General features: G+C 60.0%; 58 protein-coding genes and 1 tRNA gene (2 of these 59 only partly in view). 32 read left to right on the plus strand and 27 right to left on the minus strand.

Going from position 1 to position 55,971, the window contains the following annotated elements:
* Positions 1–473, minus strand: partial view of a 5-(carboxyamino)imidazole ribonucleotide synthase gene (locus ACTHND_RS10055; RefSeq protein WP_440177810.1) — the beginning only. 604 nt of this gene lie to the left of the window's left edge; 473 of the gene's 1,077 nt are visible here — the first part of the coding sequence; the start codon lies at positions 471–473; its stop codon lies off the left edge, out of view.
* A gap of 1 nt (position 474) precedes the next feature.
* The gene (purE, locus tag ACTHND_RS10060) at positions 475–966 is read right to left on the minus strand and encodes a 5-(carboxyamino)imidazole ribonucleotide mutase (protein ID WP_440177811.1); all 492 of its coding nucleotides are present in this window, start codon (positions 964–966) and stop codon (positions 475–477) included.
* A gap of 202 nt (positions 967–1,168) precedes the next feature.
* Between purE and ACTHND_RS10065 the strand changes: the two genes are divergently transcribed.
* Complete coding sequence (locus ACTHND_RS10065) at positions 1,169–2,104, plus strand: diguanylate cyclase (protein WP_440177812.1); 936 nt, start codon at positions 1,169–1,171, stop codon at positions 2,102–2,104.
* Positions 2,105–2,162: 58 nt separating this feature from the next.
* Here ACTHND_RS10065 and ACTHND_RS10070 read toward each other — a convergent pair whose 3' ends face one another.
* Positions 2,163–3,326: a deoxyguanosinetriphosphate triphosphohydrolase gene (locus ACTHND_RS10070; protein ID WP_440177813.1), complete on the minus strand. Its 1,164-nt coding sequence runs from the start codon at positions 3,324–3,326 to the stop codon at positions 2,163–2,165.
* A 63-nt stretch (positions 3,327–3,389) separates the two neighbouring features.
* Between ACTHND_RS10070 and ACTHND_RS10075 the strand changes: the two genes are divergently transcribed.
* The 7 genes from ACTHND_RS10075 to ACTHND_RS10105 all read left to right on the plus strand — a co-directional run bounded on the left by ACTHND_RS10075 (position 3,390) and on the right by ACTHND_RS10105 (position 7,765).
* Positions 3,390–3,767, plus strand: coding sequence for a HesB/IscA family protein (locus ACTHND_RS10075; RefSeq protein WP_440177814.1), 378 nt, complete (start codon positions 3,390–3,392; stop codon positions 3,765–3,767).
* Between the two features lie 54 nt (positions 3,768–3,821).
* On the plus strand, positions 3,822–4,223 hold the full coding sequence (locus ACTHND_RS10080) for a VOC family protein (RefSeq protein WP_440177815.1): 402 nt from the start codon (positions 3,822–3,824) through the stop codon (positions 4,221–4,223).
* A gap of 42 nt (positions 4,224–4,265) precedes the next feature.
* Positions 4,266–5,084, plus strand: a complete 819-nt coding sequence (xth, locus tag ACTHND_RS10085) for an exodeoxyribonuclease III (protein ID WP_440177816.1) — start codon at positions 4,266–4,268, stop codon at positions 5,082–5,084.
* 57 nt (positions 5,085–5,141) lie between these two features.
* Positions 5,142–5,846: a hypothetical protein gene (locus tag ACTHND_RS10090; RefSeq protein WP_440177817.1), complete on the plus strand. Its 705-nt coding sequence runs from the start codon at positions 5,142–5,144 to the stop codon at positions 5,844–5,846.
* A gap of 98 nt (positions 5,847–5,944) precedes the next feature.
* On the plus strand, positions 5,945–6,670 hold the full coding sequence (locus ACTHND_RS10095) for a hypothetical protein (RefSeq protein WP_440177818.1): 726 nt from the start codon (positions 5,945–5,947) through the stop codon (positions 6,668–6,670).
* A gap of 107 nt (positions 6,671–6,777) precedes the next feature.
* The gene (locus tag ACTHND_RS10100) at positions 6,778–7,464 is read left to right on the plus strand and encodes an NnrU family protein (protein WP_440177819.1); all 687 of its coding nucleotides are present in this window, start codon (positions 6,778–6,780) and stop codon (positions 7,462–7,464) included.
* A 145-nt stretch (positions 7,465–7,609) separates the two neighbouring features.
* The gene (locus ACTHND_RS10105) at positions 7,610–7,765 is read left to right on the plus strand and encodes a hypothetical protein (RefSeq protein ID WP_440177820.1); all 156 of its coding nucleotides are present in this window, start codon (positions 7,610–7,612) and stop codon (positions 7,763–7,765) included.
* On the opposite strand, the gene ACTHND_RS10110 is transcribed toward ACTHND_RS10105, so the two are convergent.
* Positions 7,759–8,721 carry a Gfo/Idh/MocA family protein gene (locus ACTHND_RS10110; RefSeq protein WP_440177821.1) on the minus strand — a complete coding sequence of 321 codons (963 nt, stop codon included), beginning with the start codon at positions 8,719–8,721 and terminating at the stop codon, positions 7,759–7,761. The two genes, ACTHND_RS10105 and ACTHND_RS10110, sit on opposite strands and share 7 nt — an antisense overlap.
* A 203-nt stretch (positions 8,722–8,924) precedes the next feature.
* On the opposite strand from ACTHND_RS10110, the gene ACTHND_RS10115 reads away from it, so the two are divergent.
* Genes ACTHND_RS10115 through ACTHND_RS10125 form a run of 3 tightly spaced genes read left to right on the plus strand, consistent with a single transcriptional unit; the run spans position 8,925 to position 10,462 of the window.
* Positions 8,925–9,833 carry a cobalamin biosynthesis protein CbiG gene (locus ACTHND_RS10115; protein WP_440177822.1) on the plus strand — a complete coding sequence of 303 codons (909 nt, stop codon included), beginning with the start codon at positions 8,925–8,927 and terminating at the stop codon, positions 9,831–9,833.
* Positions 9,826–10,155 (plus strand): YnfA family protein, encoded by a 330-nt coding sequence (locus ACTHND_RS10120; RefSeq protein WP_440177823.1) that lies wholly within the window; start codon positions 9,826–9,828, stop codon positions 10,153–10,155. The genes ACTHND_RS10115 and ACTHND_RS10120 overlap by 8 nt, the downstream gene beginning before the upstream one ends.
* Before the next feature lie 10 nt (positions 10,156–10,165).
* The gene (locus tag ACTHND_RS10125; protein WP_440177824.1) at positions 10,166–10,462 is read left to right on the plus strand and encodes a DUF1330 domain-containing protein; all 297 of its coding nucleotides are present in this window, start codon (positions 10,166–10,168) and stop codon (positions 10,460–10,462) included.
* On the opposite strand, the gene ACTHND_RS10130 is transcribed toward ACTHND_RS10125, so the two are convergent.
* The 6 genes from ACTHND_RS10130 to glmU all read right to left on the minus strand — a co-directional run bounded on the left by ACTHND_RS10130 (position 10,449) and on the right by glmU (position 18,227).
* Entirely contained in the window at positions 10,449–11,852 is a 1,404-nt protein-coding gene (locus ACTHND_RS10130) for an MATE family efflux transporter (protein WP_440177825.1), read from the minus strand. The genes ACTHND_RS10125 and ACTHND_RS10130 overlap by 14 nt on opposite strands.
* Positions 11,853–11,919: 67 nt before the next feature.
* Positions 11,920–13,293 (minus strand): class II 3-deoxy-7-phosphoheptulonate synthase, encoded by a 1,374-nt coding sequence (locus ACTHND_RS10135; RefSeq protein WP_440177826.1) that lies wholly within the window; start codon positions 13,291–13,293, stop codon positions 11,920–11,922.
* A 97-nt stretch (positions 13,294–13,390) separates the two neighbouring features.
* On the minus strand, positions 13,391–14,773 hold the full coding sequence (locus ACTHND_RS10140) for an O-antigen ligase family protein (protein WP_440177827.1): 1,383 nt from the start codon (positions 14,771–14,773) through the stop codon (positions 13,391–13,393).
* Entirely contained in the window at positions 14,770–16,146 is a 1,377-nt protein-coding gene (gene gorA / locus ACTHND_RS10145; RefSeq protein ID WP_440177828.1) for a glutathione-disulfide reductase, read from the minus strand. Before gorA ends, ACTHND_RS10140 begins: the two co-directional genes overlap by 4 nt.
* A gap of 33 nt (positions 16,147–16,179) precedes the next feature.
* Positions 16,180–16,872, minus strand: a complete 693-nt coding sequence (gene rpiA / locus ACTHND_RS10150) for a ribose-5-phosphate isomerase RpiA (protein WP_440177874.1) — start codon at positions 16,870–16,872, stop codon at positions 16,180–16,182.
* Positions 16,872–18,227: a bifunctional UDP-N-acetylglucosamine diphosphorylase/glucosamine-1-phosphate N-acetyltransferase GlmU gene (gene glmU / locus ACTHND_RS10155; protein ID WP_440177829.1), complete on the minus strand. Its 1,356-nt coding sequence runs from the start codon at positions 18,225–18,227 to the stop codon at positions 16,872–16,874. The genes rpiA and glmU overlap by 1 nt, the downstream gene beginning before the upstream one ends.
* A gap of 82 nt (positions 18,228–18,309) precedes the next feature.
* Between glmU and gph the strand changes: the two genes are divergently transcribed.
* Both gph and ACTHND_RS10165 read left to right on the plus strand, forming a co-directional pair.
* On the plus strand, positions 18,310–18,993 hold the full coding sequence (gene gph, locus ACTHND_RS10160; RefSeq protein ID WP_440177830.1) for a phosphoglycolate phosphatase: 684 nt from the start codon (positions 18,310–18,312) through the stop codon (positions 18,991–18,993).
* 63 nt (positions 18,994–19,056) lie between these two features.
* Positions 19,057–19,131, plus strand: a tRNA-Val gene (locus ACTHND_RS10165).
* Positions 19,132–19,158: 27 nt separating this feature from the next.
* Here the strand turns inward: ACTHND_RS10165 and ACTHND_RS10170 are convergent.
* Entirely contained in the window at positions 19,159–19,341 is a 183-nt protein-coding gene (locus ACTHND_RS10170) for a hypothetical protein (RefSeq protein ID WP_440177831.1), read from the minus strand.
* Positions 19,342–19,436: 95 nt separating this feature from the next.
* Entirely contained in the window at positions 19,437–20,456 is a 1,020-nt protein-coding gene (locus ACTHND_RS10175; RefSeq protein WP_440177832.1) for a glycoside hydrolase family 43 protein, read from the minus strand.
* A gap of 158 nt (positions 20,457–20,614) precedes the next feature.
* On the opposite strand from ACTHND_RS10175, the gene ACTHND_RS10180 reads away from it, so the two are divergent.
* Positions 20,615–21,247: a response regulator gene (locus tag ACTHND_RS10180; RefSeq protein ID WP_440177833.1), complete on the plus strand. Its 633-nt coding sequence runs from the start codon at positions 20,615–20,617 to the stop codon at positions 21,245–21,247.
* A gap of 138 nt (positions 21,248–21,385) precedes the next feature.
* Here ACTHND_RS10180 and ACTHND_RS10185 read toward each other — a convergent pair whose 3' ends face one another.
* Positions 21,386–23,200, minus strand: a complete 1,815-nt coding sequence (locus tag ACTHND_RS10185; RefSeq protein WP_440177834.1) for a monovalent cation:proton antiporter-2 (CPA2) family protein — start codon at positions 23,198–23,200, stop codon at positions 21,386–21,388.
* A gap of 179 nt (positions 23,201–23,379) precedes the next feature.
* On the opposite strand from ACTHND_RS10185, the gene ACTHND_RS10190 reads away from it, so the two are divergent.
* The 6 genes from ACTHND_RS10190 to ACTHND_RS10215 all read left to right on the plus strand — a co-directional run bounded on the left by ACTHND_RS10190 (position 23,380) and on the right by ACTHND_RS10215 (position 29,379).
* Entirely contained in the window at positions 23,380–24,804 is a 1,425-nt protein-coding gene (locus tag ACTHND_RS10190) for a GH1 family beta-glucosidase (RefSeq protein WP_440177835.1), read from the plus strand.
* 88 nt (positions 24,805–24,892) lie between these two features.
* Positions 24,893–25,705 (plus strand): N-formylglutamate deformylase, encoded by an 813-nt coding sequence (hutG, locus tag ACTHND_RS10195; protein ID WP_440177836.1) that lies wholly within the window; start codon positions 24,893–24,895, stop codon positions 25,703–25,705.
* Positions 25,706–25,776: 71 nt separating this feature from the next.
* Positions 25,777–26,712, plus strand: coding sequence for a bifunctional 5,10-methylenetetrahydrofolate dehydrogenase/5,10-methenyltetrahydrofolate cyclohydrolase (locus tag ACTHND_RS10200; protein ID WP_440177837.1), 936 nt, complete (start codon positions 25,777–25,779; stop codon positions 26,710–26,712).
* A gap of 1 nt (position 26,713) precedes the next feature.
* Positions 26,714–27,934, plus strand: a complete 1,221-nt coding sequence (locus tag ACTHND_RS10205; protein ID WP_440177838.1) for an NAD(P)/FAD-dependent oxidoreductase — start codon at positions 26,714–26,716, stop codon at positions 27,932–27,934.
* 87 nt (positions 27,935–28,021) lie between these two features.
* Positions 28,022–28,735, plus strand: coding sequence for a CoA transferase subunit A (locus tag ACTHND_RS10210; protein ID WP_440177839.1), 714 nt, complete (start codon positions 28,022–28,024; stop codon positions 28,733–28,735).
* A complete protein-coding gene (locus tag ACTHND_RS10215) occupies positions 28,735–29,379 on the plus strand; it encodes a 3-oxoacid CoA-transferase subunit B (protein WP_440177840.1) in 645 nt (214 codons plus the stop codon). The genes ACTHND_RS10210 and ACTHND_RS10215 overlap by 1 nt, the downstream gene beginning before the upstream one ends.
* 153 nt (positions 29,380–29,532) lie before the next feature.
* Here ACTHND_RS10215 and ACTHND_RS10220 read toward each other — a convergent pair whose 3' ends face one another.
* From ACTHND_RS10220 to ACTHND_RS10240, 5 genes are all read right to left on the minus strand, one after another.
* A complete protein-coding gene (locus ACTHND_RS10220; RefSeq protein ID WP_440177841.1) occupies positions 29,533–30,231 on the minus strand; it encodes an ABC-type transport auxiliary lipoprotein family protein in 699 nt (232 codons plus the stop codon).
* 8 nt (positions 30,232–30,239) lie between these two features.
* Complete coding sequence (locus ACTHND_RS10225) at positions 30,240–31,175, minus strand: MlaD family protein (protein WP_440177842.1); 936 nt, start codon at positions 31,173–31,175, stop codon at positions 30,240–30,242.
* A 9-nt stretch (positions 31,176–31,184) separates the two neighbouring features.
* On the minus strand, positions 31,185–31,973 hold the full coding sequence (locus ACTHND_RS10230) for an ABC transporter ATP-binding protein (RefSeq protein WP_440177843.1): 789 nt from the start codon (positions 31,971–31,973) through the stop codon (positions 31,185–31,187).
* Positions 31,973–33,142: an MlaE family ABC transporter permease gene (locus ACTHND_RS10235; RefSeq protein WP_440177844.1), complete on the minus strand. Its 1,170-nt coding sequence runs from the start codon at positions 33,140–33,142 to the stop codon at positions 31,973–31,975. The genes ACTHND_RS10230 and ACTHND_RS10235 overlap by 1 nt, the downstream gene beginning before the upstream one ends.
* A 115-nt stretch (positions 33,143–33,257) precedes the next feature.
* Positions 33,258–33,518 carry a DUF3253 domain-containing protein gene (locus tag ACTHND_RS10240; RefSeq protein WP_440177845.1) on the minus strand — a complete coding sequence of 87 codons (261 nt, stop codon included), beginning with the start codon at positions 33,516–33,518 and terminating at the stop codon, positions 33,258–33,260.
* Positions 33,519–33,541: 23 nt separating this feature from the next.
* Between ACTHND_RS10240 and ACTHND_RS10245 the strand changes: the two genes are divergently transcribed.
* Positions 33,542–34,000: a PaaI family thioesterase gene (locus tag ACTHND_RS10245; RefSeq protein WP_440177846.1), complete on the plus strand. Its 459-nt coding sequence runs from the start codon at positions 33,542–33,544 to the stop codon at positions 33,998–34,000.
* A gap of 74 nt (positions 34,001–34,074) precedes the next feature.
* Here ACTHND_RS10245 and ACTHND_RS10250 read toward each other — a convergent pair whose 3' ends face one another.
* Positions 34,075–35,361: a NupC/NupG family nucleoside CNT transporter gene (locus ACTHND_RS10250; protein ID WP_440177847.1), complete on the minus strand. Its 1,287-nt coding sequence runs from the start codon at positions 35,359–35,361 to the stop codon at positions 34,075–34,077.
* A 168-nt stretch (positions 35,362–35,529) separates the two neighbouring features.
* On the opposite strand from ACTHND_RS10250, the gene ACTHND_RS10255 reads away from it, so the two are divergent.
* Entirely contained in the window at positions 35,530–36,243 is a 714-nt protein-coding gene (locus ACTHND_RS10255; protein ID WP_090644234.1) for a response regulator, read from the plus strand.
* 81 nt (positions 36,244–36,324) lie between these two features.
* Complete coding sequence (locus tag ACTHND_RS10260) at positions 36,325–37,617, plus strand: ATP-binding protein (RefSeq protein WP_440177875.1); 1,293 nt, start codon at positions 36,325–36,327, stop codon at positions 37,615–37,617.
* Here the strand turns inward: ACTHND_RS10260 and ACTHND_RS10265 are convergent.
* Both ACTHND_RS10265 and ACTHND_RS10270 read right to left on the minus strand, forming a co-directional pair.
* Positions 37,614–39,239, minus strand: coding sequence for an NAD(P)/FAD-dependent oxidoreductase (locus ACTHND_RS10265; protein WP_440177848.1), 1,626 nt, complete (start codon positions 39,237–39,239; stop codon positions 37,614–37,616). The two genes, ACTHND_RS10260 and ACTHND_RS10265, sit on opposite strands and share 4 nt — an antisense overlap.
* Positions 39,240–39,333: 94 nt before the next feature.
* Positions 39,334–41,892: a TonB-dependent receptor gene (locus ACTHND_RS10270; RefSeq protein WP_440177849.1), complete on the minus strand. Its 2,559-nt coding sequence runs from the start codon at positions 41,890–41,892 to the stop codon at positions 39,334–39,336.
* Positions 41,893–42,020: 128 nt separating this feature from the next.
* Here ACTHND_RS10270 and ACTHND_RS10275 point away from each other — a divergent pair, with 128 nt between their 5' ends.
* The gene (locus ACTHND_RS10275; protein WP_440177850.1) at positions 42,021–43,106 is read left to right on the plus strand and encodes a phytase; all 1,086 of its coding nucleotides are present in this window, start codon (positions 42,021–42,023) and stop codon (positions 43,104–43,106) included.
* Positions 43,107–43,139: 33 nt separating this feature from the next.
* On the opposite strand, the gene proC is transcribed toward ACTHND_RS10275, so the two are convergent.
* From proC to ACTHND_RS10290, 3 genes are all read right to left on the minus strand, one after another.
* The gene (proC, locus tag ACTHND_RS10280; RefSeq protein ID WP_440177851.1) at positions 43,140–43,943 is read right to left on the minus strand and encodes a pyrroline-5-carboxylate reductase; all 804 of its coding nucleotides are present in this window, start codon (positions 43,941–43,943) and stop codon (positions 43,140–43,142) included.
* A 105-nt stretch (positions 43,944–44,048) separates the two neighbouring features.
* A complete protein-coding gene (locus ACTHND_RS10285) occupies positions 44,049–44,594 on the minus strand; it encodes a YbjN domain-containing protein (protein ID WP_440177852.1) in 546 nt (181 codons plus the stop codon).
* A 24-nt stretch (positions 44,595–44,618) separates the two neighbouring features.
* Positions 44,619–44,918 (minus strand): accessory factor UbiK family protein, encoded by a 300-nt coding sequence (locus ACTHND_RS10290; protein WP_440177853.1) that lies wholly within the window; start codon positions 44,916–44,918, stop codon positions 44,619–44,621.
* A gap of 235 nt (positions 44,919–45,153) precedes the next feature.
* On the opposite strand from ACTHND_RS10290, the gene lgt reads away from it, so the two are divergent.
* The 3 genes from lgt (at position 45,154) to pgeF (ending at position 48,283) form a co-directional block, all read left to right on the plus strand.
* Positions 45,154–46,059 (plus strand): prolipoprotein diacylglyceryl transferase, encoded by a 906-nt coding sequence (lgt, locus tag ACTHND_RS10295; protein WP_440177876.1) that lies wholly within the window; start codon positions 45,154–45,156, stop codon positions 46,057–46,059.
* A gap of 187 nt (positions 46,060–46,246) precedes the next feature.
* On the plus strand, positions 46,247–47,341 hold the full coding sequence (locus tag ACTHND_RS10300) for a class I SAM-dependent methyltransferase (RefSeq protein ID WP_440177854.1): 1,095 nt from the start codon (positions 46,247–46,249) through the stop codon (positions 47,339–47,341).
* A 162-nt stretch (positions 47,342–47,503) separates the two neighbouring features.
* Positions 47,504–48,283, plus strand: a complete 780-nt coding sequence (pgeF, locus tag ACTHND_RS10305; RefSeq protein ID WP_440177855.1) for a peptidoglycan editing factor PgeF — start codon at positions 47,504–47,506, stop codon at positions 48,281–48,283.
* Here pgeF and ACTHND_RS10310 read toward each other — a convergent pair whose 3' ends face one another.
* Positions 48,284–49,096, minus strand: coding sequence for a hypothetical protein (locus ACTHND_RS10310; RefSeq protein WP_440177856.1), 813 nt, complete (start codon positions 49,094–49,096; stop codon positions 48,284–48,286).
* Positions 49,097–49,311: 215 nt separating this feature from the next.
* Here ACTHND_RS10310 and ACTHND_RS10315 point away from each other — a divergent pair, with 215 nt between their 5' ends.
* From ACTHND_RS10315 to pth, 4 genes are all read left to right on the plus strand, one after another.
* Entirely contained in the window at positions 49,312–50,247 is a 936-nt protein-coding gene (locus ACTHND_RS10315) for a ribose-phosphate pyrophosphokinase (protein ID WP_090644262.1), read from the plus strand.
* Positions 50,248–50,606: 359 nt separating this feature from the next.
* Complete coding sequence (locus ACTHND_RS10320) at positions 50,607–51,878, plus strand: hypothetical protein (RefSeq protein ID WP_440177857.1); 1,272 nt, start codon at positions 50,607–50,609, stop codon at positions 51,876–51,878.
* A gap of 171 nt (positions 51,879–52,049) precedes the next feature.
* Complete coding sequence (locus ACTHND_RS10325) at positions 52,050–52,658, plus strand: 50S ribosomal protein L25/general stress protein Ctc (protein ID WP_440177858.1); 609 nt, start codon at positions 52,050–52,052, stop codon at positions 52,656–52,658.
* Between the two features lie 184 nt (positions 52,659–52,842).
* Positions 52,843–53,472 (plus strand): aminoacyl-tRNA hydrolase, encoded by a 630-nt coding sequence (gene pth / locus ACTHND_RS10330; RefSeq protein ID WP_440177859.1) that lies wholly within the window; start codon positions 52,843–52,845, stop codon positions 53,470–53,472.
* Between the two features lie 15 nt (positions 53,473–53,487).
* Here pth and ACTHND_RS10335 read toward each other — a convergent pair whose 3' ends face one another.
* Positions 53,488–54,063, minus strand: a complete 576-nt coding sequence (locus ACTHND_RS10335) for a hypothetical protein (RefSeq protein ID WP_440177860.1) — start codon at positions 54,061–54,063, stop codon at positions 53,488–53,490.
* Between the two features lie 124 nt (positions 54,064–54,187).
* Between ACTHND_RS10335 and ychF the strand changes: the two genes are divergently transcribed.
* Entirely contained in the window at positions 54,188–55,300 is a 1,113-nt protein-coding gene (gene ychF, locus ACTHND_RS10340; RefSeq protein WP_440177861.1) for a redox-regulated ATPase YchF, read from the plus strand.
* Between the two features lie 8 nt (positions 55,301–55,308).
* Here the strand turns inward: ychF and ACTHND_RS10345 are convergent, their stop codons facing one another.
* A protein-coding gene (locus tag ACTHND_RS10345; RefSeq protein WP_440177862.1) for a hypothetical protein crosses the window boundary here: on the minus strand, positions 55,309–55,971 show its 3' portion. Its footprint extends 303 nt past the window's final position; only the last 663 of its 966 coding nucleotides appear in the window; its start codon lies beyond the right edge, outside the window; its stop codon occupies positions 55,309–55,311.

Here is a 55,971-nt window from a genome sequence, read left to right on the forward strand (position 1 = left end):
TTGCCATCATACCCTTCTCTGCGCGTTTTCAGCAGGGCCGGCAGACCAGATTTTTTCAACGCGTCCTGAAGGTCCGCCAGGCTGTTGATTTCATAGAAATCGACCGTGCCGATACCGGCTTCACGCGCGAAACTCTTTTCCAGCACACGGTCCTGCGTGATGCGCAGCGCCTTCGAGGACGGCGCCACCACTGCTCCCTTGCCGGTCAGGAAATCGAGGCTGGCGGCCGGCACGTTTTCGAACTCGAAGGTAATGACATCGCAGCTTTCGGCCAGGCGGGCCAGAACGGCCTCGTCGGTATAGGCCGCCACTTTCGAGGCCAGCGACACCTGGGCGGCGGGCGAACCGGCATCCGGCCCGAAGGTCACCACCTTGAAGCCAAGCCGCGAGGCGGCCTGAGACAGCATCCGGCCCAACTGGCCGTCACCGAGAATACCGATCGTGCTGCCTAGCGGCAGGGGGGCTTTTAACATCTTAGTCTTCTACTGTATCGGGAACGCTGTCCGTCTGGGCCTGGCGCAGGGCTTCAATGCGCCCGGCCAATTCGGGATCGTTCAGCGCCAGGATCTGCGCCGCCAGCAGGCCGGCATTTTTGGCGCCCGCCTCGCCGACAGCCAGGGTGCCGACCGGCACCCCCCCCGGCATCTGGACGATGGAGAGCAGCGAATCAATCCCCTTCAAGCCATCACGCACAGGCACCGGCACGCCCAGCACCGGCAGGGTGGTCATGGAGGCGGTCATGCCCGGCAGGTGGGCCGCGCCGCCGGCGCCGGCAATGATCACCTTGTAACCTGCCGATTTCGCGCCTGTGGCGAATTCATAAAGCCTTTGCGGCGTGCGGTGCGCCGAGACGACCCGCGACATATAGCTGATGCCCAGTTGGTCGAGCGCGGTGGCGGCGGCCTTCATCACGCTCCAGTCGGAACGGGAGCCCATGATGATGGCAACCTGCGGCGTGTCAGCCATGTGAAAGTCCTTGAAAACCGGGGGCTTTGAGAAAGGCGCGGAGTATAGTCAGAAGCGTTCGCACTGCAACCCCCTTCCGCTTGCCCCAAAATCGTTATTTTTGCGCCCGGTTGTTGCCTGGCGTTCTGTGGAAAATGCGGTGTGAATATATGGCCGTTTGCATTGCGCATGATCCGCTTCCATGCTTTCATAAGACACTCAAATGACCAACGCCACCATCATAAAACTCTCGGAAAGAATGGGCCTGGACTCACATCACCAGAAGATGGCCGCTCCCTCCGCCCCTACTCCGCAGACGCCGGAGAGCCCCGCGGAAACGCCGGCGCGCGCCACCACGGCATCGATGCAGAGCCTGCTTGCCCATTATTTTGAGAGCAACGCCCCGGAAGCATCGGCGCTTTCCGTCACCGATGCCGGTTCAGTTTCCGGTTCAGTTTCGGGCCCTCCCCGTGCCCTGACCACGCCGCACAGCGAAACCCGCCCGAAAAATCCGGAAACGACGGTGCCCCCCCCTGCTTCGGTGCTGCCAGCTTCGCCCTCTTCTCTGGTCGCCCAGCCCGACTGGCCGCCGGCGGCGCGGGCGCTGGTCGATTCGCTGATGCGGGAAAACGAGTCGTTGCGCGAACAGCTTCAGCAACAGGCCCTGCACCTGCAAAGCGCCCAGGGTCAGGCCGACAGCGACGTCCTGACCCCTACCCTTAATCGCCGCGCTTTCCTGCGCGAAGTCCATCGCGCCATGGCCGATTGCCGCCGTTATGGCGAAGACGCCTGCCTGCTCTATCTCGATATGGATGGCTTCAAGGGCATTAACGACGCCTATGGCCATTCGGCCGGTGATGCGGCCCTGATCTATGTCGCCGAAACCCTCAATGCCAGCGTCCGTGAAGGCGACAGTGTCGGCCGCATCGGCGGCGATGAATTCGCTATCCTGCTGCGCCATGCCGACCTGAAGTCATCGCGCATCAAGGCCATGCGGCTTGAGGCCGAACTGATGATGGGCACATTTGAATATGGCGGCCTTTATCTCAAGACCGGCGGCTCATTTGGCGTGCGCGCCTATGCCGCTCAAGCCTCTGCCGAGGCCTGGCTGAGCGAAGCGGATGCCGCCATGTTCCTGGTCAAGAAGTCATCGCGCTGATCTTTACATCGAAGGCGATGCCGGGTGGTTACCTGCCGGATTTCATAAAGGCTGAGTGTTAACCATCGAAAGAAAAGAGCCGGCGTTGCTCTTCGATAGCGAACGCGTCGGTCATACCGGCGATGTAGTCGCAGATCACCCGTGCCCGCGCCGCCTCGGTATCCTTGGCACATACCCGCTGGAACCACTCGGTCGGCAGGGTATCTGGTTCGGTCATGAACAGCTCGAACATCTCTTTCAGAGTGCGCTTGGCGTGGCTGCGCGTGCGATTGAGCTTGTAATGCTTGTACATGCGCTCAAAAAGAAAACCGCGCAGGCGCGACAGATCGTCATAGACCGGCTTCGAGAAGGCGACCATCTGCCGGCGCGCCGTGCGGACATCCTCGCCGTTTTCCACACCATCTTCTTTCAGGCGACGGGCGGTCTCGACCAACACATCGGCCATCATCGTGCCGATCATTCGCCGCACGCCTTCAAGGCGCAGGAGGCGGTTGTCTATCGATGGCCAGTCCTTTTGCACCGAAGCCAGGGCCGGGCCGATCAGCGGCACGGTCATCAGGTCTTCGATGGTGAAAAGCTCGGCGCGCAGGCCGTCATCGACATCATGATTGTTATAGGCGATATCATCGGCCAGGGCGGCGCACTGGGCCTCCATCGAGGCGAAGGTATCGGTGCGCAAGTCCCATTGATTATTGAAATCAACGATGGATTTCCATGACGGTTCCTGCATGTGATGGCTGACCGGACCATTATGCTTGATGATGCCCTCCAGCGTCTCCCAGGTCAGGTTCAGGCCGTCAAATGCCGGATAGCGCACCTCAAGCCGGGTGATGACCCGAAAGGTCTGGACATTGTGATCGAAGCCACCCCAGGGCTTCATGCAGTCGTGCAACTGATCCTCGCCGGCGTGGCCGAAAGGCGGGTGGCCCAGATCGTGCGACAGGGCGATGGTCTCGGCCAGATCCTCGTTCAGCCCCAGGGAATGGGCCAGCGACCGGGCAATCTGCGCCACCTCCAGGCTGTGGGTCAGGCGGGTGCGGAAATAGTCGCCTTCATTGGCGACGAAAACCTGCGTCTTGCCCTTGAGGCGGCGGAAGGCGGTCGAGTGGATGATGCGGTCGCGGTCACGCGCAAAGGCGGTGCGCGTCGGGCTTTCCGCCTCGGGATAGAGGCGGCCGAGGCTCTTTTCGACATTGGACGCAAAGGGGGCCAGGGGCTTCATGATCTCTCCGCAATCAGTTCAGGCTGTCGCTATACTGATTTCCCTAAAAAATCTTTGGGAAATATGACCGCGGGGGCTGATTTTGCCGGCAAATGCGCCCATATTGCCTGCATGAGCCACAATATCACCCTCACCGCCTCCGCCGCGAAACATCTCAATGCCCTGAGCGATGAAGCCGGCCATCCGGTCATGCTGCGCGTCATGGTCGAGGGTGGCGGCTGCTCCGGTTTCCAGTATGTGCTTGATTTGACCGACACGGCCAATCCGGACGATAGCCGGATAGAACATGATGGCGCCACGGCCCTGGTCGATGAGATATCCGCCCCCCTGATGGCGGGTTCAATGATTGATTATGTCGAGGAACTGGTCGGTTCCCAGTTCAAGATCCTGAACCCGCTGGCCGTGGCTTCCTGCGGCTGCGGCACCAGCTTTTCGCTGTAATAAATCCCTTTTCGTGCCTATTCTGGCGGTCGATCAACCGTTGAGGATCGCCCCATGCCCCCATCAGCGCCCTTGGCCGCCATCGTCGCCCGCCCCTTCATGCCGGCAAAGGATTTTGCCTTAAGCAAGGCGTTCTACGAAGCGCTGGGCTTTAAAAAACTACTCGACAGCGAGGTGGCGATTTTCGCCTGCGAAGGCGCCGGCGGCTTTATCCTGCAAAATGCCTGGGTGGAACAATGGGCGCACAATTTCATGATGCAGTTGATGGTCGAGGATCTCGACGCCTGGTGGTCGCATATAAACGGCCTCGATCTTCCCGACCGCTTCGGCGTCCAGCCGCCCAAGGCGCCGAAAATGCAGCCCTGGGGTTTGCGGGTGGCTTTTATTTATGATCCTGCCGGTGTCCTGTGGCACGTCTGCGAGGCGCGGCCGGATGCACCGCAGGACTTCACCTGATTGGGGTTGCCCGAATCCGCTCATCGAACTACACCTGAGCGCATGAAAATCGCCACCTGGAACGTCAACTCCGTCAATGCCCGCCTGCCGCTTCTGCTGGAGTGGTTCAGCGAGGCGCAGCCCGATGTCTGCGGTCTGCAGGAAATCAAGTGCATCGACGAGAAGTTTCCCACCGAAGCGTTTGAATCACTTGGCTATAACTGTGCCATCCATGGCCAGAAAACCTACAACGGTGTGGCCATCCTGTCGAAATTTCCGATGAGCGACATCCGGCGCGGCCTGCCGAAAGCGGAAAGCGACCAGGACGACCATTCGCGCTATATCGAGGCGGTGATCGAGGCGCCGGAGCCGATCCGCTTCGGCTGTATTTACCTGCCCAACGGCAACCCGGTCCATACCGACAAATATGCCTATAAGCTGCGCTGGCTGGAGCGCCTGCACGCTCATGCAGATTCACTCCTGAAACTTGAAGAAATGACCGTTTTAGCCGGTGATTTCAACATCATACCCACAAAAGCCGACCTGTGGAAGGAAGGGCCGTGGCTGGATGACGCCCTCTATCAGCCGGCCGTGCGCCGCGCTTACCAGGGCCTGAAAAACCTCGGCTATACCGACGCCTTCGAGGCCCATTCCACCTTTTCCGGTTCCCCCGAAGACAACCGCTATACTTTCTGGGATTACCAGGCAGGCGCCTGGCCGAAAAACGAGGGTATCCGGATCGATCATCACCTGCTCTCCCCGCAGGCCGCCGATCGTCTGGCCGATGTGATCATCCACAAGGATACACGCGGCCGCACGCATGACGAGGCCAAGCCTTCGGACCACGTGCCCGTGGCCATCGAATTGACAACAAAATCTTAACCCGCCCGCGTCACAATAAGGGTTTGTTACCCATAACCCTCCTGGCGTGATCTACCGATGGCCCATGCCGCGCGTATCCTGTTGTATTTCCTGTTCGCCGGCATCGGACTGACCCTGATCGCGTCGGGCCTGATGTGGTGGTTCGAGTCGTCACGCCGCCTCGCCCGCGCCCTCAATACATCCCTTGGGAAAACCGCCGACGCCGTGGTCTACGATCTCGGCGGACAGAAGGCGGCGGGGCTGGACTTCACCGCCGGCGATCTCGCCATCATGTGGAAGACCGGTGCGCAGGGGCTGGTCTTCGCTTTCGATGAAATCGAAGGCGCCGAACTGATCGTCGATGAACGCGTGGTTGCCCGCGCGCAGAAGGGCGAAAGCCGCAAGGTATTGAACGAAACCCACGCCCAGGCGTCAAAAGTGACCCTGCGCCTGATGTTCAATGATGTGGAGACGCCGGAATTCGAGGTCAACCTGTTCGGCGATGTCAGTCATAACCCGGTCCACGCCCAGACCGCCGCCGAAGCCGTGCGGATCGGCCGCAAATGGCTGTCGCATATCGATGCTGTCATCAAGCGTATGCCGGTCGATGACCGCTCGCCCTATCCCGAAGACGCGGAAAAAGCCGCCGAGCCCGTGCGAAAGCCCGCCCCGCAGGTGAATACCAGACCGTCCTTCAATGACCTGCCGCCCTGGGAAGAGACGGAAGCGGATATGGGGGAAGACGATGACACAAACGACACTTATCGTGACGAAAAGCGGTAGTCTCTGCGGTTAAAGGCTTAACGCGCCACGAAATTCGTGGTTAACTTCCTGTAGATAAATCAATAGCCGTTACAGGTAGCCTTGCTTTGCCGACCTATTTGCCCACGATTATCATCCTGTCAGCGGCGGTGCTGGCCATTCTGGTCGTGCTGTACCGCGTCTATGACTCGCGCGTCGAACAGCCGAAGAAGCTGGAAGATGAACTGCGCGACGGGCTGGAAACCTTCAAGGCCGATGTCATGGTGCTGGAACCGGTCCGCAAGGCGGCGGCCGCCAGTTCCTTTGCAGGCGACCGGCTGATCATTGTCGAAGATTTTGGCAAGAAGCCCCACCGCCCTTACAAGATGTCGCAACTCATGGGCATGGAGGTCATTGTCGACGACAAGGTGATCGGCCGCGTGATGCGCAGCGGCCCGCACATGATGCTGGATGATATCGCCCCCACGGTCCACCGCGTCACCATGCGGCTGGTGCTCGATGACCCCGCCTTCCCCAGCTTCGAGCTTGTGATCTGGGATCCGAACGACACCCTGACGGCCCGCGCCGAGGGGCCGCGCGCTGCCATCAATAATGTCCGGAAATGGTTCTATCATGTCGAGGCGGTCCTGCGCCGTACGATCAGTGCGCCCCAGCCGGTCATCGGCGCACCGGCGGCCGCGGCGCCTGTACGCATACCCGATTTCATGCCGGCGCCCTCGCTTACGCCACCACCCGCACCACCGCCCATGGCCACTGCGGCAAGCCCGGCCCTGCCACCGGCCTCCGCCCCGCCGGCCAGACCGGAAGGCGATGTGCTGAACGCGCCGCTTATCCCCTATATCTAGGCCCAGAACTCATAAATATCACCGCCTTGCGTGCTTGCGCATGGCCAAGCCCGTATCGCCATGTTAGGCGTTGAGACTATCGAGACCGGTCGGAGACTTTAGACCTCATGTGGACCCTGGCACTGGCGTGCGCCTTCTTCCTCTGCATCCATCTGATGATCAGCGGCACGACGATGAAAGACCAGATCATCGCCAGGATCGGCGGGGTCGCCTACTATATCCTTTTCTCCCTGTTATCGACCGGCGGCCTGGCCTGGATGGTCATTGCTTTCGGCATCGCCTTGAGCGACCCGATGAATGTGGTCCTCTGGAAATCGGAAACCTTTCTGCGCGTCATCGGCCTGTTCGGCAACTTCCTGGCCTTCCTGCTCGTCGTGGTCGGCATCGTCACGCCTTCGCCCACCAACCTCATGGCCCTGCGCCAACTGCCGGATAAGACCGTCTACGGCATTGTGCGGATTTCGCGGCATCCGATCCTGGCCGGTATCGGCATCTGGGCCCTCACCCATATTATTTGCAATGGCAACCTGGCGGCGTGGATCTTCTTCGGCTCGATGCTGGCCCTGTGCGCCCTGGGCGCCAATAATATCGACCGTAAGCGTATGGCGCTCATGGGAGATACCTACGCTTCGATCAAGCGCCGGACCTCGATCATCCCCTTCGTCGCCATTATCGAAGGCCGCACAGCCTTTGCTCCGGAAGAACTCGGCGTGGCGCGTATGCTGCTGGCCGTTTCCATGTTTTCGGCTGTGACGGTACTGCACGAACTGCTTTTCACCGCAAAGGCGATTTGACGGCTATAATTAATGCGGCAGCGCACCCAATCCGGGTTAATTTGCCATTGATCTTATCACAATTGTTTGAACAAATAGGCGTATAGCGATCTGAATAAATCAGATGGGTGGGTTCGCGTCGGTTATGAAGCTCTCGGCTTTTACCTTGTTGCTGTTTTTCATCGCCGTGGCGCTGGTCATGGCCAGCCTGATCGGCCATTTCCGCCCTGTACCCCATATAAGCGAATATGCCTACTGGCTGATGACCGCCGCCTTCGGTGTGCTCACCTTCGGCATCATATTCAAGGGCAGAACTCAGTAAATAGTGTATTCGCTGGGTTCCGGCGCCACTTCCTCATCGATAGACAGCGCCAGCACCAGAGCCTTCAGGGCATCTTTGCCTGCGCATAGCGGCGCCGCGCGCACGCCCCGTACCGTATCCAGAAAACGGAACACGCTGGTGCCAAGCGGATCCCTGGCGATATCTGCCTCGGCAAAGTCGGCATTCAGCCGGAACGGCGTATTGTTCTCAAACTTGCGATTCAAGAGGTCGATATTGACCTCACCACTGGGATAGACGATCCGCATGGTACGTTCGCGCTGCTCCGCCATGCGCGACGCCCGGAAATGCGCCATCATGCCGTTCTCGAATTCCACCTCGGCCGTAACCTCGTCAGCGCCAACCGCCTTATAACCTTCATCCGTGCGATAGCGGGCGGTGGCCTGCATTCCGCCCGGTCCGGCGCCGGCCAGGCTCTGAGCCAGGTCAAGATCGTGGATCATCAGGTCAAGCACGACGGACACATCGAGATTGCGCGTCGAGGCCGTGCCGTTGCGCACGGCTTCCAGGCGCAAGGGCCTTTCCGGCACATCATAAAGGCCCATGGCCTCAAAAACCGCGCGCTCCTGGTGGCCGCAGGCCAGGACCAGCCCCTTTTCCGCCGCCAGATCGACCATGGCGTGGCCGTCGGCGATGGTAATGGCCAGCGGCTTTTCGCTATAGACATGCACCCCGGCTTCCAGCGCCTTGAGCGCGACAGCCGCATGGGCGAAGGCGGGCGTGGCGATGGTGACGGCATCGATCCGAGCCAGGAAACTTGGCAGTTCATCGCCGCCGAATGCCTGGACGCCATGCCGGGCCGCCAGGGCCTCGGCCCGCGCCTTGTCGAGATCATAGATGCCGACAAATTCGACGGCCTCAGCCTGCTTGTATTTATTGGCATGATATCCGCCAAAAACACCGGCGCCCACGACGCCCACCCGCAAAACCTTAGCCATGACAATCTCTTCTGTCGTTAATGGGTATCTGCTTAAACCGCTTCGCGGCAAAAATGGAATACAATTTACGCTACATAAATTGTGCAAAGCCACATAAACCGCTTTTTCGCCATGCTTATCGGGTCTAAACAGGGCGAACTTTTACCGCTCGCACATGCCGGATGTCGGTGAACGACCTCTGGATGACCTGGGAGATTTTGCCTGTGACACGTTTGTTTGGCGCCTATGTGATTGTCGACTACAGCGCCGCCGAAGGCAAGAAGACCGGCGAATCCTCGGTCTGGATCGGTGTGATGAAGCGCGATATCCGCTTCCGCCTCTCCTATGAAGCCCACAATCCGGCCACCCGCGCCGAAGCCGTCGCCCTCCTGAAGACGATCCTGGCCGACCTGCACAAGCGCGGCGACCGCGTCTTCCTGGGTCTCGATTTTGCGCTCGGCTTCCCGCGCGGCACGGCGTTACGCCTTCAGGTCAAGGGCGCGAACTGGGCCGGCATGTGGGAATTCCTGGCCAAAAACATTGTCGACAAACTCGACAACAAGAACAACCGTTTCCAGGTGGCCGCCAAGATGAACCGCCTGATGACCGATGAGGCGCACCCCTTCTGGGGCTGCCCCAAGAGCGACGCGCAAAAGTGGCTCTCCACGCTGAAACCGGAAAGCCTTGGCGATTTCCCCGAATTCCGCCTGACCGAAGAGGCCGCCCGCAAGGCGCACAAGAAAGCCCAGGCCGCCAAGAGCCTGTGGCAGATGCATGGCGCCGGCGTCGTAGCCGGCCAGACCATGCTCGGCATTCCCGCCTTCAAGGCCCTAGCCGAGGGTTTGGGGGACAGCGCGAAAATCTGGCCGTTCCAGACCGGTTTCGGGGCGCTCGATGAGGCCGCGCTGGATGGTGTGTCCACCCTGATCGCCGAGGTCTTTCCAGCGGTGTTCGACGGCGAGGCCGAGCCCGGCGAGGTCAAGGACGCGACCGGCGTGCGTATCGCGGCACAAGCCCTGGCCGAAGCCGATGACAAGGGGCAACTGGGCGCCCTGTTCGCCGCGCCGAAAGGCTTGAGCGAAAGCGACCTGGCCATCGCCGCCGGGGAAGAAGGCTGGATCCTGGGTGCTTAAGCCCCTCGTCATCTATCTTCTCGCCGCCATCGCCGAAATCGCCGGCTGTTACAGTCTGTGGGCCGTGCTCAAACTGGGCAAATCCCCCTTCTGGCTGATCCCCGGCGCATTATCATTGTGCGCTTTCGCCTGGTTGCTGACCCTGATCGATACGCCCGCCGCCGGACGCGCCTATGCGGCCTATGGCGCCATCTATATCACCGCTTCGATCGGCTGGCTGTGGTGGGTGGAGAAACAGCGCCCGGACCTGTGGGATCTGGCCGGCCTTATGCTTTGCCTGGCCGGTTCGGCGGTTATATTATTCGCTCAACGCCCTTCATAAAGGAAACCAAATGACCGCCTATGTCATCATGATCCGCGACCGCATCACTGATCCGGCCGAAATGACGATCTACGCCGAACTGGCCCGCAAGGCGCGCGGCGATAACCCGCCCCGGCAACTGGCCTTTTATGGCGCCCACGAAGCCCTGGAAGGCGCAGAAGCCGATGGAATTGTCATCCTCGAATTCGAAGACATGGACCACGCCCGCGCCTGGCATGGCTCGCCCGCCTATCAGGAAGCGATGAAGCACCGGCAGCTTGGTGCGGACTATCGCGTGCTTTTGGTCGAGGGCGTCAAGCCGGCATAATTCTGGCTGCCCGCCGATCAAGCCACAGGAAACGGGCCGTCTGGAAGGTGCCGGAAATCAGTGAAGCCGCCACCACGGCCCAGACGAGGCCGGCCACGCCCCAGCCAAAGACAATGCTGAACAAAAATCCCAGCGGCAGCATGATCGCACCGTAGGAGACATAGTGAATGACCGTCGGCGCCAGTATGTCCTTGCGCGCGCGCAGGGCCTGGGCTGCCACCACCTGCAGACCATCGGGGATAAAGAAGAAGCACGACAGCAGAAGGCCCATCTGCACGTTCGGCAGCAGATGCGGGTCATGGCTGTAGAAGCGCGAAATCACACCTGCAAATAGCGCGGTAAATATCACCACGGCGGTCATGAAGGCGCCGGCTGAAATAAAGCTCACCCGCCCCATTCGCGCCAAAGCGGCGCCATCACCGGCGCCGAATGCCTTGCCGACCAGCACCGAACAGGCGGAAAGTCCCATCGGCACCATGAAGACGACGCTGGCATAGTTGAGCACGATGGTCCAGCTTGCCACCTCGATTTCGCCGATATGACCGGCGAACATCGTCATGCCGGCAAAGGCGCCGACCTCGATGAAATAGGCCGCACCCGTGGCATAGCCAACATGGCGTTGCTCGACAGCCCCATGATGATCCTTTTCCTGCCGGCCCAGCAAATCGAAAGGCTTTGTTTCCTTAAGGCGCAGGATATGGATCAGCAGACCCGCGGATTGCAGGCCACGCGCGATCAGCGTGGCGGTCGCCGCCCCCATGGCGCCCTCGAAATGAATGCCAAGCAGGGTGACATGCCCCGGCACCAGCAGCAAAAGCAGGGCGACATTCAGCGCATTGGCGATCAAGGTGGCGATCAGAGTATCGCGTGTGCGGCCGAGGGCTTCGAGAAACAGCGAACCGACCTGGCCTGGCAGGAAAACCGGGATCGAACAGGCGAACAGGATCAGCGGCAGGTGCGCGCCCGCCACCATGTCCTGTTTCACCACCAGACCGAGGAAATGCGTGCCGCCCAGAAGCAGGATGGCCATGAAACCGATGCCGAGCATCAGAGCATAGCCGATGCCGCGCTGGAAGACTGCTCCCACCCGGTGCAGGTCGCCGGCCCCGATAAAATGCGAGGTCTTGACCTGTACGCCCATCAGCAGGCCCATGGAGGTCAGGGCCGGCACCCAGTGCAGCGCCTGGGCCAGGGTCAGATAACCCAATTGGGCCGAGCTATGCTGGCCGACGATGATGGTATCCATCAGAGCCATCAGCATGACGCCGACCCGCGAGGCGATCACCGGCCATGACAGTCGAAAAAGGGCGGCAAATGCCGCCCTCGTTTGAGGCTCAATTCGGGTGATCAGGGTATTCATGCCCGGCGATATAGCTGATTTTGTGATCACGGTCCACGCGCAGTCAATAAAAAACCCGAACCGGGGTCCGGGTTTGATATTCAGGCCAGGACGCGAATCAAGCCGCCTTGCTGGCCGCCGATTTCAGGCTGTGCAGACGCTCAGCCACCAGGAAGCTGAGCTCCAGCGCCTGATCGGCATTGAGGCGCGGATCGCAGTGCGTATGGTAACGGTCCTGCAGATCTTCTTCCGAAAGCGCAAAGGCGCCGCCGGTACATTCCGTCACGTTCTGGCCGGTCATTTCCAGATGCATACCGCCGGGATGGACGCCCTCTGACGCCGCGATATCGACGAAGGAACGTACCTCCGACAAAATCCGGTCGAACGGGCGCGTCTTGTAACCGTTATTGGCCTTGACGACATTGCCGTGCATCGGATCGATCGACCAGATGACCGGCGAACCGTGCTTTTTAGTGGCGGCCATCAGACGCGGCAGGCGCTCGCCTACCTTGTCGGAGCCGAAGCGACCGATGACGGTCAGGCGGCCCGGAATACCTTCCGGATTGAGCGTATCGATCAGGCGCAGCAGGTCGTCCGGCTCGATGGTCGGACCGGCCTTGACGCCGATCGGGTTCTTGATGCCCTTCATGTAATTGACATGCGCGCCATCGAGCTGGCGGGTGCGCTCGCCGATCCACAGCATGTGGGCGGAGGTATCGTACCAGTCGCCCGAGGTAGAATCGACGCGGGTCATCGCCTGCTCGTAGTTGAGCAGCAGGGCTTCGTGCGAGGTGAAGAAATCGACCTGGCGGATTTCCGGCTGGCGGTCCGGCGTGATGCCGATGGCCGACATGAAGCTCAGGGTCTCGGAAATCTTGTCGGCAAGGGCGCGGTAACGCTCGCCCTGCGGCGAACCGGAAACGAAGCCCAGCGTCCACTTGTGGATGTTGTACAGGTCGGCATAGCCGCCCTGGGCGAAAGCGCGCAGCAGGTTCAGCGTGGCCGAGGACTGGTGATAGGCCTTGATCAGCCGCGACGGATCGGGAATGCGCGCCTCCGGCGTGAATTCCATGCCGTTGATATTGTCGCCGCGATAGGACGGCAGGGTGATGCCATCAATCGTCTCGATCGCAGACGAGCGCGGCTTGCCGAACTGGCCGGCGATGCGGCCCACCTTGACCACCGGCTTGCCGCCGGCAAAGGTCAGGATGACCGCCATCTGCAGGATCAGACGGAAGGTATCGCGGATATTGTCAGCGGAAAATTCCTTGAAGGATTCCGCGCAGTCCCCGCCTTGCAGCAGGAAGCCATTGCCTTCGGCCACCTTGCCAAGCGCCGAGGTCAGGCGACGGGCTTCACCGGCAAAAACCAGCGGCGGCAGGTGCGACAGTTCGCTTTCAACAGCTTTGAGGGCCTGGGTATCCGGGTAATCATCCGGAATATGCAGGGCTGGCAGGGAGCGCCAGTCTTGGGGGGACCATGTCTTTTTCATTGTTCTATTTAAACTCTAAGCCGGTCAAACTCAACACTGAAACCGGACGAGATACATATAGGCGGGAAATTTGTTCTGTAAAGTCCGGCACTTGTAGTTAAATTCGTAACTTTATGCTTTCGCGCGCCGCCTTGACCGCCAGAATTGCCGCCATAACGGCGAAAGCGCCCAGGCAATAGAACCAGGCGCGCCACAGGCCGTAGCTGATGGTGCCGATGACTAGGAAGCACGTTGCCTGCGCCATCAGGTAGGGCTGGAAGCGCTGAGACAGAGTCCCTTCAGCGGAGGCAAAGCCCATATCATCATCAAGGGCGCGCAGGCCATCGGACGGCTTTTCCACCTCGACGCGGTCGCCCTTGATGTTCATGCTCCAGAACAGCCAGAACCAGAAAGCCGCCAGCAGAACCAGCCCCGGAATCCCCAGTTCCAGCCAGGCTTGCAGGGCCATGTCATGCGGATGGTTGGGTATCATCGGGTCGAAGCGGCGCGAGGTCTCGTAGCCCCACCCCCATATCGGCTTTTCCAGAGCGCGGGATACGGCAAAGGTCCAGATATCGATGCGCGCCGCCCACGATGGCAGCAGGTCGGTCTTGATCTTCTGCGCCAGGCCGCTCTGCATCAGGCCGTAGATGATGGCCGGAAACAACAACATGGGGATCAGGCTCAAGACGGCCATCACCCGTTCCGGCGCCAGGGCTTGAAGAGTGCGCGGCCAGTATTTTACCGCCAGGAAGACCGCCGCGGAAGCCGCCAGGGCCAGCAGTTGCGCGTTCGTGTCACTGGCAAAGCCCGCGGCTATCAGCGCCACGGCCGTCAGGGCGACCGTCACGGGCTTGCCGCGCGCCATCTGGACCATGACCAGCGGCCAGAACATCATCAGCAATGCGCAATTGGTATTGGCGAAGCCGACGATCAGCATGTTGTCGCGGCTTTTCGATACATTGGCGCTCAACATCTGGCGCAGGCCAAAATGGCTCACCGCCTCCATGAACTGCACCACGGCCAGCGCGCTCAGAACATAGGCGAACCACTTGAAAAGTGCGTAGGCACGAGCATCACTCAGCGACCGGGCGCCAAAAATGCTTGCCCAGGCAATCACCCACAGCACCATCGGCACGGTAATGGTGACATCACCGGTAATAACCAGTTGTGAGCCCTTATACGCCTGGGCCATGGGCACACCTCGCATGACCGCCTCGGCGAAATCCGACCGCAGCAGGCCGAGTATTAGCAGAAGCGCCGTCAGGCCGATGAAAGGCGCGAACGCCTTCCAGGAACCATGAGACAGGAACAGATGTCCCAGGCTCAGCAGGCCGATCAGCAAAAGCAGCGCCGGCAGGCCGGTGGTCGAGACATAGGCCCACAGACCGAAAATAGTCAGGCCGCCGTAAAGCACCATCGCGGGATAGCCATCCCTGATCCGCCGCCAGAGGCTCTTGTTCCGATTGGCGCTCAGCAGGCCCAGCCTGTCCTGCGTCATGCTCTTTTGTCTTTCAATGTCACCAGTTCCTCGGCCGCCGTGGGGTGGACCGCACAGGTGGCATCCCATTGCGCCTTGGTCAGCTTCGCCTTGACGGCAATGCCGGCCAACTGGATAATTTCACCCGCCTCGCCGCCGACGATATGCACACCCAGGACGATATCGCTTTTCTGTTCGACGATCAGTTTCATGAAGACACGGCTTTCGCCCTGCACAAAGGCTGTTTTCATCGGCCGGAAGCGCGTCTGGTAGACATCGTATTTTAGCCCCTGCTCGATCGCCTCCGCCTCAGTCAGGCCCACCGTGCCAATCTGCGGCTGCGAAAAGACCGCCGTCGGGATATTTTCGTAATCGAAAGCGGTAGGATTATCCTTGAACGCCGTTTCTACAAAGGCGATGGCCTCGCGGATCGCCACCGGAGTCAGGTTGGCGCGGTTGGTGACATCGCCGATGGCATAGATATGCTTGTGGCTGGTGCGTGAATATTTATCGACCGGCACGGCGCCATGCACATCGGGTGTGATGCCGATGGCGTCCAGGTTCAGCCCTTCGGTTTTCGGCTTGCGACCGGAGGCATAAAGCACCTGGTCTGCCAGCATGGTCGTACCGTCATTCAGGCTGATTTCCATACCCGCATCGGTCTTCTTCAGCGCCACCGGATCGAGTTGGGTACGGATTTTGATGCCGCGCAGGGCCATTTCGCTGGCCAGGTGATCGCGCACATCATCGTCGAAGCTGCGCAGGATTTTCTGGCCGCGGTAAAGCAGCGTCACGTCGACACCCAGACCATGCATGATGCCGGCAAATTCGACTGCGATATAGCCGCCACCGACAATGGCCAGCGACTTCGGCAATTCCGGCAGGTTGAACATGTCGTTTGAGGTCAGGCCGTGTTCGGCCACGCCGGGGCAGTGCTGTGGCAGGAACGGCCAGCCCCCAACGGCGATCAAAATATTCTTTGCCGAAATAACACGTTCCCCGCCCTGCTTCGTCGTCAGGATGAGGTGATGCTCATCCTTAAAAGCCGCATGGGCCGCGATCACCTCGACCCCGGCCTTGACCAGGTTGGCAGTGTAGATCTGCGACAGGCGCGTCAGTTCGGCGTTGTTGGTGTCCTTGAATTTCTGCCAATCGAAGGCACCGATCGAGGCGTCGTTCCAGCCGAACCCCTTGGCATAATGCACCTGTTCGGAAAATTCCGAGGCATAGACCATGAACTTCTTTGGGACGCAGCCGCGCAGCACGCAGGTGCCACCCGGACGATCCTCTTCGGCTACGGCCACCTTGAGGCCCAGTTGCGCCGCCAGACGCGCCGCACGCACCCCGCCGGAACCGGCACCGATAACAAACAGATCGTAGTCATACTTGGTCATAATCGATACTTTCGCGCGGATGATCCGCTTTAATCAAGGATGCAGGACCGTGACGCCTTCTTCGCCGCCGATCAGGGCAATATCCGCCAGATCGAGGAACAGGCCGTGGTCCACAACCCCGGTCAGCGACTTCAACTCATGCGCCAGCCCGGCCGGTTCATGGATCGCCCCGCAAGCCACGTCAAAGATAAGGTTACCACCGTCGGTAATCCAGTGGCTCTCTCCCTTCATACGCACCTTCGGCATCATATTGATGTCGAAATCGACCAGCACGTCGGAAATCCGGTTGACCGTGCCCTTCCAGGCGAACGGTTCGACCTCGATAGGCAAGGGAAACTTGCCCAGCAGCGGCACATTCTTGGCGGCGTCGGCGATGACGATGCAGGATTTCGCCTGCTCCCAAATCAGCTTTTCACGCAGCAGGGCCGCGCCGCCGCCCTTGATCAGGGCCAGGCCGGGGCCGACCTCATCCGCACCATCAACACACAGGTCCAACACCCCGACATCATTAATATCTTTAATGGTCAGCCCCAGGCTTTCGGCCAGTTGAGTCGTCTGGATCGAGGTCGAAACCAGGGTCAGCTTCATGCCGGCCTTGACCTTTTCGGCCAGGGCCTTGACGAACCAGGCGGCCGTCGAACCGGTGCCGAGCCCCACCTTCATGCCGTCCTTCACATAGTCCGCTGCGGCATCACCAACCTGTTTCTTCTGTTCGTCAGCGGTCATCATTTTTTACCCTTTTGGACAGCCTTCTCGGCCGCCTTGCGTTCACGAAAGGCGGTTGCCCAGCCTGCTTTTTCAATCTGTTGCGCGCGTTCAAACGCCAAAGCGCCCGGCGCGACATCGGCGGTGATCACCGAGCCTGAGCCGGTCATGGCGCCATCACCCACCGTCACTGGCGCCACCAGCGAGGTATTGGAACCGATAAAGGCGCGTTCACCGATCGTGGTCTTGTATTTGAAATAGCCATCATAGTTGCAGAAGATGGTGCCGGCGCCGATGTTCGAGCCCGCCCCCACGCTGCCGTCGCCCAGATAGCTCAGATGATTGGCCTTGGCCCCCTCGCCAATGGTCACGTTCTTGACCTCGACGAAATTGCCGATATGCACATCCTTACCGATATCCGCGCCCGGCCGCAAACGCGCATAGGGCCCGATCAGCGCCCCCTCACCGACCTTCGCGCCTTCGAGATGCGAGAAAGCGCGGATCACCGCGCCGGTCGCCACGGTTACGCCCTCGGCAAAGACGACATTCGGCTCGATGGTCACCCCCGGCGCGATCTTGGTATCATACGAGAAGAAGACCGTCTCCGGCGCCGGCATATGGACGCCATTATCCATGAAAGCCTTGCGTACGCCATCCTGCCAGACCTTTTCAATCATGGCCAGTTCGGCCTGGCTGTTGGCGCCCAGCACTTCGTTTTCCTCGGCGAAGGTGACACGCGGCTGCAATCCCCGCGCCCGCGCCAGACCGACAATATCAGTCAGGTAATATTCGCCCTTGGAATTCTCGTTCTTTACCTCGGCCAGCAGCGAGAACAGCAACTCACGGTCACAGGCGATCACGCCCGAATTACAGGCCTTGATCTTCAATTGCTCCGGCGTGCATTCACGCATTTCGACAATGGCATTTAATTTATCACCATCGAGCATCAGACGGCCATAGGCGGCCGGATCGACCGCTTCGAAGCCCAGCACCGCCATGTCGGCCTCAAGCGCGAAAACCGGCTCCAGCACCTTTGCCGCCATCAGAGGGCTATCAGCATAGGTGACGATGATCTTGCCGTCGAACCCGGCCAGAGCCTCGCGTGCGACATTGACGGCGTGCGCCGTACCCTGAGGCGGGTCTTGGATCACAATATTGTCCGCGCCCACCCGCTTGGTCGCCGTCTCGCGCACCGCCGGGCTGTGATTACCGACCACCACGATCACTTTTTCGCACCCGACCTCATAGGCCGCATCGATGGCGCGATCGAGCATGGTGCGGCCGCCGATCTTATGCAGCACCTTGGGCAGCGGACTTTTCATCCGCGTCCCCTGCCCCGCTGCCAGAATGACTGCCGCGCGCCTTGTAACACTCATTTGACGACTCTTTTCGTTTGCCACTCAGGCCGATTTAGCCCAAAGCGAACCCGAACGAAACGACAAAACGGCTTTGGATAAAATGAATCTCGACGGGTACATTCTGGCTTTCGATCTCGACGGTACGCTGGTGGACAGCGCCCCGGATATCATCAATGCCCTGAATGTCGTTTTGCGGGAACAGGGCGTGAAACCCTACCATCTCGATGAGGCCCGCCCGCTGATCGGCCGCGGCGCCATGGAATTGCTGCGCCGTGGCTTCGCGCTGGCAGGCGCCCCCCTGGCCGCCGATCAGGAAAAACCATTGCTGAACCGCCTGCTGGATCACTACGAGCAGCATATCAATGACCACAGCATCGTTTATGACGGCCTCAATGAGGCGCTGGATACGCTGGAAGCCGCCGGCGCGCGCTTCGCCGTCTGCACGAACAAGCCCAACTATCTGGCGGTCAAACTGATCGAAACCATCGGCCTGTCGCACCGTTTCGGCTCCATCAAGGGCGCCGATGTGGTGCCCAACAAAAAGCCCGCCGCCGGTCACCTGCGCGCCTGTATCGACGACATGCGCGGCGACATGGCGCGCGCCATCATGATCGGCGACTCGGAAACCGACTTCCTGACGGCGAAAGCCGCGGATGTGCCCAGCATCCTGTTCACCCACGGCTACAGCGAACGCCCCCTCACCGAACTGAACGCCGACGCCCTGCTCGATCATTACCGTGAGCTGCCGGCGGCGGTGCAGGCTTGTCTCAAATCACGGGCATAAAATAGAAAAGGCACTTGCGCCGGGCGTTGACGCAGGCTAAGACGCCGCTCCCTGCATTGGTTCGGACGCGTAGCTCAGCGGGAGAGCATTCGCTTCACACGCGAAGGGTCACAGGTTCAATCCCTGTCGCGTCCACCATTTCCACTTTTTCCAGATTCAAACCGTCTAATGGGTCAGACTGCGCCAGGCCGTATGCGTCTTCATCGGCTCAGACCTGTAATCCGCGTGGCTGCGCATCATCACACCGACCTCCAGCACCAGCAGGACCAGACACACCATGATAAAGCCGCTCAGGGCGGCAATGGCGGGGGATACTTCCGGCAGGTCTTCGGTGATGGCAGCGCGCATGGCGATACTCCTGTTACTATACCACACCATATCACAGTGGCATTGCCGCCTTTTTAAGACAGACGGTTAACAGGCGGGTTATTTCGCAAACCAAATTATGGCAAGGGCCGTGACGCGACGCCTTCATTGGTCATCACCACCGGCCGAATATGGCTATCGGGCTCGAAAATCATGCGCTCTATGGCCAGTTCGCGGTGATTACCGTCGGTTTCGCCCAACGGCCGGCGGTGATAGACGATGTACCAGTCATCCGTGCCGGGAATATTGACCACCGAATGATGTCCGGCGCCACGCGCGATCCGCATATCCTGCTGGAGGATCTTGCCCTGACTCTTGAAGGGGCCATACGGCGTCGGCCCCATGGCATAGGCCACGCTGTAATCCGGCCCGGTCCATTCGCCTTCCGACCACATCAGGTAATAAATGCCGTTCCGTTTGACCATGAACGAGCCCTCGACATAGTCAGGATCGGGCGTGATCTCCTTGTAAGTCTCGCCATCGGGAAATGGCACGATGCTTTTCAGATCGCGTGCCAGCTTCACCACATTGCAGTGCTTCCAGCCGCCGTAATACATGTAATACTGGCCGTCATCGTCACGGAAAACCATCTGGTCGATCGGCTGGGCGCCATTATGGATATCGCCGATCAGCGGATGGCCGAGCGCGTCCCTGAACGGACCTTCCGGATGATCGGCAACTGCCACGCCGATACCGCCCAGTTCACCGGCATGGACATCATTGGCGCCGAAGAAGAGATAATATTGGCCATCCTTCTCGATGGCCGAGGGCGCCCACAAGGCGTAGGCCGCCCAAGGGACATTCTTCACATCCAGGACATGCGGGTGTTTCTGCCAATGGACCAGGTCATCCGAGGAAAACGCGTCCATGAAGGTCTGCTTGAGGAAAGGCGACCATATCTTCGGATTGGCGCGCAGCCTTTTCTGCGCATCGCTCAGCTCAACGGCCCCGGCAGGTGTGGTCTCAGCCGAAAAGGTCGGGTAAATCCAGTATTGGTGCGCAAAGAGGCGGATTTCGGGATCGGCATACCAACCCGGCACGATCGGATTGGCGGCCAGCGCCGAAAAAGCCGCCAAACCTAAAAATGCCAGCGCCATTGCGGCCGGTTTTTTTCATCCCTGTTCTCCCTGTTCCGAAGACCATAGGCAGGCTCTCCCCTGTTGACAAGCCACCGATAATGCAGGGCTTTATCCTCATTGATCCCTTATCCACCTAGCCGCATCCTTGTTTCACCTGCTCGTACAAGGTTCGGATGATGTCTGACAGACAATTAACGGAAGATAGTATCGCCCATGACATCCGTTCGCCAATGAGCGCCGCGCTCGGCCTGTGCGATCTGCTGGCCCAAAGCGAGCCCCTGACCGACAGACAAAGGGCATTTATTCGCACGCTCAAGGCGTCAGTCGACACGCTGAGGAACCAGGTGGAGCATTTGCTGGAAACGCACGGTTATGCTTCGCCCCCCGCCTCTGCCGACCTTAATGTGCCGCATTCCCCGCCGCCCGACGACACCAGGCCAAAAGTTCTGCTGGTTGATGACTATGCCCCCAATGCCCTGGTGGTCGCCACCTATCTCGAAAAGTTTGGCTATGACTATGATGTCGCCGACAATGGGGTCGAAGCCGTCACCCTGGCCCGATGCAACCGCTATATCGCCTGCCTCATGGACGTGCAGATGCACGACATGGACGGGATCGAAGCCACCATGGCGATCCGCGATTTCGAGCGTCAGGAACGGCGCCCGCATCTGCCGATCATCGGCGTCACCGCCCACGCGCTTTCCGGCGACCGCGAACGGTGCCTGGATGCCGGCATGGACGAATATGTCGCCAAGCCGTTCAATCCGACGGAACTGGAAATGCGTCTGGCCGCCATCGCCTCTGCTTAGAGGCTGATCGAAAATGCGTCAGGCTGAGGCGAAGCGGACTGATTTCGAGAACCGGAGCGCAGCGTACTTAAGTACGTGAGCACCGGAAGCGCAGAAAGCAGCACGTTGCAGCCCAGCATCACGCATTTGCAACAGTCTCTAAGCTTCTTGCTGGTCCTCACGCAAAATACCTTCCAATTCCTCGCGGGAGAGCCGGGCGAAATTGATCATGTCCGGCTCGCTCTCAAAGAAGGCGAAGGATCGCCTCAACGTTTCGATATCGTGATTGCGGAATTTCTTCGCCCGACGTTCAATATCCGCCTTCGGATACCCCAGCGCGATCATGGCATCGCGTGCCATGGTCAGGGATGAATCCAGCAGTTCACGGTGATAATAGTCCGCGCCGGCGCGATCGAGATCGAAGGCGTGGCGGCGATTGCGGGCACGAGCAAAGATCTTGAGCCGTGGGAAATTCTCCTTGGCGAGCTTGACGATTTCAACCGCGCTGTCGGCGTCATCGACCGCCACCACCAGCATCCGCGCCTCTTCCGCTCCAGCCGAACGCAGCAGGTCCAGCCGGGTGGCGTCGCCGAAATAGGCTTTCGAGCCAAACTTGCGCAGTAGTTCCACCTGTTCCGGACTTTTCTCCAGAACGGTAATCTCCACGCCCTGGCTGACCATGAAACGGCCGACAATCTGCCCGAAGCGACCGAAGCCGGCGATGATCACGCCATTATGCTCGTCGATTTCGTCATAATGGGCCGGCAGGGTGCTCATGAACATCGGCTGGATGTATCGGCCATAGATGGCGACCAGGATCGGCGTCAGCGCGATCGAAAGCGCCACGAGCAGAACCAGGAATTTCTGGATTTCCGGATCGATCAGGTTCAACCCGCCGATCATCTGCAGCAGGACAAAGGCGAATTCTCCGCCCTGGCAAAGACCGAAGGCCAGCCCCAGGGCTGGGGCCGTATCGAGCCTGAACAGACGTCCGAGACCGAACAGCAGTATGCCCTTCACCACCATGACGCAGACCACCGCGGCGATCAGTCCGACCGGATGCGCCATCAGGACGGTGAAGTCCATGCCCATGCCGACGCTGATGAAGAACAGGCCGAGCAGCAACCCCTTGAAGGGCTCGATATCGGTCTCGATGGTGCGGCGGTACTCCGAATTGGCCAGAACCACGCCGGCAATGAAAGCCCCAAGCGCCGGGGAAACGCCCACCAGTTCCATCAGGATGGTGACGCCAATGACCAGGGCCAGCGAGGCGGCAGTGAAGACCTCGCGCAGGTTGGCGCGGGCAATGGCGCCGAAGATATAACGCGACAGGTATTTTCCGCTGAAGATTACGCCCGCGATGACCGCCACCACCGCGACCGGTTGCAGCCAGGCCGGCCAGTGGGCGATCAGGCTGGTTGAATGCTCGCCCGCCGCTGGCAGAACGCTGAGATGCAGGCTGGATGCCAGAAGGGGAATGATGATCAGGATCGGGATGACGGCGATATCCTGGAACAGCAGGATAGCGAATGAGGTCTCCCCCACCTGCGTGTGGGTCAGGTTCTTTTCCCGCAGCATCTGCATGACCAGGGCCGTGGAGGACAAAGCCAGTGCCATGCCGACGGCCAGCGATGCCTGCCAGGAATGGCCGAGCAGCACACCGGTCACCATAAGCGCCAGCGCGGTCAGGGCTACCTGGAGCCCGCCCAAACCGACAATCTGACGGCGCAGGCGCCACAGAATGGCCGGCTCCAGTTCCATGCCGATCAGGAACATCATCATGATGACGCCGAACTCGGCGAAGTGCATAACCTTTTCCGCCTCACCGATCAGGCCCAGCACAAAGGGGCCGATGATTATGCCGGCGATCAGATAGCCGAGCACCGATCCGAGCCGGAAGCGCTGCGCCAGCGGCACGACCACGCAGCCCGCCAGCAGGAAGACGAACACGTTGAGTAAAAGATGAATGTCCATGCCGCGCCCGCAGAATCTGCCCTAAATCCGTGAAAGCGCAGTATCTAGGTATGGCGGCAGGAATGACAAGCTTTTCCTGAGCTTTGTCATTCGTCTTTGCGGCCCTATCCGGCTCTTGCGGATATCCCGGAAACATCGGAGAGTGACCGGACCATAAAAATAAAATTTGAGAGGATACCATGACCAATATCAACAGGCGTCAACTGGGATACGGACTTGCTACGGGCCTAGCGGGCGCGGGTCTGATCGGCTCCGCGAAGGCCGCCCCCGTAGATCTGAGCTTTCCCAAGGATTTCCGCTGGGGCGTCGCCACCGCCGCCTACCAGATCGAAGGCGCCGTGAAAGAAGACGGACGCGGCCAGACCAACTGGGACGTATTCAGCCATACGCCGGGCAAGGTCGCCAATGGCGATACCGGCGATGTGGCGTGCGACAGCTATCATCGCTATGCCGATGATGTGCAGTTGATGAAAAACCTCGGCGTCGGCACATATCGCATGTCACTCGCCTGGTCGCGCATCTTCCCGGAAGGCCGCGGCAAACCCAACCCAAAAGGTGTCGACTACTACAACCGCGTGGTCGATACGCTGCTGGCGGCCGGGATCGAACCCTATGTCACCCTGTTTCACTGGGATCTGCCGCAAGCTTTGCCGGGCGGCTGGCAGAACCGCGACACGGCCCTCGCCTTCGCCGACTATGCCGGTTTCATGGCGGGCAAGCTGTCGGATCGCGTGCATAATTTCATGACGGTCAATGAATTGCGTTGCTTCACCGATCTCGGCCATCAGGTCGGCATCCATGCGCCGGGCCTGAAGCTCGATGCCGCCGGCGTCAACCAGGTCCGCCACCACGGCGTTCTGGCGCATGGCCTCGGTGTGCAAGCCATCCGCGCCCAGGCGAAGCCGGGCACCCAGGTCGGGCTGGCCGATAACACCGTCTTCTATTGCCCGGTCATGGAAACGCCGGAACATATCGCCGCCGCCAAGAAGGCGACACGCGAAAAGAACGCCATGTTCCTGACCGCCATCATGGAAGGGCGCTATATCGACGAATACCTGACCGAACAGGGCGCCGCCGCACCAAAGGTTCAGGCCGGTGATATGGCCGCCATCTCAAGCCCGCTCGATTTCGTGGCGCTCAATATCTACACGCCCGAATGGGTGCGCGCCGATGATGGCCCCGCGGGCTATGTCACCATTCCGCATATCGCCTCGTCGCCGCGCATGGCCTCGCCGTGGCTGGTGGTCGGCCCCGAAGTCGCCTACTGGGGACCGCGGATGGTCAGCGAACTGTGGTCACCGAAGACACTCTACATTTCCGAAAATGGCGCATCGGCCGACGATCCGGTCATCAACGGCCATATAGATGACGTCGATCGGGTCATGTACCTGCGCAACTATTTCGGCCAGTTCCGCCGCCTGGTTGCCGAAGGTTATCCACTCAAGGGCTACTTCCTGTGGAGCCTGATGGACAATTTTGAATGGGCGGATGGCTATGGCAAACGCTTCGGCATCCACTATGTCGATTTCGCTACCCAGACACGCACCCCCAAGCTCAGTGCGCTCTGGTACAGGGAAGTCATTCGCCAGGGTCGCATCGTCTGATGTGAGAGCGCAGGGACCGGGGTAAACTCCCCGGTCCTTGCCATACGTGAGCTTGACAGCCAGCACCGGCATAGGTTCAACTGAAACCATGCCAGCCGACTATCAAACAACAAGTCCCCCCGTCTTCGCGTTCCATGAAGGGTCCTCGCCGCTCGTCATCGCCGCGCCGCATGTCGGCACCTATATTCCGCCCGATATCGCGGCCAAACTGAACGAAACCGGGCGGGCGGTGCGCGAGACGGATTTTCACGTTCACAGGCTGTTCGATTTCGCTCAGGAACTTGGCGCCACGACCTTGTGGGCCACCCATTCGCGCTATGTCGTCGATCTCAACCGCGATCCGGCCGGCGCCAACCTCTATCCCGGCCAGTTTGAAACCGGCCTGTGTCCGGTCAGCGATTTCGACCAGAATCCGATCTATCCGGAAGGACATAACCCTTGCGCCGCCGAGATCGCATTTCGCCGCGAGACCTACTGGCAGCCCTATCATGACCAGCTCAGGGCTGCGCTCGATGCCGCCGTGGCGCGCCATGGCAAGGCCCTGCTGATCGACGCCCATTCGATACGCGGCGTGATTCCCAGCCTGTTTGAAGGCCGCCTGCCTGACCTCAATTTCGGCACCAACAGTGGCCAGACCCTGCGCGGCGATACGCTCAAGGCACTGCAGGATTGGCGAGAAAAAACAGACACCTACAGCCATGTGCTCGATGGCCGCTTCAAAGGCGGCTATACCACGCGTCACTATGGGGCCCTTTCACGGCAGATTCAGGCCCTGCAGATTGAAATTGTTCAGGATACTTATCTGGACTTAACAACGCCGCACCTGTATGACGCCAGCATCGCCGCCCCGTTGAGCAATACCCTGCGCCCGCTAGTTGAGGCGCTTGTGGCGGCCCTCTAGCCTCATGCCTAAAAGTGGATTGCCACTTTTGGGGAATACATGAGGCGTCAGAAAACTTTACAGGTGCGCACATGACCGCTTTTCATCAGGTTACCGCCAGGCGCGGCAATATCATTGACGGAGCGGGTTACGCCAAGGCTTTGCGTGACCGCCTGGCCGCCCATGTCGCCAACCTGAAGGCCGCTCATGGCCTCACGCCCTGTCTCACGGTCGTCATTGTCGGCGAAGACCCGGCCAGCCAGGTCTATGTGAAGTCGAAGGGCGAGATGACCCAGGCCATCGGCATGGAATCGCGCACTATCCGCCTGCCCGACACCACCTCTGAAGACGAACTGCTGAAGATCGTCGATGACCTGAACCGCGATCCTGTGGTCAATGGCATACTGGTGCAACTGCCCCTGCCGAAACACATGTCGTCGCTGAAGGTGATCGACGCCATCAATCCGGACAAGGATGTCGATGGCTTCCACGTCATCAATGCCGGCAAGCTGGCGGTGGGCCTTGATGGCATCGTCCCCTGCACACCGCTCGGTTCGCTGATGCTGCTGAAGGACGCCGTCGCGGCCCACGGCGATACACTGGCCGGTAAGAGTGCCGTCATTGTCGGTCGTTCCAATATCGTCGGCAAGCCGATGGCGCAACTGCTGCTGAATCAAGACTGCACCGTCACCATCGCCCATTCGAAGACCAAAAACCTGGCTGAGGTCTGCCAAGGCGCTGATATCCTGGTGGCCGCCGTCGGCCGTCCGAAGTTCATCGCGGGCGACTGGGTAAAAGACGGCGCCTATGTGATCGATGTCGGCATCAACCGCATTGAAGTCGCCACGCCTGAAGGCCCCAAAGGCAAGCTGGTCGGCGATGTCGATTTCGACGGCGCCAAGGATCGCGCCCTGGCCATCACGCCGGTGCCGAAGGGCGTCGGCCCCATGACCATCGCCTGCCTGCTCAACAACACGATCAAGGCTTTCTGTTTGCAAAACAAGTTGCCCGTGCCGGAAGGCGTTTAATTTGTCGGGCGTCGTCATCATCGGGGCCGGACATGCCGGCGGCTCGGCGGCGGGGTTCCTGCGTCAGTATGGCTATACCGGCCATATCACCCTGATCGGCGCCGAACCTTATCTGCCCTATCAGCGTCCGCCGCTGTCCAAAGCCTGGCTCAAGGGCGAAGCCTCACTCGATGACCTCTACCTGCGTGGCGACACCTTCTATGCCGACCAGAACATCGATGCCCGCGTCAATACACGGGCGGTCTCGATCGATCGCGCCGGCAAGACCGTCACGCTTCTGGGCGGCATCACCCTGCCCTATGACCAACTGATCATCGCCACCGGCTCCAAGGCCCGCCCCTTCCCGGTGCCCGGCGCCGACCGTGTGCCGCATCACCTGCTGCGCACCCTCGATGATGCCGAAGCGCTCAAAAATGCTCTCCAGCCTGGTCACCGCATTGGCCTGATCGGGGCAGGCTATGTCGGGCTGGAAGTCGCCGCCTCCGCCCGCTATCTCGGCTGCGAGGTTACCGTCTTCGAGCGCGAAAGCCGTATCCTGGCGCGCGTCGCCTCGCCCGCCCTGTCGAACTTCTTTACCGAAATGCACATGGGGTGCGGTGTCGGTATCTTTACTGAAGCGGCCATTACCGAATTGTCGCTTGGGCAGGGTGACAAAAAAGTGGTTCACCTGGCCGATGGCCGGACACATGAGTTCGATCTGCTGTTGGTCGGCATCGGCGCGCTGGCCAATGATGACCTGGCGCAAGACGCTGACCTCGTTTGCGCGAATGGCATAGTGGTCGATGAACAGGCGCGCACCAGCGATGCGGATATCTTCGCCATTGGTGACGTCACCTCGCGCACCCTGCCAATCTATGATGGCCGTTTCCGTCTGGAAAGCGTGCCCAACGCGCTGGAACAGGCGAAGCAGGCCGCTGCTGCCATTACCGGCTACAAGGCACCGATCGTGGAAACGCCCTGGTTCTGGTCAGACCAGTATGAATTCAAGCTCCAGATCGCCGGCCTGCTGCGCCCCGACTGCCGCACCATTGTCCGGGGCGATCCAGCCGGCGGTGCCTTCAGCGTTTTCCATGTTGACGGCGAAGGCCGCCTGAAGACCGCTGAATGCGTCAGCAAACCCGCCGACTTCATGGCCGCCAAACTGTTGATCGCCAAGGGAGTAGCGCTGGATGACACGATCTCCGATCCGGACGTTTCGCTAAAACCTTACTTGCAAAAGTAACCATCTGGCGGCGCACAATTTGAAGTGACATTCGCTGCCATTTGCGCTTAGGTCACGGCACAAACACACCTCACCAAAGAGGATTCGATGTCCAGTTCCCCCAAAGTTTTCCCTGACGCCAAAAGCGCGCTGGAAGGGTTTACCTTCGACGGCATGACCGTCATGTCCGGCGGTTTCGGCCTGTGCGGCATCCCTGAAAACCTGATCGCGGCTTTACGCGATTCCGGCGTGAAAGGAATCACCGTCATCTCCAACAATGCCGGCGTCGATGGCTTTGGCCTTGGCCAGTTGCTGGAAACCCGGCAGATCAAGAAGATGATCAGTTCCTACGTTGGCGAGAACAAGGAATTCGAACGCCAGTATCTCGCCGGCGAACTGGAACTGGAGTTCAATCCGCAGGGCACCCTGGCCGAACGCATCCGCGCCGGCGGGGCCGGCATTCCCGGTTTCTATACCGCCACCGGGGTCGGCACCATTGTGGCCGAGGGCAAGGAAATCAAGAACTTCAATGGCCGCGATTATGTGCTGGAAACCGGCCTGGTGGCTGACCTCAGCATCATCAAGGCGTGGAAGGGCGATGCCCGCGGCAACCTGATCTTCCGCAAGACGGCGCGCAATTTCAACCCGATGATGGCGACGGCCGGCAAGGTGTGTATCGCCGAGGTCGAGGAAATCGTACCGGTCGGGTCGCTCGATCCTGACCATATCCACACGCCCGGCATCTATGTCGACCGTATTGTGCAGGGCACGTTTGAGAAGCGCATCGAGCAACGCACTATCCGCGCCAAGGAGACCGTATAATGCCCTGGACCAGAGACGATCTCGCAGCCCGCGCAGCGAAAGAGCTTAAGGATGGCTTTTACGTCAATCTCGGCATCGGCATCCCGACCCTGGTGGCCAACCATATCCCCGAAGGCATGACGGTCACCCTTCAATCGGAAAACGGTATGCTCGGCATGGGCCCCTTTCCCTATGAGGACGAGATCGACGCCGACCTGATCAATGCCGGCAAGCAGACTATCACCGAACTGGACGAGACCTCGTACTTCTCCTCGTCGGATTCGTTCGCCATGATCCGTGGCGGCCATATCAACCTGACCATCCTGGGCGCCATGGAAGTGGCCGAAAACGGTGACATCGCCAACTGGATGATCCCCGGCAAGCTGGTCAAAGGTATGGGCGGCGCCATGGACCTGGTGGCAGGAGTCAAACGCGTGGTCGTGGTCATGGATCATGCCAACAAGCACGGCGAATCCAAGGTACTGAAAGCCTGCACCCTGCCGCTGACCGGCACGCGCGTGGTCAACCTGATTATCACCAATCTCGGCGTTTTCGAGGTCAAGCCGGACGGTTCGGGCCTGAAACTGATCGAACTGGCGCCGGACGTGACGCTGGAAGAGATCGCTGAAAAGACTGAAGCCGCTTACGAAGTGGCGCTGGCTTAAGTAAGAAGCCCCACCACCATCTGCGCTACGCTTGATGGTCCCCCTCCCCGGCTATGCCGGGGAGGTATAAAGAATGCCCTTTCTATACCTCCCCACCTCTGGTGGGGAGGGGGACCGCGCCTGAAAGGCGTGGTGGTGGGGGTTCTTACTGACTTACAACCCCTCAACCTTCTGAGTCGCCGACGGTTTCGCCATTTCCTGGGGCGTCGCTGTCTGGGCATAGGTGGCCAGCGCGTCTTCGCTGAAATCGATCAGGCTGGTCACCACCTGGGTCGTCGCCTGGTTATAACCGTCCGCCATCAGCGACATATCGCTCTTGCGCACGGGAATATCGGCGCTGATGAATTTCTGCCCCACCACCATACGGTCCGACAGTCGGATCAGGCGCGCATCCAGCGCCACCGAAACCGTCGGGCGATTGCGCTTATAGTCCGTCTCGAATTTCCGCACGCTGATATCGAGGCGGAAATTGGCCGCCGTCGGCCCTCGCGGTTCAAGCGTCACCGTCTGGCCGCCACGCGCGAAGCCGGTCGAGATCGCGTCCTTGAAAAGGCCGGAGGCCGCCGAGGTCCAGCGCGCTTCGGCCACATAGGCGACCTCACTGCCCTCAACTGTGACGATGCGATCGCCGGCGCTGTCCTGCGGGAAGGTGACGGTGCCGAACACGATGCCGGTAGGCGCCATGCCGACCGCGCGGCCGGCCGTGCCCGCCGCCTCAGCCTTTTGCTCGACCATCTCCGGTGTGTAACCGAAGCGATAAAGCTGGGCCGGCTTGGTCTTGGGCAGCAGGGTCACGCAACCGGTCAAGGCTACGGCAACGCCCAGAACAGCCGTCGTCTTCAGGGTTTTCATAAGCGCACTCATTGGCTCACCTTTCTTTCCTTGGCGACGGGCTTGTTGATCAGCCCCTGCGGGCTGGCCTGCACGGAATCGACCAGATCTTTGACCGATTCCGAGGCGTCATTGAGGTTGCGCAGGCTTTCCTGCAATTCCGGCAGGGTGGTCGAATTAAGCTGATCGGCCGGCGCCTTCATGGCATCGGCCAGGGTCGCCACATGATCGGCGGCATCGGCCAGTTTCTTGGTGGCGGCGTTGATCTGGTCGAGCGTCTGCGGCAGCTTGTCAGAGGCCACGGCATTGGTTGAATTGGCCAGACGCGTCACCGCATCGGCCGCCTCGCCGGCGCTGACAATGGCGGCATGGGCATCATCGATCATCTGCTCGCGGCCCTTCAGTTCGGCCGTGATGGCTTCGAGATTGTTCAGGCTGTCCGAGAAGGTCTTGATGTTCTGGTCCGACAGCAGGCGGTTGACGCGGTTCAGGCTCTCATAGGTATTTTCGATCACCGAACCGGAACCCGACAACAGCTTTGAGAGCGCGCTTTCCTGGCTGTGGATCAATGGCGGCGGCGCGCCCGGTTTGTGCTTCAGCAGCGGCGCATTGGCCGAACCGGGCGAAATCTGCATATAAAACAGCCCGGTAATGCCCTGCGGTTCCAGCGAAGCTACAGAATCGACACGCACCGGCGTGCCTTCGTCAAGCTGCACCGTGGCGATGACCTGGTGGGTATTGGCATTGCCGAGACGCAGGCCCGTCACCTCACCGACCTTAATGCCGTTGAAGTGGACTTCCGCTCCCTTGGTCAGGCCGTCGACCGGCGTGTTGAACTCGACCTCATAGGTGCCGAAGCTCTTGTTGAAGTCGAACTGGATGAACCAGAAGGCAAAGACAGTCAGCACAAGTGCGAGGGCAAATGTGGCGAGGCCGACCAGAGCATAATGGGCTTGACGTTCCATATCGTGTTCCTACTTCTTCCCCCGTCCGCGTGGGCCGTGGAAATACTCGTGTATCCACGGATGCGAAGATTTTTCCAGTTGCGAGACAGGCCCCTTCTCCACCACATGCCGATCCGCCAGCACGGCGATTTCGTCACAGATGGCGTAGAGACTATCAAGATCGTGCGTAATCATAAAGACCGTCAGGTCAAGGCTGCCCGCCAGTTCGCGGATCAGCGTATCGAAGGCGGCCGCCCCGATCGGGTCCAGCCCCGCGGTCGGTTCATCGAGAAACAGCAGTTGCGCATCGAGCGCCAATGCCCGCGCCAGGGCCGTGCGCTTGATCATGCCGCCGGAAAGCTCGGAAGGCGCCAGGTCGGCGGCGGTCAGGGGCAAACCGGCCATGGACATTTTCAGCAGGGCCACGGCGCGCGCTTCGCGCCGGCTCAGGCGGGTGAATTCCATCATCGGCGCCATGATGTTTTCTGCCACGGTCAGCGTGGAAAAGAGCGCCCCGCTCTGGAAAAGCACGCCGGTCTTAGCCTGAATCTGGCGGGTCTTTTCGTCGCTGCCCTCATAGAGGCGATGGCCGAACAGATGGATGTCGCCGGAGGTCGGCTTTTGCAGGCCGAGGATGGAGCGCAGTAGCACCGTCTTGCCGGAGCCGGAGCCACCGACAATGCCCAGGATCTCGCCCCGTTTGACAGTCAGGTCGAGATTTTCATGGACGACATTGCTGCCAAAACTGTTGTTCAGGCCCGTAATGACAATCGGGTCTTCGCATTCTTCTTTCAGCGGGGGAACGACCTGTCTTTTCATCAGAACGTAAACCCGTTGAAAAGCATGGCGAAAATGGCATCGATCATGAAGATCAGGAAGATGGATTGCACCACCGCCTTGGTCACCTGGCGGCCCAGGCTGATGACATCATCCTTGACCGACATGCCGAGACGGCAGCCAACCACGGCGATGGTAACGGCGAAAACGGGCGTTCGGATCATGCCGACGAACAGGTTGACGGTCGGCACATAGTCATAAAGGCGCTGGACGAAATATTGCGGCCCTAGCCCCAGCGAGCCCCAGATGGCGAGAGACCCGCCCAGCATACCGGCCAGGGCGCCGATAAAGGTCACCAGCGGCGTCATGATCACCAGGGCTACGACGCGCGGCAGAACCAAGGCTTCGTAGGGATCAATCCCCATGACTCGCATGGCGTCAATTTCCTGGTTCATCTTCATCGAACCGATTTCGGCCGCGAAACCCGAGGCCGAGCGGCCGGCGATCAGCACGGCGGCGATCACCGGCGCAAATTCCCGCATGACGCCGATGGAGACGAAATCAATGGAAAAGACCGCCCCTCCATAGGCTTTCAGCGACAGCACCATCAGGAAGGCCAGCACGGCGCCGACAAACAGGTTGGTGACTGCCACGATCGGCAGGGCCTCAAGCCCGGCACGCTGCATGATGTTGAACAGAGGCGCCCAGCGCACGCGCGAAGGCCGCGCGATCGACAGCATGATCAGGGTCATGACATGGCCCATGAACACCGACTGGGCGATGAAGCCGCGCCAGAACCCCGACATCAACTGGCCGAGATGGACCAGTCCGTAATAGATCGGGTGCAGCCAGAACTTTTTGACCTCCGGGTTTTCCCGGTTGTAGGTGTCCATGGTCGGCCGGTTGGCCCCCACAAGGGCATAGAGCCGGGCGTAGTTTTCATTATCCTTGAAAATCTCGCCGTCGAGTTTGTCGGTCAGGGCGTAATGCAGGGCAAAGGCCCCGGCACTATCGAGCGCCTCAAGCCCATCGGTGGCCACATGCACCTTGTCGTATTTTTTGAGCGCCGTCTGCATCCGCGCGGCAATACCTTCCAGGTGCGTGATGATCCACTGACCGCTCAGATTGAGCACGGCCACGCCATCGCCGCCCTTCGAGGGCGCCGTGATGGTAAACTCAGCCTTGATCGGTTTGGAGGTCGCCCTGGACATAGGTATGGATGGCGGTCTTTTCGTTCTGATCGCGCGTGAATGCCCGATCATACATGCCGCATATTGATAAAATGGCAATAGTGAAGGCAAAAAAACCGTACAGTACTGTTCACTTTTATACCGACTGTGTTTCGCCCTGTGCTAACCGCACCCGATAAACCCCTTTGAAACCTTCGGGTTCGATCGGCTTGCCCTTGCGCAATACCTCAAGTTTTCCCTGGCGCGCCAGACCGATGATCACCGCCCGCACCTTCGGCAATTCGCGCCGCCAGTTGATGGCGTCTATTGCCTTAGCCACCTCATTGGGGCTAATGGAGTCACCCTTTCGCACCTGCGATAAGAGATCAAGCAGGGTCTCTTCGACGAGCTGGGACATGACTGTTTCTCCGGAGTAATATGATGAGCATCGACGCCAGCCAGTATGAGAAAATTACCGAAGGCGACTTTGCCGGCTGGGTACGGGCGCCCGAAAGCGATACGTTCAATGGCCTGGTCGGGCCCTATTACTACCAGTCGGACGATCCGGCCAAGGTCAAAGTGGCGTTCAAAGCGGAAAAGCGACATCTCAATGGCGGCGGCACAGTGCATGGCGGCTGCTTGCTGACCCTGGCTGATACCTCGCTGTTCGTCTTCGCCCTGCCCCACCTGGCCGATGGCGGCGCGGTAACCCTGCAGCTCGACTCGCAGTTCCTGAGTCCCGGCCGCGAAGGCGACATCATCGTGGCGACCGGTGAGATTACACGCGTCGGCAAGTCGGTGATCTTCGGTCGCGGGCAACTGACCTGCGGCGATCGTATTCTTTTGAGCTATTCCGGCATTATGTCACGCCTGGCCGCCAAGCCTTCCGGGGACGCTTAATTAGAGCTCAAGCCGCATGGCTTACCTCGCAACGGCTCGGACGGGCGGTCGCCCTTGCCGCTAAGACGCGGAGGTCAAAGCCCATACACCGCATTCGGCAAGGCGCCGACAATCGCCGCTGACAGACAGGTGGCCAGGAAGGCCGCGGCCAGCCCCTTCCAGATCAGGCTGATGATTTCCTGACGGCGGTCCGGCATCAGGGCGCCGAAGCCGGCTACTGTGATCCCCACCGAGCCGATATTGGCAAAGCCGCAGGTGGCGTAGGTCAGGAGAATGCGCGTGCGCGGAGTCATGTCGACCAAAGGTATGGCCGCCAGTTTCAGAAAGGCAACGAACTCGGTCAGCACCATCTTGATGCCGAGGATTTCCCCGCCCTTCGCCGCCTCGTTCCACGGCACGCCGATCAGCCAGGCTAGGGGCGTAAAGATCAATCCCAATATGCGCTCCACTGTCACCGGTTGGCCACCGATCTCCGGTACGACACTGAGAATCGCATTGGCCAGCGCCGCAAGCGCCACCATCACCACCAGTATGGCGGCGATATTCATGGCCACGGTCATGCCGTCCACCGTGCCTTTTGAAACGGCGTCGATGGCGGAATCGTATTTCAGTTCGCTGCCGTAATCGAGCTTCTCGACCTTGTGGTTGATCAGGTCGGGCACGATGATCCGCGCCAGCAGCACACCCGCCGGCGCCGAGACCACGGCCGCCGCCAGGATATGGCCCGCCGCATCGGGCAGGACATGCTGCAGGATCAGCACATAGGCCACCATGGTGGAGCCGGACACATTGGCCATGCCGATCACCACCAGCACGAACAGTTCCGAGCGCGTCAACTTGTCGAGATAGCCCTTGATGATAATCATGCTCTCGACATTGCCGACGAAAATGCCGGAGGCCACGCCCAGCGAGGTGGCTCCACCCAGGCCGATCGTCTTCTCAAAGATATAGCCCAGGCCGCGAATGATGATCTTGAGCACACCGATATGCCACAGTAACGCCGACAGGGCGGAAATGACCAGGATCAGCGGCAGTACCTTGAGCGCGAAGACGAACAGCGCCCCGGAATTGGTTACCGCATAGGGCTGATCGCCGCCGCCCATATAACCGAAGACGAACTGCATCCCCTGGTCGGTGGCATCAGACAGCGCACTCATGCCATTGGCGACACCGCCCAGCAGGACGTGGGATTGCGGCACCGCGAACAGGGCCAGGATCAGCACCACCTGAATGCCGATGGCACCGATCGTCAGGCGAATCGGGAATTTACGGCGGTTCTCCGACAACAGCCAGCATAACAGAATGATGACCGCGATACCTGCCAGGCTTTGCACGTTTTCCAGGCCATAATGAAAGGGCAAGGCTGCCTCCCGAGACATGTAAAGCGTCCGGCTATAGCTTTGAAACCCACATTTTTTGTGACAGCGGCGCATATCGCCATCTTTACAAACTTCAACGAATAGTGATCTGTCAGGTGCAACAAAGCCGTTTAGAGTTTACTGCGCACTCTGACAGAAAGAAACCCCGATATGAGCCTGGCCGCAGGGCAAAGCACGCCCCAGAACGACGCGACCACCCGCCACCTGCTGGTGGTCGATGATGACGACCGCATCCGTACCCTGCTTAAGGAATTTCTCAGCCGACAGGGCTTCCGCGTCACCGCCGCCGCTCACGCCGATGCCGCCAAGCGGATGCTGCAACTGCTCGACTTCGACCTGCTGATCCTCGATGTCATGATGCCCGGCGAAGACGGTTTCTCGCTGTCGAAATGGGTGCGCGCCAATTCCAACGTGCCGATCCTGATCCTGACCGCGCGCGGCCTGCCCGATGACCGCATCATGGGGCTTTCGATCGGCGCCGACGATTATCTCTCCAAGCCGTTCGAACCGCAGGAACTGCTGCTGCGCATCGAAGCCATCCTGCGCCGCACCGGCGTGAAGCCCGCGCTGCCAAAATCAATAAACATGGGCCCATTCAGCTTCGATCTCGAACGTTCCGAACTGAGCAAGAACGGCACGCTGGTCCGCCTGACCGAAGCTGAATCGCAACTGCTGAAATACCTGGCCGAGCGCGCCAATGTGCCGGTCGACCGCATGGACCTGGCCAAGGACAGCGTCGACACCACCGGCCGCGCCGTCGATGTCCAGGTCACCCGCCTGCGCCGCAAGATCGAGCAGGATCCCAAAAACCCCCGCTATCTGCAAACCGTGCGCGGCAAGGGGTATATGCTGGCTCCGGACTAACCCTTGGCCTCCCCCAAGCGCAAATTGCCGAAGATCAAGTTCTGGCCCGCAGTCCTGAAGCGCAACTTCCCGCGCACCCTGATGGCGCGCGTCCTGCTGATCATCGTCCTGCCGATCGCTATCATGCAGATCGCCGTCACCTGGGTGTTTTTCGACAAGCACTGGGAAACGGTCACGGCCAAGCTTTCGGAGGGTCTGGCCGGCGATATCGCCTGGGCGGTACGCGCCTATGAGGCCAATCCGACCGAGGCCAACCTCCAGCAGATCAGCGACCAGGCTGACACCACCATGCAGTTGTCGATCAGCCTTCGCAAGGGCGACAAGCTGCCGCTAAACCGCCGGGAATCGATCTTCATCGCCCTCAACCGCACCATAGACAAGGCGCTGGGCGATCAGCTCGAAGAGGTCTACTGGTTCGATACCACTCGTTATCCCGGCTATGTTGATATCCGTGTGCAAGTCAAGGAAGGCGTCCTGCGCTTTATCGTTCCCAAGGACCGCGCCTTCGCCACCACCGGCTATATCTTCATCTTCTGGATGCTGGGCGCCACCATCATCCTGACCACCATCGCCATGCTGTTCATCCGCAATCAGGTGCGCGCCATCGAACGCCTGTCACAGGCCGCCGAACGCTTCGGCCGCGGCGAGGAAGATGTCGGCTTCAAGCCCTATGGCGCCACCGAGGTGCGTGCCGCCGCCGAAGCCTTCCTCAAGATGAAGGCGCGCATCCAGCGCCAGATCGAGCAGCGCACCACCCTGCTCGCATCGGTCAGCCATGACCTGCGCACGCCCCTGACCCGCCTCAAGCTCGAACTGGCCATGGGCGAACAGGACGAGGCCAATACGAGGATGAAACAGGACGTCTCCGAAATGGCCTACATGATCGACGAGTACCTGGCCTTTGCCCGCGGTGAGATGGCCGAGAATACCGACAGCGTGTCGGTTCGCGCCCTGATGGATGCCGTCACCGACAGCGTGGCCCGTGCCGGTCACAAGCTGCAAACCGAACGCCTCGCCGAGGATCTGCGCGTCAATATCCGTGAAATGGCCGTTCAGCGCGCCCTGACCAACCTGGTGATGAACGGGTTCCACTATGGCAAGCACGTCCGTTTCCACGCCGAGGTTACGCCTGGCGAAAAACTGCGACTGATCATCGATGACGACGGCCCCGGCATCGCCCCGGAAAAGCGCGAGGAAGCCTTCAAGCCGTTCTCAAGGCTGGATGAGTCACGCAACCAGAACATCAAGGGCGTGGGGCTGGGCCTGGCCATTGCGCGCGATATCGTGCGCAGTCATGGCGGTGAACTGACACTCGACACCAGCCCGCAAGGTGGCCTGCGCGCCGTGATCAGCCTGCCGGTATCGGCGGGCTAAGCGACCTCCACCAATTCCCGTGCCACGGCTTCGGCGATCTTGATACCATCGATGGCCGCTGACAGGATGCCGCCAGCGTAGCCAGCCCCCTCACCCGCCGGATAAAGCCCCTGCGTATTCAGGCTTTGCAGATCCTTGCCGCGCGTAATGCGGATAGGTGACGAGGTGCGCGTTTCCACGCCGGTCATCATGGCGTCCGGATGGTCATAGCGCTTGATCTGGCGTCCGAAGACCGGCAGGGCCTCGCGCATGGCCTTGATCACGAAATCCGGCAGACATTCGCTCAAATCGGTCAGGTGAACGCCCGGCTTATAGGATGGCAGCACCTCGCCAAAGTCAGTCGATCCACGACCGGCGAGGAAATCACCGACCTTTTGTCCCGGCGCTTTGTAATCCGAGCCGCCGGCGACATAGGCCTGCGATTCCAAGCGGCGCTGCAATTCGATACCGGCCAGCGGATGGCCGGGATAATCGCGTTCTGGATCGATACCGACCACAAACCCGGCATTGGCGTTGAACTCCTTGCGCGAATACTGGCTCATGCCATTGGTGACGACGCGGCCGGGTTCGGAGGCCGCCGCCACCACGCGCCCGCCGGGACACATGCAGAAGCTGTAGACGGTTCTGCCGTTTTCACAGTGGTGCGACAGGCTGTAGGCCGCCGCACCCAGATCGGGATGGCCGGCGCAATTACCAAAGCGCGCCATGTCGATCCATGACTGCGGATGCTCGATGCGCACGCCGATGGAAAAGGGTTTGGCCTCGATAAAGACGCCGCGATCATACAGCATCTGGAAGGTATCGCGGGCGCTGTGCCCCACGGCCAGCACCACCTGATCGGCTTCCAGATAGCCACCATCATGGAGGTGCAGGCCGCGCACCTGGCGCGTATCGTCCGGTGCAGTCTCGATATCAATATCGGTAACGCGCGTCTGCCAGCGGTATTCACCGCCCAGCGCTTCAATGGTTTGCCGCATATGCTCGACCATCGAGACCAGCCGAAAGGTGCCGATATGCGGATGGGCCTCGGTGAGTATCTCCGGCGGCGCACCGGCCTTGACGAACTCGGTCAGCACCTTGCGGCCGAGATGGCGCGGATCCTTGACCTGGCTGTAGAGCTTGCCATCCGAGAACGTCCCCGCCCCGCCCTCACCGAACTGGACATTGGATTCCGGATTCAGTTCGCTTTTGCGCCACAGCCCCCAGGTGTCTTTCGTGCGTTCGCGTACCACCTTGCCGCGTTCAAGGATGATCGGTTTCAACCCCATCTGGGCCAGGATCAGCGCCGCGAACAGGCCGCACGGTCCGGCGCCGATGACCACAGGGCGGCGCTTTTGGCTAACCGCCGGCGCATGGCCGATAAAACGGTATTCCGTATCCGGCGTCGGCCTGACAGACGGATCACCGGCCATCCGCGCCACCACGCCAGCCTCATCCTTCAGCACCACGTCCACCGAATAGATCAGCAGGATGGCGGACTTTTTCCGCGCGTCATTGGCCCGGCGCGCGATCTCAAATGACAGCAATTCATCTGCAGTAATGCCCAGCCTTGCGCAGATCGCTTCCGACAGGGCTTCGGATGGATGATCGAGCGGCAGTTTCAATTCAGTGATACGGAGCATGGCCGTGCTTTACCGGCAATGCCTCCGCCACGCAACCGCGGACAAAAAAAGCCCCGCGCGATGGCGGGGCTTCAGTTGAGCACAGTCTAAAAATTTAGAACCTGGCAGCGACGCCGACCGCCCAGGTTTTGCCGTACACTTCGTTTTCGACCAGTTGGTTTGACGTGCCGATATAACGGCGCCACGCAGCATCGTTCAGGTTCTTGCCCTGGACGAAGACCTGCCAGTTCGTGTTGAGCGCATAACCGACCTTGACGTCGACGCGGCCACGCCCAGCGGTGTAGATGTCGGTGGATGTATCTTCACCCAGAGTATCGAGGAACTTTGAGCGATACGAATAGGCGATGCGGGCCGTCCAGTTATACTTCTCGTAAGTCAGTTCGGCGGTGCCGGTCAGGTCGGAGGTATAGATGAGGCTGACCTTGTCGCTGCGACCCGGCGCGCCGTCCGCTTGCGACTTCTGCGAGGTGACATTGAACGAGGTGCCCAGGCCATCGAAGGGCGACGGCAGCATGTCGTACTGCATGACGTAGTTGAATTCGACACCCGAAACGGTGGCCTTTTTCAGGTTCTTCGGCTGGCTGACGCTGATGTTGGCATAGGTCACGCCGCCCACGGTCAGGTCGCCCGTATAGCCAGTTGTAAAGATCGGATCGTCGATGCTCTTGTAGAAGGCAGACACCGAAATCACACCGTGCTTACCGAAATAGTGTTCGTAGCCCGCATCGAGATTAACCGACCGTAGCGGGTTGAGGTCCGGATTGCCCAGTTCCGCCTCTTCGTCGCCCTTGCTGATATTGGCGTGCGGGGCCAGATCAACATAGTTCGGACGACCGATCGAGGTTGTGGCGGCAAAGCGCACCAGGGAGTTCGAATTGAAGTCATAACGACCAACCACCGACGGGAACAGATCGGTATAGTCTTTCTTACCGAAGCTGTTGAAATCCATGTCAATCGACGAATCCTCGTCGAACGCCTTGGCCTTCGAGGTATTCCGGGTGTGCTCAACGCGCAGGCCCGGCGTGACAGTCAGGTTGCCGGTCTTGATGGTGGCCTGCGCATAGCCGGCGCTGACCGTTTCGCTGACGTCATAATCATCCGCCAGTTCGCCGACCAATGTGTCGGGCTGAACCAGATTGGCGTCCGTCAGAATACCGTTTGCCTCGGCATAATCCAGGGAGGACAGGAAATCGACCGTCGGTCCGAACTTATACTTGCCATCATAAAGCGTGGCGCCCGTGTAGGACTGGAAGTTGTTAAGCGTCATCCCCGAATCCGACACATCGTACAGACGGTAATTGACATCGGAACGCTTGTGACGCTTGGCATATTTCGCCCCGAACTTGAAGGTGGTGTCGCCACCGAACAGGCTGGTTGGCAGGGTGTAGTTTACCGACGCCTGGTTCAGGATTTCACGATAATGATCGGCTTCCAGTTCAGCCTCATCAGCCTTAAAATTCGAAGCGTCGTAAACCTTGGTGCCCGGATCGACCGTAAACAGCTCATCCGACAGATCATAGGTGCCACTGGCGTCCTTTTTCCCAGAGACATAGGCGAAGTTGTAGCGCGGATCGTCATCCTTGATGGCGGTCGAATTTGTGATGTCGGCATCCAGCTTGCCCTGACCGACCGTAAATTCTCCACCGAAACTGACCGTCGAGATGTGCTCGTCTTCAAAGCGGTACTTTGCATCACGCTTGGCGGCCTTGGTGCTGGCAAAAGTGCCGGTGTTGTCGCCCGTTGCGGTCTGGCCCGCCAGCTTGACGCCAAACTGCTGGCGCTGCTCCATATCGGTGAAGTGCGAGAAAAGAGTGTGCGCATAGAGATGCACATCGTCATTTGGCTTGTAATCGAAATTGACAGCGGCCCCTTGCCTATTGCGGATCACATAATAATCTCGCAGTTTCCAGTCGGACGGTACGATCTGCGTGCCCGACTTGTCGTCGCCCCAGCTTTCCGAGCCCTGGAGGTTGTCGGACGCCTGCGGACGGCGCGAGGCATTGAGCGCGACCACGACGCCGAACTGCTTGTTATCGCCGAAACGAGTGCCGGCCGACAGGTCGGTGTCGTAAGAGGTCTTGTCGTTCAGGTCGATATGGCCGGCGGTATAGCGGGCGGTAATGAAGGGCTTCTTGCGATCGAAGGCGGTCAGGGTTTTGACGTTGACGGCACCGGCGATGGCGTTGGCATCGTATTCAGCGGTCTGGTTCTTGATGACTTCGACCGAACCTATCAGGCCGGTCGGGATGGTGTCGACCTTCACCTCGCGTGTATCCGTTTCAGGGGCGGCCGCATCCTGGCCGTTGATGCGAACCGCGGCCAGGGCGGGATCCAGACCGCGGATAATGACGTAACGCCCCTCGCCCTGATCGTCATCGACGCTCACGCCCGGCATACGCTGGACAGCTTCACCGACGTTCTGATCCGGGAGTTTACCCGCATCATTGGCGGTGACGATTTCCTTCTTGACCTGCGAACTGTGCTGCTGCTCAAGCGCTTCACGCTCGGCGGCACGATGGCCGAAGATGACAACCTCGATCGGCGCTTCGGCCGCCGCGGCGGCCGCGGTTGCGGCTTCCTGCGCCTGGGTCTGACCGGCGGAAAGAGTGAATGCGAGAGGCGCCACGGCGGCGCCGGCAAGCAAATATTTCATTTTCGACATTAATAGCCCCACAATTTAAAAAATTTACAGTTTAATTTCTGCAAATTTTGGTATTACCCGGATGTGATCGCTATTAAGGAAAGCAGATGATGAATTTCAGAACGTTTTGCAACAGATTTATGACAACAAACTTAGCATTTATAAGTGTTGCTTGTTTATCATCATGCGCACCTATACACAAAGAGCTTATTTCGGACTCTATACTTGCTTCGCACGGAAACGGCACGCCCGTTATGGCCGCTGCCGAAACAGAAGCCGTAGCCACAAAAGCACTCGACAGCGCCGACGACCCGGAAGTCTGGGTCGATGCCAAGGATTCCCGCCGCGCCCTGATCTATGCCACCGACAAGAAGGCCGGGCTTTACGTCTATGATCTGACCGGCAAGCAGGTACAGTTCCTGCCCGTCGGCCCCATGAACAATGTCGATCTGCGCAGCGGCCTGGCCATTAATGGCCTGCCGGAAACGGTCATCGCCGCCTCCGATCGCGTCAAGGGTGGCGCGGCAGTATTCAAACTCGACCCCGTTACTCTGCAAACGACGCTCTGGGGTTTCGTGCCCATGCCGACCAGCGAAGCCTATGGCTTCTGCATGGGCGTCACCAGGGACAACCAACTGACCTTCATCATGGTCGGCAAGAATGGCGATGTGACCCAGTCGGTCATCACCAGCGAAAATGGCCAGCCCCAGGCCCGTATCGTCCGGCAGTTCGCGGTCGGCACCCAGTCAGAAGGCTGTGTGGTCGACGACACCACCGGGCGCCTCTATATCGCCGAGGAAAATGTCGCCCTGTGGCAATATGGGCTGGATCCTGCCAGCGGCACGGCGCGCACGGCGGTGGAAACTCTGCCTTCGCAAAAGCTGGTGGCCGATATCGAGGGCCTGACCCTGCTGCGCGAAAGCGCACACACCTTCCTGATCGCCTCTTCACAAGGCGATTCCGCCTTCGCGGTCTGGCGCGTCGAAGGGGAAACGCCGGTTTATCAGGGGCGTTTCTCGGTCTATCCCGGCAACGGCATAGACGCCGTGACCGGTACGGACGGCGTGGCGGCACTGGGCGGCCAGGTCGGCCCCTACGGCAAGGGCGTCGTGGTGATGCAGGACGATTCCGACACCGATGGCGAAACACCAGCCACCGCCCGTCAGCGCCAGAACTTCAAGATCGTTGACTGGAACGAGATCGTGAAGGCCCTGAAAATACAATAACAAAAGGCGGCTGCACCTGCAGCCGCCTTTTGTTTATCCCAACTCCTTGGAGCGCTTGTGCGCCGCGTCAACCGAAGCCAGGATCAATTCGTCCAGCCCCTCGCCCGGCTTGCACAGGATATTGAGGGCCGCTTCGGTCGTGCCGCCCGGAGAAGCCACCTTCTTGATCAGGGCTTCCGGGTCTTCACCGGTCTCATCGAGCAGGCGCGCCGCCGAAATCAGCGTGCCGCGCGCCAGGTCGCGGGCGTGGCTGTATGACAGGCCATTGGCCCGGCCGGCCTTTTCCAGCGCCCGCACGAAGGCATAGACATAGGCCGGGCCTGAACCGGAAACGGCGGTCGCCGAATTGATCTGGTCCTCGTCGGCCAGTTCGACCGTCTGGGCCATAGGGGCAAAGAGTCCGCGCGCCGCGTCCATGCCCGCCGCGGTATCAGCATAGAGGCTGGCCACCCCCTTGCCGGTGGCCACGCCCGTGGTCGGCATGACGCGCGCCGTCGGATGGCCCGCGAACGCCTGCTTGAGCTGGGTGGTCGTTACCCCGGCCATGACCGAGACAATGACCGCGCCCTTGTCGATATTGCCATTCAGTATCTGGGCCACGGCGTGCCAGCCCTGCGGCTTGACGGCCAGAATAATGGTTTTCGCGGCGTGCCAGGTTTCGGGCAGCGGATTGAGCTGCGCGCCCTCAGCGGCATAGGCTTGCGCTTCTTCACCCGGCTTCAGGTCGAGGATCATCACTTCCGGCGGCGTAACATGGCCCTGCACGCGAAAGCCCTTGAGGATCGAGGAACCGAGCGCCCCGGCGCCCACAAGAAGGATCGGTTTGGCGAGACTCATTTTTTGGATATCCTCAGACTGATGCGTCCGTTTTTAATAGGTTTGTCGGCTCACCAGCGCAAGTGCCCACCGGGCCGCTCAGTGATGAATTCAGGCCTCGCGCCCCTAAGCTTCACCCCTGGTCTCGAACAGGCAGGCGGCAAAGGCGTCGGAGGCCGTGCTGACGCCCTTGAACCAGAAATCGAAAGCCGGGAAGAAACGATCCACCGCCTCGGCGGCGCTGTTGATCATGTGGGCGCTGGCCATGACCGAACTGCGTTCCAGCGGATTAAGCGCCACCGTATGACGGAAGATGACGTCATAGACGCCTTGTCCGTCCGCGGCTTCCGTATCGCGGAACACCTCGAAATGACCGAACCAGACATGCGAATTGACCAGGCACAGCAGTTCGTAAAGCCCGCTCAGGCGATTTTCCGCCAGGGGCACGCCCACGCCGCTCTCAACATCGAGCGAACAGCACAGTTGCAGGCAATCGCCTTCCGGCCGCCACGAAAACCACATTTCGTAGGTCCGCCAGTCACCGGCGAGGGCGAAACCGAGGTCGCCTTCCGGCGTGCGCTCGAATTCCAGCCCTTCCTCGGTCAGGATGGATTCCACCATGTCGAGCGGATCGAACGGGGCATCACTGTCGAGGGTTTGCGGGGTATTCATGAAAACTCGTTCTAAACGTAAAAGTTAGTCTTGCGGCACTTCGGTGTCTGGCTTCACGCCCTTGCCCTTGGGCTTGACATTTTCAGTTGCGCTACCGCTTTGCTGCTTGAGCGCGGACAAAGCAGCGACCGCCGCGCGCAGTTCAGCCACTTCGGCCCGCAGTGCGTCCAGTTCATCGCGGCGCACCAGATCCATTTCGGCAACGAAGCGATCGCCCTGGGCGCGGAAAGCCGCCTTGGCCTCTTCGCCCGCCGCCTGGGCCAGCGACATGGCGCCCGTGGTCATCTTGGCCAGTTCGTCGAGGAAGGGGTTTTGGCTTTGCATCACAGGCACTCCGAAGAAATAAGACGCTGTCTATATAGGCGCTTATCTCATTTCCGACAAACTTTTCATGATTCTGGCGATACCGCTTCTCTTTTGTGGCGACGAGTCACAGCAGAGTTGTTAATAGGCGATGATTATGCGCTCAGAGGCCGCGCAGGCTCCTCGCATAAGCTCGGGCGGGCACTTGCCCTTGCCGAAGTCGATGGCTTCGGAAATATATGGAGATGACATGCCTTTGAACATGCCGAATATCGACCCGGTTCTTCTCCATCTGGGTCCGCTGGAGATTCGCTGGTACGCCCTCGCCTATATTGCCGGCATTGTCTGCGGCTGGCTCTATATCGCGGCGCTGGTAAAGAAGGAAAACTTGTGGGCGCCGCGCCGCGCGCCGGTCAGCAGTGCCCAGCTCGACGACCTGATCCTGTGGATCACGCTCGGCATCATTGTCGGCGGCCGCATAGGCTATATTCTCTTCTACGACGCGTCGATCATCTGGAAACAGCCGCTCGAAGTCTTCATGATCCAGCACGGCGGCATGTCGTTCCACGGCGGCTTTACCGGCGTGGCGGTAGCGACCATCCTCTATTGCCGCGCGCAGAAATTCACCCTGCCGCGGATGCTCAATCTGGGCGACCTGCTGGCCTGCGCCGCGCCGATCGGCCTGTTCTTCGGCCGTATCGCCAACTTCATCAATGGCGAATTGTGGGGCCGCGTCACCCACGTGCCGTGGGGCATGGTCTTCTGCAACCAGTACATTGAAAAGCAGTATAATGACGTGTGCCCGGCCGGGCTGGAGCCGCGCCATCCCAGCCAGCTTTATGAAGCCCTCGGCGAAGGTCTTCTGCTGTTCATCCTGCTGTGGGTTCTGGCGAGCGTCTACCGCAAGTTCAACCGTCCCGGACTGATCATGGGCACCTTTATCGCCGGCTACGGCATTATCCGCATCCTGCTGGAAAATGTCCGCGAACCCGACGCGCAGATGCTGCCTTTCTTCAAGAATATCATCACCATGGGTCAGTCCCTCTCCCTGGTCATGGTCGCCGTCGGCGGCTTCCTGATCTGGCGCGCGCTTAAAACGCCAGTGCCTGAGCCCGAAGCGGAACCTGAAGCACCTGTCGAGACCGCCGAGCTTGACGGCTAGTTCATGATACCTGCTTATAAATCCTCCCCTCTTGGAGGGGAGGTGCCGAGCAACGTGCAGACCGCAGGTCGCAGCGCGTCGAGGCGGAGGGGTAAAGACCACACGCTCTAAACGCCGGTATTTACCCCTCCACCGCTCCGCGGTCCCCCTCCCCTCCAAGAGGGGAGGATTTTATAGCGATTCAATTATGCCTTCAGACTCTGCCCCCTCTTCCCCTTTGACAGACCGCCTGATCGAACAGATCACGCTCGAAGGCCCGATGCCGGTAGATGCCTATATGGCCCGCTGCTTAGCTGATCCGATCGACGGCTACTACACAAAACACGCCGCGCTTGGTGCGGATGGCGATTTCATAACCGCGCCGCTGGTCTCACAGATGTTCGGCGAAATGATCGGCGTCTGGGTGGCGCAGACCTGGCTGTCTATGGGATCGCCCGCGCCTTTCCGTCTGGTCGAGATCGGCGGTGGCGACGGCACCCTGATGGGCGATATCCTGCGAGTCGCCGAGCGTGTGCCTGGCCTGCGCGAAGCCGCCCGGATCACCATGGTCGAAATCTCCCCGCCCCTGCGCGCCTTGCAAGGCCAAAAGGTGCCGAACGCCGCCTTCGTGTCTTCGCTGGATGGCGTGCCCGAAGACCTGCCGGTCATTGTGATCGCCAATGAACTGCTCGACTGCCTGCCGGCGCGGCAATTCATCCGCGCTGAAACCGGCTGGTTTGAGCGTTGCGTCGGCTTGCAGGATGGCGCGCTCGCCTTCGGGCTGGTGCCGGCGGGTCAGGACTTTGTCCCGCCGTTCGATGCCGCCATCGGCGATCTGGTGGAAGTTTCACTCGCCCAGACTCGGCTGGCCGAAAACCTGGCCCTGCTGGTCAAAAAGGCCACCGGCGCCGCCCTGCTGATCGATTACGGCCGCGCCCGTCCCGGCCCAGGCGATACGTTGCAGGCGCTTTACCGGCACCAGAAACACGATCCTCTGGCCGCACCCGGCCAACATGACCTGACCGTCTGGGCCGATTTCCCCTCCGTCACGGCGGCGGCGGCAAGGACTGGCGTCACCGTCAGCCCCATCGTCACGCAACGCGATTTTCTGGCCCGCCTCGGCATCGATGCCCGTCACGCAGCGCTTCGTGAACGCAATCGTGATCAGGCCGAAAAGCTCCAGCGACAGTATGACCGGCTCATGGCGCCGGACCAGATGGGCACCCTGTTCAAGGTGCTCGGCCTGTCCTTTCCGGATAGTGTTAACCTCTTCGCGCTTGAAGCGAACGAGACCGCCCTGTAGGATAAAAACAGGCGCAAAAAGAGCCTTTTAAATCGCCGGCGGACACAAAACCGCCGCAGCCGTCCGTCTTGATGGCGGCGCCACACACAGCCATTCCCATGCTTAAGTCGCGGCCCTAAGGCTCTGCGATTATGGCTCTTTTTACAGTAACAGGTTTCCTAAATGTCCTTGCTGCCTTCGCGTATCCTGCACCCGCTTCTCGATCTCGCCCAGATTCAACACGGCTTTTTCACCCGCCACGGCGGCGTCTCGCAGGATCTCTATGGCAGCCTTAATCTTGGCCTCGGCTCGAAGGACGACCAGGACGCCGTTATGGAAAACCGCCGGCGTGTGGCGGCTTCGTTCGGGCGCCCGGAAAACTATCTGCTCAGCCTCTATCAGGTCCATTCCAGTATCGCGCTGAAGGTGAACGAGCCTTTCATAGGCGAACGCCCGGAAGCCGACGGCCTGGTGACCGCCCGCGCCGGCATTGTCCTTTCGGCCCTGTCCGCCGATTGCGCCCCCATCCTGTTCTGCGATCCGCAAAGCCGCGTCGTCGGATCGTGTCATGCGGGCTGGAAGGGCGCGCTTGGCGGCGTTATAGAGGCCACGCTAAAAGCCATGGCCCAGCAGGGCGCCAAAACGGAACGTATCCGCGCCGTCATCGGCCCTTGCATCCAGCAGGCGTCCTACGAGGTCAGCGCCGATTACGAAGCCAACTTCGCCAAGGAAGATCCGGAATCTAAAGCCTTCTTCATCCAGGCCAATGACCTCGACAAGCGGATGTTCGACCTGCCCGGCTACTGCCTGATGCGCCTGAAGCGTGCAGGCTGCGCCGAAACGGCCTCCACCGGTCACGATACCTGCGCCGACGCCGCCCAGTTCTATTCCAACCGCCGCGCCGTAAAAACTGGCGAGCCGGATTATGGGCGCCTGATTTCCTGCATCATGATCCGGGCTTGATCAGCGCTTGACGGTGCAACTGGTGCGCTGCGGATCGACGATATGGACATCGCGCGCATCGCGGTTTTCATCGCGCTCGAAATAGACCGCCGGCTGGCCAGACTTGTCGGGCTGGAGGTGGCCGATTGCGCCCGCAAACTGGCCGCTGGTCAGGCGGAAGGTGTCGCCTGGTCCGCGCACCCATTTGCCGGATGTATTCGCGGTCGTATAAGTGCCCTGCGGATTGAGTTGCAGAAAGCCCATGTTAGAGTAGCGCAGTTCGTAGTGATAATCCTGGCCGGCCACGACTCCGCCCATGCGTTCCATCCAGGCACAGGTCAGCCGGCCTTTCGGCACAATGCCGGCCTTCGGCGCAGCCCCCGACGCTTTGAAGACCAAGGCGCCGGAGACATAACCGCTCACTGAATAGACCTCCCCCGTCGGGATGAAGGCATTGAGATAGCCGCCGATGCCATTTGACGTACACGGCCCCGACAGTTCAACATGGGCCCGGTCCTGTTCTGAATAGAAGACGCATCGACTGTTTTCGAGATAAGACCGGTTGGCGATCAGAGGCAGGCTTAGCGTCTGCCCCTGGATCACGACCGTCGAACTGCCGGTGAACTGCCCGCCCTTGAGAACCGCCGTGACCGACCAGGTACCCAGGGGACGACCGTCACGGTCCGTCAGGACACCGTTGCCGGTGACCGCGCCCATATTGGCGGTAACCGGCGTGCCCGGTGACGGTTGCGGCACAGCGGCCATGGCCGGCAAGGCAGCAAGACAGATGGCGCCCCAGAAGGCACCTAAGATATAACGGTATGATTTGCGCATTGAATCCGCCCCCTTGATTATCCGGTATCTAATCCACAAACCGGCCGCTGCAACAAGTCCAGAACCCGCAATCCGCCACCCTCTCAATGAGCCGCTTAGCACAGACCGGGAAATTTTAACTATTTACGACGTTTAGGTCTTGAACCGCGGCTTTCACCTGCTAAAAGCCGCCTCATATGACCAATCCCCCCAAAGCAGCTACGGGAAAACCCACCATGAAACTTCTTTCCGCCAACTCCAACCGGACCCTGGCCCAGAATATCGGTGACTATCTCGACATGCCGCTGTGCAAGGCGCGCGTCCAGCGTTTCGCCGACAACGAAATCTTCGTAACCATCGATGAAAACGTCCGCGGCGAGGACGTCTTCGTCATCCAGTCCACCAGTTTTCCGGCCAATGACAACCTGATGGAACTGCTGATCTGCATCGACGCGCTGACCCGCGCCTCGGCCAAGCGCATCACCGCCGTCATCCCCTATTTCGGCTATGCCCGCCAGGACCGCAAGACCGGCGGCCGCACCCCGATCTCGGCCAAGCTGGTGGCCAACCTGATCACCCGCGCCGGCGCCCACCGCGTGCTGACCATGGACCTGCACGCCGGCCAGATTCAGGGCTTCTTCGATATCCCGACCGACAACCTGGTCGCCATCCCCTTCATGGCCAAGGACATTCAGGCCAATTACAAAAATTCGGCCGACCTGATGATTGTATCGCCCGATGTCGGCGGCGTGGTCCGCGCCCGCGCCCTGGCTGATCGCCTCGGCGGCGACCTGGCTATCGTCGACAAGCGTCGCCCGCGCGCCGGCGAATCCGAAGTCATGAACATCATCGGTGACGTCACCGGCCGCGACTGCATTCTGTTCGACGATATCGTCGATTCCGGCGGCACCCTGGTCAATGCCGCCAAGGCTATCCTGGAGCGCGGCGCCACCTCCGTCTCCGCCTATATCAGCCACGGCGTGCTGTCGGGCGAAGCCATCAACCGCGTCGACAAGTCCGTCCTGAAGGAACTGGTGATCACGGACTCGATTGAAGCACCGGAAGCTATCCGCAATCATCCGAAGGTCCGCATCGTCGGCGTGGCCCCCCTGATCGGCGAAGCGATCCGCCGCATCGCCAACGAAGAGTCCGTATCGAAACTGTTCGATTAATGCGTCGGATCGCCGGTTAAGCGTCTTGGCCGCCATCGCCAACTAAGAATCCGTATCGAAACTGTTCGACCAGGCTGCGACTCACGAAAACTTTTCGTGACAAGTCAAGTCTGAAATACCGCACAATTAACCTGGCAGGCCATTGTTTTCATTAAACAATGGCCTGCTTTTCCGACGCTCGCATTAACCTCTTAAGTTGCGCCGCGTCATAATTTCGGCGTTTTTGCTGTTGAACACTGCGCCATACGCGCTAAGCCTTTCTGAGGGGGCTTTGCGCCTTTCGTCACACAATAGAAATCGTTAGCCGCAAACCGGCATTTTCGGTTGCGGGCACCTTGGACTCAAAGGGGAATGTACGTATGAAGCTGGCACTCACCAAGGGCTTTGGCACCAGCCTGATCGCCCTTAGCTTTGCCATTACCTTGGCCGGTTGCGCCACCGACGCACCGCCGCCGGCACCGCCGCCGCCGCCGCCGGCACCGGCCGGCCCGCCGGTCGCGCTCGCCAGCGAAATCTCCGATGCCGCCGCCGTCTACAAGGATTACATCGAGAAGGTCTCGGTCATGAAGGGCCAGTATGCCGATGGCGCGGCCATTCAGGCTCAGCTCGCCTCAGCCGAATCCTTCGAACCCAACCAACTGGCTCACGGCGCTGTGGCCTATGCCGCCATTGTGGCCATGCAGGAACCGGCCTTCCGCTCCATAATGCGCACCTATGCGGCCAATGACGCGACACGCGCCGATATCAAGGCCAAGCTGATTGCCGATCCCGCCTATGCCGCGGTCATCCCTGGCGCTGATGCTGCCGCCCGCCGCATGATACTGGCCCTGTCAAGCGACGGCCAATCGGTTTACAAGGCCGGCGCCGGCGTCAAACAGGCGGCCTATGACATTCAGCACGAGAAATGGTCCAAAGAATTCGTGGCCGACCGCGACGGCCGCCTGGCGCTCGCCAAGGCCAATTCCATAACGCTCGCCAGCGTGCAGTCGGACGACAGCGCAAAATTGCTGGCCGCCGCCCTTTCCGGCCAGGGCCTCATCACCAGCGCCGATACCGGCCAATCCACCGGTCAGAGCACGGTTCAGGTTGGCCTGCCGGTTCAGGCCACGCAAGCGACGCCGGTTAACGGCGGCAATCCGGCCCTGATCCCCGATGCGGGCACCGCACCTGTACCCGCAGAGGCCAGTGCGACTTCGGCCGCGACCAGCGTCTTCGATCGTCCGGACCTGTTCAACCAGCCCTATACCCAGGCGGTGAACCGCGCGCTGACCATTGCTGCCCTGGCCCTGCTTGGCGAAGGCGGCGAAACCAACCTGCCGACCCTGACCAGCCTGCTGGATGATGGCGACGGCCAGCGCTGCCTGCAAATGAGCAAGCTCAACCTCTATCAGTGCCTGGCCGTGGCCAAGCCGCACTATGAGGATGTGTTCTGTGTCGGTCAGCACGTCCTTATGGATACCGGCCAGTGCCTGGGCAAGATGTCGAGCAATGCGCTCAGCTTCGCGCCGGTCACCCGCGTCGGCTTCAAGGCGGACGGCACCTCGGCCTATGCCGACCCGAAGCCCTATCTCAAACCTGCGCCGGTGAAGAAAACAGCCAAGAAGAAGGTGGCGGCCAAGAAGAAAAAGTAGTTTTCGACGCCTGATTACGGTTTAAGGCGGCACATCCTGTAGTGGGCGTGCCGCCTTTTTTCCTTGCAGCGGTTGCTTTGCCGGGCATTGTCGTGTATCGGGATCGCCTCCAGAAATTCGGACCGCCGGGCCAATTGTGGTACCGGCGTATTTCTATTGAGGTTTATGGCTATGGCCGACATTATTCTTGACGTTGAAGTACGTGAGCGCACCGGCAGCGGTGGCGCGCGTGAAACCCGCAATGCCGGCAAGGTGCCGGGCATTCTCTATGGTGGTGACAAGGCTCCCGTGCCGATCGCCGTCAACCTGAACGAATTCCGCAAGGCGCTCTATACCGGCAAGCTCAACGGCCACCTGGTGACCCTGAAGTACGGCTCGGAAACCCAGAAGGTCATCGCCAAGTCGATCGACTTCCACCCGGTCACCGATGTGCCGATCCACTTCGACCTTTACCGCGTTGACGAACACGCCCAGATCAAGATCTCGGTTCCGGTTCACTTCAAGAACCACGAACTGTCGCCCGGCCTGAAGAAGGGCGCCGCCCTGAACGTCGCCATCCACGAACTGGAAATCCTGGTTCCGGCCGACCATATTCCGGAAGATATCATCGTTGACCTGACCGGCCTCGAAATTGGCCAGAGCGTCCACGTCTCCGACCTGAAGCTGCCTTCGGACGTCAAGGCGCATGTCGCCGGCTCGGAAGTCGTTGCCTCGATCACCGCTTCGGGCGCATCGAAGAGCGAAGACGCGGCGGAAGCCGCCGCCGCTTCCGAAGGCTGATGGGGTTTGGGGCCAGAGAACGTTCTTGGGGCCCCAAGTCCTTTGCTTTTCCAATAAAAGAAGGCCCGTCCTCTGGACGGGTCTTTTTTATTGGATAGAAGAGAAGATATGGGGTCACAGACCCCCATGGCGGACGAACGCTATACGTTCGTCACGGCATACCCATTAGTTTCAGGAGCGCGTCGTGTACCTTATCGTTGGTCTTGGCAATCCCGGTGCGCAATACGCGAAGAACCGCCACAATATCGGCTTCATGATGATCGACGAACTGATCCGCAGCCCCGCTTTCGGCCCGGAGAAGAAGAATTTCGACGGCCTCACCTCCGACGGCCAGATCGAGACCGCCAAGGGCCTGGAAAAGGTGCTCGCGCTCAAGCCGCAGACCTTCATGAACCTCTCCGGCCAGAGCGTGCAGAAGGCCATGCACTTCTATAAGATCAAGCCGGAACGCGTGATCGTTTTCCACGACGAACTGGATCTCGCCCCCGGCCGCCTGCGCATGAAACTGGGCGGTGGCCATGCCGGCCATAATGGCCTGCGCTCGATCATGGCCAATATCGGTCCCAACTTCATGCGCGGTCGCATGGGCATCGGCCATCCTGGCGCCAAGGAAGACGTGCTGCATTGGGTGCTGGGGGATTTTGGCAAGTCGGATCAGGCATGGGTCAATGCCATGAACGATGCGTGCGTGCGCGCCCTGCCCGTCCTGCTCTCCGGCCTGCCCGATGCCGCCGAGCGTTACACCACGGAGGTCATGCGCCAGGCCCCGGCGCCCAAACTGGATACGCGGCAGTTGAATGCACAGAAAGAGTAATCATATTCTCGATGATCACACCGGGTCGATGGCATAGGCCAGATGGCAAGCCTCACGCTTCCAATGACCCATCAGGCGATTATAGGTGCATTTTATGCCGCTGACACGATTGCCATAAATGATAGAAAATCGCGTTCGGAACAGACTGTAGCTTGGCCGACCGACAAAGCTCGATCGGAAGAATTTCTCATCAACGCGAGATTCTTGCCCCGGTATGGATGGTGGGTACTCAACATGAGTCAGGCCCAATTCTGCAAACGGGCAATTGAAACGGCTCTGAGTATTCTTGAGAAGAAACTCATCCGACGTATTGCCCGCATCCTCGTCCTTAATAGCCTGAACCATCAAACGACAATCCGCCAGGGGAATGTCCTGTGGTATCAACAACGCTTTTTGTTGATATAAAATCCCGGAGTTGATCGGGCGTACATTTGCCAGAAGCGCCGGGTCATCAAGCTGCGCCTTGGAGACGGGATGCGCACGTTCAAACAGGAAATGATCGACCGGATTGATTTCCGGAGCATACCAAAGCCCCACGCCGATACCTGCAATACTGATCACAGCACCGATCATTGTTCGCAGCAATCGCATGTTTCCCCCTTCGATCAATATGCCTTACCACACCGCTCTCTTCAATTAGTGCAATAGTTCTGGTCCCGAAAGCCAAAATGCTTTAGGGAACGGCGCAATTTCCGTTTTCTGAAAAGCTGTTTCCATGGCCCTTAAAGTCGCTATCGTCGGTCTGCCCAATGTCGGCAAGTCCACCCTGTTCAACGCCCTGACCCAGACCGCCTCCGCCCAGGCCGCCAACTATCCTTTCTGCACCATCGAGCCCAATACAGGCGATGTGGCCGTGCCAGAACCACGCCTTGACGTGCTGGCGAAGATCGTCGGCTCGAAGGAAATCATCCCGGCGCGCATGAACTTCGTCGATATCGCCGGTCTGGTGCGCGGCGCCTCCAAGGGCGAAGGCCTCGGCAACCAGTTCCTGGCCAATATCCGTGACTGTGATGCCGTGGCCTTCGTGGCGCGCTGCTTCGTCAATACCGACATCACCCATGTCGAAGGCCGCATTGACCCGATCAGCGACCTCGAAATCATCGAAACCGAGCTCATGCTCGCCGACCTGGAATCGCTGGAAAAGCGCCTGCCGAACCTGGAAAAGCGCGCCAAGTCCGGCGGCGATAAGGAAGCCGCCCTGACGGTCTCACTGATCAATGCCGCGCTGGAAGAACTGCGCAACGGCCGCCCGGCGCGTATCGCCTTCGAGAAGGGCAAGATCAGCAAGGAAGACACCAAGGCGTGGGAGATGCTGCAACTGCTGACCTCGAAGCCGGCGCTCTATGTCTGCAATGTCGAGGAAGACGCCGCCGCCACCGGTAACGAACTCTCCGCCAAGGTGGCTGAGCGGGCCCGTGCCGACCACGCCAACAGCGTCGTCATCTCGGCGCAGATCGAGTCGGAAATCGCCCTGCTGGATGCCGACGAGCGCAAGGAGTTCCTGGAGACGCTCGGTCTGGAAGAGCCCGGCCTCAACCGCCTGATCCGCGAAGCTTACAAGCTGCTGGGTCTGCAATCCTATTTCACGGTCGGCCCCAAGGAAGCCCGCGCCTGGACCATCCATGTCGGCGACACCGCCCCGCAGGCCGCCGGCGTCATCCACACCGATTTCGAGAAGGGCTTTATCCGCGCCGAAACCATCGCCTATGACGACTTCGTCAAGTATAACGGCGAAGCCGGCGCCAAGGAGCACGGTAAATTCCGTCAGGAAGGCAAGGAATACCTCGTCAAGGACGGCGACGTCATGAACTTCCGGTTTAACGTCTAGTGTGAGAACTATCGGCTAACTTGCCGTGTCTGCGCAATAATGTCTGCGATTTGCGCCTCAGTCATGGCTTCAAAAGCAGCCGTAGCGACCTTCACCTCGGCATCATCGCCACCTTGCCCCCCAGCGATGACTTTTCCATCGGTAACCGTGACGAAAATCGTGCCCGGAGGTGGACCGCTATCGAGAGCCAGCAGTCCACCATTATCACACGAAAAGACCTGCCATGAGGTCCGCCCGAAGACGCGCATTACAGGCCCGGTCTCGCACTTGATATCGGCTTTTACCGGAGATTGAGGGGCCTCCACAGGCGTCACGACGACCGGTGGCGCGCCTGACGCTTGTCGCTCTTCAAGCTGTCTGGCCTGGCCGGCCAAATCCGGCACGCCCAACTCTTTGCGCAACGCATCGCTGATCAGACCGCTGTCGTAGGCCCCTCTTGTCCAGCCATTGAGGCCCGTACTCATCTGGGTGCCATAGATTTGCTTCTGGCCGATGGTTTGGAGATAGCGGTCCAGCGTCGCCGCTGCGATCCATGGCCCGCCAGGGTCGCCCTTTTTTGTAGCGATGACCGCAAGTGTATGGGCGAGAAGAAAATCGTCAGAAGTGGTACTATGTTGGAACACCAATGCCGCCTCGACAAAATCAGCGCCCGTATGCAACCGCCCCTCAGC

Origin of the sequence: Asticcacaulis sp., from assembly GCF_051954415.1 — a bacterium.
Taxonomy (GTDB): domain Bacteria; phylum Pseudomonadota; class Alphaproteobacteria; order Caulobacterales; family Caulobacteraceae; genus Asticcacaulis.

What these genes read in the sequence shown, in the direction of transcription:
- purE (WP_440177811.1), bottom strand. Translation starts at nt 966, where the DNA reads ATGGCTGACACGCCGCAGGTTGCCATCATCATGGGCTCCCGTTCCGAC.
- ACTHND_RS10065 (WP_440177812.1), top strand. Translation starts at nt 1,169, where the DNA reads ATGACCAACGCCACCATCATAAAACTCTCGGAAAGAATGGGCCTGGAC.
- ACTHND_RS10070 (WP_440177813.1), bottom strand. Translation starts at nt 3,326, where the DNA reads ATGAAGCCCCTGGCCCCCTTTGCGTCCAATGTCGAAAAGAGCCTCGGC.
- ACTHND_RS10075 (WP_440177814.1), top strand. Translation starts at nt 3,390, where the DNA reads ATGACCGCGGGGGCTGATTTTGCCGGCAAATGCGCCCATATTGCCTGC.
- ACTHND_RS10080 (WP_440177815.1), top strand. Translation starts at nt 3,822, where the DNA reads ATGCCCCCATCAGCGCCCTTGGCCGCCATCGTCGCCCGCCCCTTCATG.
- xth (WP_440177816.1), top strand. Translation starts at nt 4,266, where the DNA reads ATGAAAATCGCCACCTGGAACGTCAACTCCGTCAATGCCCGCCTGCCG.
- ACTHND_RS10090 (WP_440177817.1), top strand. Translation starts at nt 5,142, where the DNA reads ATGGCCCATGCCGCGCGTATCCTGTTGTATTTCCTGTTCGCCGGCATC.
- ACTHND_RS10100 (WP_440177819.1), top strand. Translation starts at nt 6,778, where the DNA reads ATGTGGACCCTGGCACTGGCGTGCGCCTTCTTCCTCTGCATCCATCTG.
- ACTHND_RS10110 (WP_440177821.1), bottom strand. Translation starts at nt 8,721, where the DNA reads ATGGCTAAGGTTTTGCGGGTGGGCGTCGTGGGCGCCGGTGTTTTTGGC.
- ACTHND_RS10125 (WP_440177824.1), top strand. Translation starts at nt 10,166, where the DNA reads ATGACCGCCTATGTCATCATGATCCGCGACCGCATCACTGATCCGGCC.
- ACTHND_RS10135 (WP_440177826.1), bottom strand. Translation starts at nt 13,293, where the DNA reads ATGAAAAAGACATGGTCCCCCCAAGACTGGCGCTCCCTGCCAGCCCTG.
- ACTHND_RS10140 (WP_440177827.1), bottom strand. Translation starts at nt 14,773, where the DNA reads ATGACGCAGGACAGGCTGGGCCTGCTGAGCGCCAATCGGAACAAGAGC.
- gorA (WP_440177828.1), bottom strand. Translation starts at nt 16,146, where the DNA reads ATGACCAAGTATGACTACGATCTGTTTGTTATCGGTGCCGGTTCCGGC.
- rpiA (WP_440177874.1), bottom strand. Translation starts at nt 16,872, where the DNA reads ATGACCGCTGACGAACAGAAGAAACAGGTTGGTGATGCCGCAGCGGAC.
- glmU (WP_440177829.1), bottom strand. Translation starts at nt 18,227, where the DNA reads ATGAGTGTTACAAGGCGCGCGGCAGTCATTCTGGCAGCGGGGCAGGGG.
- gph (WP_440177830.1), top strand. Translation starts at nt 18,310, where the DNA reads ATGAATCTCGACGGGTACATTCTGGCTTTCGATCTCGACGGTACGCTG.
- ACTHND_RS10170 (WP_440177831.1), bottom strand. Translation starts at nt 19,341, where the DNA reads ATGCGCGCTGCCATCACCGAAGACCTGCCGGAAGTATCCCCCGCCATT.
- ACTHND_RS10175 (WP_440177832.1), bottom strand. Translation starts at nt 20,456, where the DNA reads ATGGCGCTGGCATTTTTAGGTTTGGCGGCTTTTTCGGCGCTGGCCGCC.
- ACTHND_RS10180 (WP_440177833.1), top strand. Translation starts at nt 20,615, where the DNA reads ATGTCTGACAGACAATTAACGGAAGATAGTATCGCCCATGACATCCGT.
- ACTHND_RS10185 (WP_440177834.1), bottom strand. Translation starts at nt 23,200, where the DNA reads ATGGACATTCATCTTTTACTCAACGTGTTCGTCTTCCTGCTGGCGGGC.
- ACTHND_RS10190 (WP_440177835.1), top strand. Translation starts at nt 23,380, where the DNA reads ATGACCAATATCAACAGGCGTCAACTGGGATACGGACTTGCTACGGGC.
- hutG (WP_440177836.1), top strand. Translation starts at nt 24,893, where the DNA reads ATGCCAGCCGACTATCAAACAACAAGTCCCCCCGTCTTCGCGTTCCAT.
- ACTHND_RS10200 (WP_440177837.1), top strand. Translation starts at nt 25,777, where the DNA reads ATGACCGCTTTTCATCAGGTTACCGCCAGGCGCGGCAATATCATTGAC.
- ACTHND_RS10210 (WP_440177839.1), top strand. Translation starts at nt 28,022, where the DNA reads ATGTCCAGTTCCCCCAAAGTTTTCCCTGACGCCAAAAGCGCGCTGGAA.
- ACTHND_RS10215 (WP_440177840.1), top strand. Translation starts at nt 28,735, where the DNA reads ATGCCCTGGACCAGAGACGATCTCGCAGCCCGCGCAGCGAAAGAGCTT.
- ACTHND_RS10220 (WP_440177841.1), bottom strand. Translation starts at nt 30,231, where the DNA reads ATGAAAACCCTGAAGACGACGGCTGTTCTGGGCGTTGCCGTAGCCTTG.
- ACTHND_RS10225 (WP_440177842.1), bottom strand. Translation starts at nt 31,175, where the DNA reads ATGGAACGTCAAGCCCATTATGCTCTGGTCGGCCTCGCCACATTTGCC.
- ACTHND_RS10230 (WP_440177843.1), bottom strand. Translation starts at nt 31,973, where the DNA reads ATGAAAAGACAGGTCGTTCCCCCGCTGAAAGAAGAATGCGAAGACCCG.
- ACTHND_RS10235 (WP_440177844.1), bottom strand. Translation starts at nt 33,142, where the DNA reads ATGTCCAGGGCGACCTCCAAACCGATCAAGGCTGAGTTTACCATCACG.
- ACTHND_RS10240 (WP_440177845.1), bottom strand. Translation starts at nt 33,518, where the DNA reads ATGTCCCAGCTCGTCGAAGAGACCCTGCTTGATCTCTTATCGCAGGTG.
- ACTHND_RS10245 (WP_440177846.1), top strand. Translation starts at nt 33,542, where the DNA reads ATGAGCATCGACGCCAGCCAGTATGAGAAAATTACCGAAGGCGACTTT.
- ACTHND_RS10255 (WP_090644234.1), top strand. Translation starts at nt 35,530, where the DNA reads ATGAGCCTGGCCGCAGGGCAAAGCACGCCCCAGAACGACGCGACCACC.
- ACTHND_RS10260 (WP_440177875.1), top strand. Translation starts at nt 36,325, where the DNA reads ATGGCGCGCGTCCTGCTGATCATCGTCCTGCCGATCGCTATCATGCAG.
- ACTHND_RS10265 (WP_440177848.1), bottom strand. Translation starts at nt 39,239, where the DNA reads ATGCTCCGTATCACTGAATTGAAACTGCCGCTCGATCATCCATCCGAA.
- ACTHND_RS10270 (WP_440177849.1), bottom strand. Translation starts at nt 41,892, where the DNA reads ATGAAATATTTGCTTGCCGGCGCCGCCGTGGCGCCTCTCGCATTCACT.
- ACTHND_RS10275 (WP_440177850.1), top strand. Translation starts at nt 42,021, where the DNA reads ATGACAACAAACTTAGCATTTATAAGTGTTGCTTGTTTATCATCATGC.
- proC (WP_440177851.1), bottom strand. Translation starts at nt 43,943, where the DNA reads ATGAGTCTCGCCAAACCGATCCTTCTTGTGGGCGCCGGGGCGCTCGGT.
- ACTHND_RS10285 (WP_440177852.1), bottom strand. Translation starts at nt 44,594, where the DNA reads ATGAATACCCCGCAAACCCTCGACAGTGATGCCCCGTTCGATCCGCTC.
- ACTHND_RS10290 (WP_440177853.1), bottom strand. Translation starts at nt 44,918, where the DNA reads ATGCAAAGCCAAAACCCCTTCCTCGACGAACTGGCCAAGATGACCACG.
- ACTHND_RS10300 (WP_440177854.1), top strand. Translation starts at nt 46,247, where the DNA reads ATGCCTTCAGACTCTGCCCCCTCTTCCCCTTTGACAGACCGCCTGATC.
- pgeF (WP_440177855.1), top strand. Translation starts at nt 47,504, where the DNA reads ATGTCCTTGCTGCCTTCGCGTATCCTGCACCCGCTTCTCGATCTCGCC.
- ACTHND_RS10310 (WP_440177856.1), bottom strand. Translation starts at nt 49,096, where the DNA reads ATGCGCAAATCATACCGTTATATCTTAGGTGCCTTCTGGGGCGCCATC.
- ACTHND_RS10315 (WP_090644262.1), top strand. Translation starts at nt 49,312, where the DNA reads ATGAAACTTCTTTCCGCCAACTCCAACCGGACCCTGGCCCAGAATATC.
- ACTHND_RS10320 (WP_440177857.1), top strand. Translation starts at nt 50,607, where the DNA reads ATGAAGCTGGCACTCACCAAGGGCTTTGGCACCAGCCTGATCGCCCTT.
- ACTHND_RS10325 (WP_440177858.1), top strand. Translation starts at nt 52,050, where the DNA reads ATGGCCGACATTATTCTTGACGTTGAAGTACGTGAGCGCACCGGCAGC.
- ACTHND_RS10335 (WP_440177860.1), bottom strand. Translation starts at nt 54,063, where the DNA reads ATGCGATTGCTGCGAACAATGATCGGTGCTGTGATCAGTATTGCAGGT.
- ychF (WP_440177861.1), top strand. Translation starts at nt 54,188, where the DNA reads ATGGCCCTTAAAGTCGCTATCGTCGGTCTGCCCAATGTCGGCAAGTCC.